We start from the raw sequence: 57,671 nt of genomic DNA, 5'->3' as shown, positions 1-57,671 counted from the left end.
TCCGGGCTACGAGAAATGGATCGATAACATATTCCAATAGTACATAAATCCTGTATAGCCGATGCAGGCAATCGCAACGAAGCAGCGTGTCAGGGAAACGACTTTTCCTTTAACAGCCTGACCGGCATTCCGCCAGAGCAAATGAAGAGCAAACAGGACAGCCACCAGAGGCAGTGATGAGACACCCCACGCATACCACGCCGGGTAGCCGAAGGTAATGGCCCCATTGCTGTAAGTCAGCTGAAGCAGCAGAAAGACGGACATGAGCAGCGAGATTGCAGTAATATGCAGCGATACAGTTCTGCGCGGCTTACTAAATAATCGCACGACATAACGGATCAACGTGACTGCCAGCAGCGCAAGGAACAGTAATCCAGGGACAATGTACACGATAAGCAAGGTGGAAGGACGCTTCCAGAAGCCCGGCTCCGGTGAGAAGGTCGTCTCCTGGATGATGGTCATTTTCCAATTATGCTGCTTGTCGATCAACAGCTGCATCCCACCCCCCTGTTCCTGAAACAATCCATCGGCAATCGGCACGAAGCTCTTCTCCGCCGTTTCTCCGCTCCCATCCGGGAATACTCCGCTCACAACCAGTTCTCCTTCGGCTGCTGTAACCTTGTAATTTCTGCCGCCCAGGAAAAACAGCCATTTGCCCCAGCCATGCTGCGGAACCTTGGCAAAGGTATAAGTCCGCTCGTATTGCTGCAAATCCTCCAAGGAATACGGCAATGGCGTCACAGCTTCCGTCTTTTTGGTTAACAGCCCGGCAACCGCATCCGTGACCTTATCGTAAGTTATCCCACCCTCTTCACCATTGCTGACAATTAGAATGCCAAGCTTCTGCGAAGGGATAAGCTCCATTTTCGCGGCGAATCCTTCGATCTCTCCGGTATGCGTCAGCACAGTGCTACCATCTGCAAGATGTCCCCGATACAGGCCATATCCTACACCGTCAACCTTCGGGTGCTCAGCAAATTGAGACTGCTGCATCATTTCAACACTGTCAGGCTTCAACAATGCCGTCCCTTGATAAACCCCTTGGTTAAGTAAAGCGATCATAAAATGGGCAAATTCATCGGGAATCACACTCAGGGCCCCGGCCCCAGGGATGTGGGGGTAAGTCGACGACACAGCAGTGTACTTTTTATTGGAATACACATAGGATTTTGCCATATCCGGGCTGCTTTCGGGAACCGTCAGGCTTGCGCTGGGCATCTTCAGGGGAGTAAACACATTCTGGAACATGTAGGCCCCTAGATCAGTACCCGCAGTCTGCTCTATCAAGTTGCCAACCAATCCCAGTCCCGCGTTGCTGTATTCGTATTCCTGTCCCGGCTCCCGCACGGGAGGCTGCTGGCGGAAATATTGCCGCAGATATTGCTCTGCCGAAAGAGACTTCTCCCGGGAGTGGGCCTGAATCTTGTAGATGGACTCGTCCAGCCCGGCAGTATGGGTAAGCAGGTGATGCAGCGTAATGGGCTGCTTTCCGAAGGATGGCAATTGATACGCGTGCAAAAAAGAATTAAGGTCATCATGCAGCGTCAGCTTCCCTTGCTCTACCAATTGCATAGCAGAGACGGCTGTGACCGTTTTGGTAATCGAACCTAACCGCATAATCGTTTTTGCAGGGTCTACAGGGATGTTCTGTTCAACATCGGCATAACCATAACCCTTGCTGAAAATAATCCGGTCTCCCTGAGTCACGACTACGGCAGATCCGGGAATATGCCGCTTCTCAAGCTCCTCTTGCATAATAGGGTCTATACTCTGTTCAAGCTGACTCGCCGATAAAGCGGCAGACACGGCAGGTGTGGCAGCCGCTTCTGCTTCATGGCCCATGAAGACGTTCATCCCCAAGAAGACAAGCGGCACTGCGAGCAATCGCTGTAATTTGTTTTTCATTTTTGCAACCTCCAGCACTATAATGGTTCGTTCTGCTTTTAGCATACCGTCCGTTTCTGTCCTGAATCTTCCCTCAATCTTAAATTCATCTTAAGATCATAAAATACGCATCAAAAAATGATAGACTGATGAAAATAGGACAACTTGAGAGGAGCGGAGCAGCAGATGAGCAGAACTGTTTTGCTGGCGGATGATGACCCGGATATTCTGGAATTACTGAGGCTGTTTCTGGAGCGGGAGAACCTGAAGGTGCTGGAGGCACTGAATGGCATCGAGGCATGGAGTTTTATACGGGAGCAGCGGGTTGATCTGGCTGTAATTGATATTATGATGCCTGAGCTTGACGGTATACAGCTGCTGAAGCTGCTCCGGACGGATTACAAGATTCCCGTTATTATTATTTCCGCCAAAAATGAGGACAGTGATAAAATTCTGGGACTGCAGCTGGGTGCGGATGATTTCATTGCGAAGCCCTTCAATCCGCTGGAGGTTATGGCCCGCATTCAGGCGATGCTGAGACGGACCTATGAATTTAACGAACCTACCGGCCAGGAGAACCCTGAGCCACCGGCTCCGCAGGAACGCACAGTCATCGGACAGCTAGAGCTGGATCACCTGGATTGTGTCCTGTACAAAGAGGGCCAAGACATTCCGCTGACGGCGATCGAATACAAGCTGCTTACCACCTTCATGGACTCCCCGGGCCGGGTATGGACCAAAAAACAGCTATTCGAACAGGCCTGGTCTGACCCTTATTATGAAGATGCCAACACCATTATGGTACATATCTCCCGGCTGAGAGAGAAGATCGAGGACAACGCCAGACAGCCGGTGTATATCCGGACCATCCGGGGACTGGGCTACAAGTTCGCCAGGAAGGATGAATTCCGGTGAAGAAAAACACGCTTTTGTCCAGGCTGGTCAAATCCTATATCTTGTTCGCATGTACACTGGCTGTAGTCGGCATAACCTTTCTGATTATGGCCATTGATGTGGAGCAGGAAACCATTACGGTCTCCGTACAGTGGCTGCTGCTCCTGCTTGTATTATTTGGCCTAAACGTCTTAATCTACAGCGTTTGGACAGCCCGGCGGATCACCAGACCTCTGGAGCAGATTGCCGGAGCCATCCGGGAGATGCGGCTGCGTAAATTTCATAAGCGGCTGGATATTCAAACTGGCGATAGCGATGAATTCGCCCAGGTGCAGATGTACTTCAATGACCTGGCTGAGTCGCTGCAGCGGACAGAAGCCGAAAACCGCAGGCTGCAGCTGAGCAAGCAGCGGATGCTTGTCGATCTATCGCATGACCTCAAGACCCCGATTACTACTATTCAGGGCTACGCCAAAGCGCTGCAGCTCGGAATGGCGGACAATGAGGAGAAAAGAGAGCAGTATTTGCAGCTTATCTATAACAAATCCCAGCTTGTCACCTCGCTCATCGACGATATTTTCCATTTGTCGAAGCTGGACAGTCCCGACTTTCCTGTATCCGTCGAGCCCGGCGATATCGCCGAGCTGCTAAGGGAAGCCGCGGCGGATTATTATCAGCAGTTCGAGGACAAGCAGTTTATGCTGCATGTTGAAATCCCGTCCCGTGAAGTGCTGGTATCTTACGATACCAATCTGATGCGGCGGGCCATCGCCAATCTTTTATCGAATGCGCTGCGCTACAATCCCCCCGGCACAGAGGTTACGCTCCGGCTTGAGCAGTCGGAGGATGTCGTGCGGCTGGCTGTAATAGACAATGGCGTAGGCATTTCCGATGAATTGAAGGCTGTGATTTTCGACCCTTTTGTACGGGGCGACGCTTCGAGAAAACGGGACGGGGGCAGCGGACTGGGACTGTCGATTGCCAAGCAGATGATGGTGCGGCAGGGCGGCGAGTTGAACCTGGACAACCGCCCAGGCCGGACTGCGTTTGAGCTGGTGCTGTACCGGTAAACAAGGTCACGGATCAAGGACAGGGGATCGGTGAAAAGCCCCCGGCTTCATCCTCCTGCCAGCCTGCGGATAAGATTATCCTTGCGGCCTCCGCCGGTGTTCACTCTTTTGGAGGCTCCCCAGGCGCTGATAACAACTCTGATGTAGTTGCTGATGCCGACTCTAGAGCTGTTGCTGGCTCTGGTAGTGCTGCTGACTCTGGTAGTGTTGCTGGCTCTGGTAGTGCTGCTGACTCTGGAACTGTTGCTGGCTCTGGTAGTGCTGCCGACTCTGGAGCTGTTGCTGGCTCTGGTGCTGTTGCTGGCTCTGGTGCTGTTGCCGGCTCTGGTAGTGTTTCCGACTTTGGTGTTGTTGCTGGCTCTGGTGCTTCCAATGCTCTGACCAGTTTTTCCTTGACCTCACTTAAGGGTCTTCCGCTCAGAAAGTCCTCCTTCGGTTCGGACCAGGCAAATCCGTCTCCCTCATACCGGGGGATCACATGCATGTGATAATGCCCCAGGTCATTAAACACTCCGCCGTTCTGGCAGATTGTAATTCCATCCGGCCGGAAGGCGCGCTTAAGCAGCTGTGACATGGTGACTGAGACACGCATAATGTGCGTTGAGGTAGCTTCATCCATCTCTTCAACATCCAGATAATGCTCCTTAGGCATAATCAGCAAATGTCCGTCATTAAACGGGGCGATGTCCAGCACACAGGCCACATACTGATCTTCATAAACAATCTGCACCTCCGGCTCCAGCCGGTTAGCGATTCTGCATCCCAGGCATTCCATACCGATTCTCCATTCTATCCATTCTACTAGGTTACTGCATCCCCCATGTGACATCCCTGCGCACCGCCATGCATCATGCGATCATCAATAATCTACTGTATTATCTACAACAGAAATGCCTGCCATTACCTGAGATTCGTGTTCTGCTGCAGTTTGTGCAGTAGAAATCAGCGGAACCCCCTTATTATTGGAAAATTGAGAAATTCAACTGCAGGAAGTGCAGCAGATTGCCATTTCCAGCTCAAAAACCAGCCATCTGCTGCATCTTTTACAATAGAATCCCTTCAGCCCCAGCCTTTCGAACTTCTAGCTTTAGCCCATCCAGCGCTTTGCCCGCTGGAAGGCGTACTCACTCGCATACGGCCGGCATAATCCTCCGCCCCGTTCTCCTTCATCCAGCTTCACTCCAACCAAGCCTCACTCCACCTAGCCTCACTCCACCTAGCCTCACTCCACTAGCCTCATCCGTTTCATCCTTGCAGCGCCTTGCGCACGCTGAGGATATATTTGGCTTGGTCGAGCGGGTTCACGCCCCGGCGAATACGCTCGGCGGTGACGTCAGGCGGGCATTCCTCGTAGCCGGCAAAAAAAGACGTGAACGTGCTGCGCCCCTTCGTGTAGGAGCTCAGGGTCACCGGGTAATCGAGTGATGTCGCCAGCGGCAGCCGGCCCTCGATGATCATCCGCTCGCCCTGCAGCAGCGGCGGCTCGAAGGTGCCGCGCATCTGCACGAGGTCGTTCATTACACGGCCGCTGTTCTCCTCCGGCACGACAATGCGTACCTGGAGAATCGGCTCCAGCAGCGTGGTGCCGATTCGGTTCAGCCCGTCCATAATGCCCATCGGCGTAGCTACGGCAAAATCCAGCGGATGGGTATGCCACACATGATGGTTCCCCTCCACCAGCGTCACCTTCAGGTCGGTCACCTCCCAGCCGTAGAGGCCTTGCTGCAGCGCCTCCGGCACCCGGCGGGCTGTCTCGTTCTGGTACTGCGGCAGCAGATCCGAGCTGCGCACCAGCGATTCATACACCAGACCGCTGCCCGGTGGCCCCGGCTCAATGAGGAAGCGCAGAATCGCCCAGCACGGCTTCGGCATCGTATAGGCGATGAAGCCTTCACCCGCGCGGCTTGGCGTCTCTTTGTAAATCACCGACGGCTGGCCGAAGGTGACCTTCAGGCCATAACGGCTTTCCATTACGCTGTCCAGCACCTCCAGCTGGATCGGGCCCATGACCTTGATATGCAGCTCCCGCTCCTCCTGCAGCCACTGGGCATCCAGCAGCGGATCTTCATCCGCCAGCTCCTGGAGCGCGCCAATCACCTTGTGGTCATCGAATTCCGTTCCCCAGAAGACACGAACAGTCAGCAGCGGCACAGCCAGCTTCGCTTCCTGCGGAATGGCATCCGGCCGGCCCAGCACATCACCGATCTGCACGCCGGAGAGCCCGTATACTACAGCGATATCTCCGGCCTCGAGTGCCCCGACATCCTCCGTCCGTCCACCCTCCACCTTGCGGATCTGCGTCACTTTGGCCTCTACATTCTGTGAGTAGTTCTTTACCGTATCACGGTTGCGTATCGTTCCATCATACAGCCTGACAAAGGCCATCCGGCCCATGCTTTTATCGCGCTGAATGTTGTACACGATGCCGGACACCGGCTGCTCCGCATCCCCTCCAGCCCGGGGAAAATAATCGATCATCGCGTCCAGCAGCTCCGTAATACCGAGGCCTTTGGCCGCGACGCCGTAGACAAGCGGGAACATCTGCCCCGAAGCTGCTTCCGCCTGCAGATGTTTTTTCCATACCGCAAGATCGGGGGAACCACCTGACATGTAGAGCTCCAGCAGCCGCTCATCTCGTTCGGCCAGCGCCTCCAGCAGCTCCGTCCGTGCCGCCGCATCTGCACCTGCCTGCCATAAATCTGAGGCCCCCGTGTATTCCTGCTCTTTGCCGACTGGCTGCTGGACCGGAATAATATCGCCGGACAGGTAGGTGCGCGCCTGGGCCAGCACAGCCCCCGGATCAGCGCCGACGCGGTCCATTTTGTTCACAAAAATCAAGGTCGGAATCCCCAGCTTGCGCAGCGCATTCCAGATCATCTCGCTCTGAGCCTGCACACCTTCCACCGCCGAGAGGATCAGCACCGCGCAGTCCATCACGCGCAGACTCCGCTCCACCTCGGACAGAAAATCGACGTGGCCCGGAGTATCCACCAGATTAACCTGCACCCCTTTCCAGGCAAATGAAGCCAGCGCCGCCCGCACCGATATTCCCCGTTGCCGCTCGACCTCCATCGAATCTGTCATAGCCGTTCCGCTATCCACACTGCCCAGCGCACGAATCCGCCCGCTTTCATATAAAATATGCTCCGTCGTGGTTGTCTTTCCCGCATCGACATGGGCAAAGATCCCGACGTTAATCCGCTCCATTCCCTGCTGCTGAATCATCTATGTTCTCCTGTCATGGTCTGAAAGTAGTAAATATAGCGCTATCATCCTTAAGTGTACTGCGAAATGGCACTTTTGTTCAATTGCAAGAGACATAGCGGTATGAGTTGCTAATAGCGCTGGTGAAGGGACCAGAAGCCTCCCTGCACCTTCCCGCATCCCCGCTTCCGGACTGGTTCATCCCCAATGAGAGGGGTATGTAGTTACTGACAGAGCAACTTTTAGGAGGAATTTATTATGGCAGGCCAGGTCGCTTTTATGAAAATGGCTGCACTGCAGCTGGCGCAATACGCCATCCGCGTAAATGCCGTCTGCCCCGGATCAATTGATAACAATATTGGAGATAATACGTACAAAAGCGATGCAATTAAGGAAGTAAAATCCCCGTGGAGTTTCCGGACGGCAGTCATCCGCCGGAGCAAGCTCCCGGCAAGCCGGAGCAGGTAGCTAATCTGGTGCTGTTTCTTGCCTCGGACGAGTCCTTTCATGTCACGGGGACGGAAATATTTGTGGATGGTGCCGAGTCGCTGCTCCGCGGATAAATGCTTTAATTACATTTAATTTGAGCTACTCTGCAACATTTTGCGGCATTCTGCCATCTAAGAGAATAAGAGGTGAGGCACAATGAAGAAGAATCAATCATTCCAGATGAACGCTAAAAAACTAACCATAGCGTGCAGCATTCTGGCAGCAAGCTTGTCTTTGGGAACATCGGCATTTGCATTTTCCGATTTGAAAGGCCATTCCGCCGAAGCCAAAATCAACACTTTGCATAAGGACGGGATTATCAACGGAGTAACCAGCGACAAGTTCGCACCGAAATCAAAGGTAACCTTCGCCCAGGGCATTCAGTTTATCGTAAGCGGACTGCAGCTGTCCCCGCAAACCGCTGGTAAAGCTAGTGATTACTTTGACAAAGTAAAGGACAAAGCCTGGTATGCTTCCGCATTCGTAGCCGCCAAGCAGAACGGCCTGTCCTTGGACAAAACCGTTGATCCGAACAGCACGATGACACGCGCCCAGTTCGCTCATTTGCTGACCCAGGCTTTGCAGAGCAAGGGCAACTTCCCGGTAACGATGATGTTTGCCAATATTTCCGATGGCAGCAAGCTGTCCACGGCGGAAATGAACAGCCTGCAAATTCTGGTTAACACACATATCGTTACCCTGGAGAAGAACAACACGTTCCGCCCATCAGAAGCCGTTACCCGCGGGGAAGCAGCGGTATGGCTCTTCGATGCAGTCAAATTTGCCAAGGAAGTCATTGAGCCGGATGGCGGAACAACAGCTCCTTCTTATAATTATGAAACGGCAGTGAAGCTGGAAAAAGCCGCTGACGGAGTAAACAAAGTTACGGTGACCGTCAGCAACCTGCCGCATCCGGGCTATGGCCTAAGCATCGACCGGATCGAATTTGGCAAGAACAAGACAGCCGTCATCTATTACAGCGTAACCCAGCCGGATCCCGGCAAAAGTTACGCGCAGGTGATCTCGGCAGCTTCCGTAGTCACCTACTTGCCGGAAGGCTATACGGCGACAGCCCAGCCTGTAACCGGCACTGCCGGTTCCTCAGTATCCTCCAGCAGCGTTCAATAATTTGCCGCTGCTGAACAAGTGGAAACGGCTTCGCTGTCCTCAACAGGACGGTATCCGTTTCAGCGAGAAATAGAAGGATAATTTATAGCGTACAGCATATAAATTCTTATATTTGAACAAAATCACCCTAACGGGTGAATAGCTTTCTAGCCAGCGGTTATTTATCCGCTGGCTTTTCTTTTCTCACCTACTGAATCTACCATCCCACATCATACGCAGTCATCGTCAATCCATATCTCAGACTCATTGATAAACCCCCTTGATCGATCCCCGGCAACTAATCTATGAAAAAGCTTCCGCTTTTGAATAAAATACTATATTATATTAAATTAAATGTATATTAAAAATATATTATGTATATTAATTCATCACACGCGATGTGATTATGACATAATCATGGTAGCATTGCCGTGCGAATCTATTGGAGGGATGCATAAACCTGCAGACGCTGGAGTAGTCCGTTTTACTAGAAAGCCTACAAATAGAGAGAACTACTGGGAGGTAAATGATGTCTAAGAAATTATTATCCTTATTAATCGCGTTAACCCTGACGTTGTCCGGAATCCTTCCGGCAGCCTATGCCGGTGAAGTTGCCGCCGAGGCACAGCCTCAGGTTCTAACTGCACCGGCATCCACGGATTCCGGCTTATCATCTACGGTTTCCTCGGAAGTCTATCAAACTTCTGTTCCTTCAGTATCGACAGCAGTCTACCAAGCCTCAATGACCGAGGCCAGAACACTGCCGGTAACATTGACCCTTCCCGATGGTCTGACAGCAGACCAAATCACCTGGAATTTTGGCAGAACGGCGGAAGAGATGAAGCCGCTAACACAGTGGAAAAAATGGAACAACGCTGCTAACGTTAGAGCATATACGGGTGACCCGTTCGTAAAAGTAAGCTATGAGACTGTCTCACCTTCTACAGTAACTGCTCTGGTATACTTCGATATGCCATTCGGGTCCAACCTGTCACTTAGCGGCATCCGGGCCGAGTATGTGAAGCTTGCAGGTGTATACAACCTGACGGCGACCGCTCCTGACGGAGATGCGCTGGTACAGCAGCAAGTGAAGCTGAACCCGTATGATACCTATCATACATATGATGAGATCAAACCGGCGATTGATACAATCACTGCCGACAGCAACAATAAATACGGCCGTTATGTGGAGTATCAGCAGATCGGAACGTCCACACAAGGACGGGCGATCCACTTCTCCATCGTAGCCAAGGACAAAGCGTCCGTAGACCAATATTTGAATGAAACACTGCCGCTGATGAACAATGATCCTGCTGCATTGCAGGAGATGATCAAAAACGGCCAGTTGCAGGACTATAAAGTACCCATCTGGCTGAATAACATCCATGCGGATGAAGCCAATGGCGTAGACGTTATTATTAAGTTTTTGGATACGCTGATGACCGAGAAAATCGTAAACTATGATACGACCAATGCTGACGGCAATGTCGTTCCGGTTACACTGGACATTGACAAGGCGCTGGACAATGTGATTTTCCTGCTCGACTATGTGGAGAACCCGGATGGCCGTGCTTTGAACACACGTGCGACTTCAACGCTGCTTGACCCGAACCGCGACAATTCCTACCAGACCCAACCGGAGACTCAGGCTGTTACAGCACAAATCGCCAAGTGGACCCCGCTGAGCTTCCTGGATATGCACGGGTTCGTGAGCGGCTTCCTGATCGAGCCATGCACACCACCGCATGATCCAAACGTCGAATACGATCTGGTCATGGACAATTTGATTGAGCAGGCCACAGCAATGGGGAATGCCGGGATCGCCAACACCAAATATGAGGAGTACCACATTCCTTATCTGGAAGCTGAGAAATTAAAGAATGACCCGGATTATGCCGATCCTTATGGCAATGCTACCGGATGGGATGATGCTTCACCGGCTTACACTGCTGTCTATGCGATGCACCAAGGTGCCCTTGGACATACCATTGAGGTGCCGGAGCTGAATGAGGATTCCCTGAATGCCTTCTATTATGCAACTCTGGCTGCCACTAACTATGTGCAGGACAACAAAGAGAAGCTGTTCCTGAACCAACTCGAAATCTTCAAACGCGGCTTGAACAATGAAGACAACAAAGCAGTTGACCCGTATTTGGTAAATGCTAAATATGAATCGGTCGGCCGTGAGCGTGAAACGGAAGAAAGTAACTTTTTCCCTGAATATTATGTGCTTCCAGTAGCCAAAGATCTGCAAAAGAACGAGCTGGAAACATACAAAATGGTGAAATACCTGCTTCGTAACGGAGTGAAGGTAGAGCAGACAATTACTCCGGTAAACGCGGATGGCGTCACTTATCCGGCAGGAACCTATGTGGTGAACATGCATCAGGCCAAACGAGGCTATGCCAACCTGGTTCTGTATGACGGACTGGATGTATCCGACTTCGATGCGATGTATTCCGACACCGTACAGAATTTTGCGGACATGCGGGGATTCAACCGGTACATCAGCCGCAGCGCTGGTGCATTCTCCGGCAAGACACAGCAAGTTAGCAGCATCGTCATTCCAACGACAGATCTGAATCAATACCGTTTTGAGCAAAATTACGTCATCCGCAACAGCAACAACGATGCGATCAAAGCGGTTAACGATTTGCTTGCGAACCAAAAAGCAGTAACCCTGCTCTCGAACGATGGACCCGGCTATGAAAAAGGCAGCTTCCTGGTCTCCAGATCAAACCTGAGAACAGTAGCATCCAAATACTTGCTCGACCTAGTGCCATTCAGCGCATCAGGTGACAAGACAGGCAAACTGCTCAAGCCAGTGAATGTTGGCATTGCCGCAGCACCTTCCTTTATCGTGGCCGATCTTGGATTTAAGGTAACTTCCGATGCTGCTGCGGCAGACGTCCTCGTTAATACAGGTACAAACCTGATTGCCAGCGGCAAGCCGTTCATCGGATATGGACGTACAATGCTCAACAGCCTTAAATCTCTGAATATCTTACCGGGCCTGGATTACTCCAATCCGGTGAACCAATCGAACAGATCCGCAGCACATGAAGGCTTGTTCAAAGCAACCGTCTCGCAAGACAGCGTAATTACTGCTCCTTATGCAGACAATGAATACCTGTATACCGTATCTGCCGCTTATATCACGGCTGTTCCGGAAGGCGCTGAAGTGCTGGCGGAATACGGAACGGGCGATGATTTCTTCAAAGCCGGCTGGTGGCCGAAAAGCGATGCTGCCAAGGGTCAGGTGCTGGCACTGGATTATCAAACGGACAGCATCCATGTGACCTTGTTCGCGAACGATCTGCTGAACAAATATCATCCGCAGAACCAGTTCAGATTACTGGCGAACGCGATCTATGCCTCCGCTCCGGCAGCTACGGAAGCAGACGGTATGGATAATGGTGCGCTTGAGCCCGCTCCGGCTACACCGACTTACCCGGATACTAGTGTGCCAGCTCCAACCCCAACGCCAACCGTAACACCGGCTCCAACTGTAGTTCCGGCTACACCACAGCCGACAGCTGCACCAGCTCCAGCGGTCAATTTCACGGATCTTGGCACAGTAGCCTGGGCAGAAGCTGCTATCAAAGAATTGACGGCTAAAGGCATCATTAACGGTGTAGGCAGCAACTCATTCGCACCGCTCAAAGAAGTGACCCGTGCTGAATTCATCACCATGATCGTCCGCGCCTTTAACCTGCCGCTGGAGAACGTTTCGGCTGACTTCAGTGATGTAGCAACTTCGAATTGGTCTTACAGCTATGTTGCTGCCGGTGTCAACAGTGGGCTGATCAACGGTGTTGGCGGAGGCAAGTTCGAGCCTAACCGCTCCATCACGCGTGAAGAGATGGCGATCATCGCCGCGAACGCACTGACGAAGTTCAAAGGCAAATCGGTTACCGATGCTGATGCGCTGCTTGCGAACTTCAAAGACAAATCGAGTATTGCTTCCTATGGTAAAGACGCAGTTGCTCTGCTTACCCAGGAAGGCATTGTGAAAGGCATGACAGCCGACACATTTGCGCCAAAAGGTATTGCCAACCGCGCGCAAGCCGCTGTCATTATCAGCAACATCATCAACCTGCAATAGTCCGAAGGGATGATTGCCGTGAATGTGAACAGGGATGCCCCCAGCCGCAATGGCTGAGGGGCATCCCTGTTTGTCGTAGAGTAGTTACGTATCACCCGGGTAAATGAGATTACTGTAAGCGAAAGTTCCGCCTTCTCCACTTGACTGCCTTTATCCATCTCCCAAAATCCACATTGCAATAAGATTGCATCTGGAACTAATTGAAACTTGCTCCGGGTTGAATCGTAAGTTTTAAGATAGGTCTTGAAGTCTACTGGTTAGATGAACTAATAAATCATACTTGCGTAAACACGTAGTTATGTGCTCTAGTGCAGTAAATCGAAACTGATGAGACCTGAAACGAAGACACCCCACAGCAGAGAGGAGCTATCATTAGTGGAGTATTACCGCAAAAGTGTAGCAGACAGTTTACAGGATGTGCAGAGTTCAGCTAACGGGCTTACGTCGGCAGAAGTCGACAAACGCCTGCAAAATGATGGTTACAATGAATTAAAAGGAAAGAAAAAAGATCCCATCTGGAAGCTTTTTCTTGAAAACTTCAAGGACCCTATGGTGGTCGTACTGCTTATAGCGGCCATCGTCCAGATTGTTATGGGACAAGTTATGGAGTCGCTTATCATTTTCCTCGTGTTGATTCTCAATGCAGTTATAAGTGTTATCCAAACCCGTAAAGCGGAGAGTTCACTCGACGCCCTGCAGCAGATGTCAGCACCCGAGGCCAAAGTGCTGCGGGATGGAGCTTTACAAACCGTCCCTGCAAGGGAGCTTGTTCGCGGTGATATCGTATTGCTGGAAGCCGGCGATTTTGTACCTGCCGACGGCCGGATTATAGAATCGGGAAGCTTGAAGATAAATGAAGGCATGCTGACCGGGGAATCCGAGGCTGTTGAGAAACATACGGATACCATCCCTAAGGAATCTCCGCTCGGAGACCGCCGCAATATGGCGTTCAGTGGTTCCTTGGTTGTATATGGCCGTGGAACCCTTATGGTAACGGACACCGCACTGACTACCGAAATCGGAAAAATTGCTGAACTCATTGAAAGCGCCGAAGCCAAGCAGACGCCGCTGCAACGCAAGCTCGAAACATTCAGCAAGCAGCTGGGCGTAGCCATTATACTGCTGTCCATTTTGATCTTTGCCATCCAGGCCGGACGTGTTTGGCTGTCGAATGACACAGTGGATACAACGGAAGCCATCCTGAATGCGCTAATGTTTGCAGTTGCTGTAGCAGTCGCTGCAATTCCCGAAGCTCTTTCCTCAATCGTAACCATTGTCCTCTCCGTAGGTACGAACAAGATGGCTAAGCAACATGCAATTATCCGTAAGCTTCCGGCCGTCGAGGCCCTTGGATCAACCAGTGTCATCTGTACGGACAAAACCGGCACCCTAACCCAGAATAAAATGACGGTTGTAGATTACTTTTTACCGGAAGGTGACCGTGATCAATTCAACAAGCAGCCCGATGAATGGTCTGAGGAAGCCCGGCGTCTGCTACATATTGCTGTGCTCTGTAACGACTCTAACATTAATGAGGATGGTAAAGAGCTGGGGGACCCGACAGAAGTGGCACTTATTGCCTTCAGCAACAGTAAGAATAGAGATTACAGGGAAATACGCGACAATTTCCCCCGCGAAGCCGAACTTCCTTTTGACTCAGACCGCAAGCTCATGACTACCCTGCATACGTTTAACGGGCAAAAAGCAATGATTACCAAAGGCGGGCCGGATGTGCTCTTTGGTCTATGCACGCATGTACTGTTAAGCGGAAAAGAAGTGCCGGTGACCCCGGAAGTTCTCGAACGTTTCATCGGAGCCAATGAGGAGTTCTCTAGCAGAGCACTGCGTGTACTTGCCTATGCTTACAAAACTGTGCCAAATACGGTCACTGAAGTCGGACTGGAGGATGAACAAAATCTGGTGCTGGTAGGTCTGACAGCTATGATTGATCCCCCTCGGGAAGCCGTCTACGGCGCGATCGCAGAATCCAAGAAGGCTGGAATCCGGACCATCATGATTACTGGTGATCATAAGACAACCGCACAAGCGATCGGTCGCGATATCGGCCTGATGACAGAACATGAAATTGCCGTAACCGGCCAAGAGCTTGATGTCATGTCCGACGAAGAACTCGATCATAAGCTTGAGCAGATTGGTGTGTACGCCCGAGTCTCCCCGGAGAACAAGATCAGAATTGTCCGGGCGTGGCAGCGGAAAGGCAAAATAACAGCCATGACCGGTGATGGCGTAAATGATGCTCCTGCCTTGAAGCAAGCGGATATCGGAGTTGCCATGGGCAGTGGAACCGATGTTGCTAAAGATGCGGCTGCCATGATTTTGACCGATGATAATTTTGTATCTATTGTCAATGCTGTATCTGTGGGCAGAACGGTATTCGACAATATCAAAAAAGCGATCGCCTATTTGTTTTCCGGCAATCTGGGTGCGATTATCGCCATCCTCTTTGCCCTTATCTTCGACTGGATTAATCCCTTCACGGCGATACAGCTTCTATTCATCAATCTGGCGAATGATTCTCTGCCCGCCATTGCTCTCGGTATGGAAAAACCTGAACCTAATGTGATGAGCAGAAAACCAAGAGAACTCAAGGAAGGAATTTTCGCCGGAGGAATGATGCAGGCAATTATTACCCGTGGTCTGCTTATAGGGATAGCCGTAATCATATCCCTGTATATCGGACTTCAGAATTCACCTGATATGGGCGTAGCCATGGCGTTCACAACCCTGATCTTGTCTCGTACACTTCAGACCTTTGCCGCCCGCTCAAACAGTCAAACTTCTATTGAAGCTGGCTTTTTCAGCAACAAATACGTCATTGGAGCCGTGTTGGTCTGCTTTGCCTTTTACGGCATCGCGGTTTTGCCTGGAGTCAGAGCAATCTTCTCTATTCCGGCTTCGTTCGGGATGTCAGAATGGCTGATTGCAGGCGGCCTGGCACTCGGTGCCGTCATCCTAATGGAATTGACGAAGCTGGTTCGCAGAGCGTTCACATAGGGATATCTCAAAAACTATGTAATTCCCACTAAAGCAAGCTGAAATGGATCACAATACAGAACAGAGATTCTCCAATGATGGGGAATCTCTGTTCTTCTCTTCTGATTGTGGTTTGAGTTCATCTAAGGCTTTTATGGCGTCCACTGATCGTGAACGATGCCTACAAGCGCGCGATCTTCGCCCATCTTCTCGAAGACCAGCCGCAGGCTGCGCCAGTCCATCCCTTCAACAGAAGGATCGATACCGTCGATATGGTACTCCACGAAGTCGTGAGTTTCCTTCGGATAAACTTCGTTGATATTGTTAACTGTCGTTCCTTGCCCCAGTCCTTTATTCAGGGCGATTTCGGCATCACCGGCAAAGTCTGCATCATATACAAACTGCTTAAAGTATTCTGCAAAGGTCAGCTTAATCAGTTCACCTGAACCGGCGAACTCCCGCCACTCATATTTCGTGTTGTCTTTCATTACCCCCTCTAGCTTTTCACGGGTAAAGACCAGATCCTTCTTGGGATCGACATATGCATAGGGTGAGAAGCGGACGCCTTTATCCGGGTGAACCCAGGCCGCGAGCGACTCCATATCACTGTTCTTCAGCGCCTTCATCACCGTTGCGGCAGCTTCCAGTGCCGTTGGAGGCATCCCTTCCTCAGGTTCTGCCGGTGCTGTCGGATCAGCCGATTCTTCCGGTGCAGCGCTTGCCTCCGGGCTTGATGTTGGACTGGTTTGAGCTTGTTCCTGTGACTGCTGCGGTGCCAATGTGGCCTCCGGTTCTGCTGCTGGTGTCGTGCTGCAGGCTGCAAGGAGCAGCATTGCAGCCACCAGTGCGAACCTTCCAAAAGTTCTTGCCGTGTACATGAATTCCCTCCTTATTCTGCTGTCGTTCTTAATTAGACGCTTCACAACTTGTTAAAGTTGCAAATTAAAGAACCGGCTGCACACCCCTTAAGAGGCATGCAGCCGGTTCATTTGATATAGAATTATGGTCTATTCTTCATCATATGCCGCAAGTGCCGCAGGAAGCGATTGAACCACAGTATTCCCTACTGCCGGAAGCCCCAGCAGAACAGCACTGATGATTTCTTCTCTGCTGACACCCAGAGCCTTGGCCTGCTTCACGTGAAAAGGAAGTCCGCTCTCAAGTCTGGCCACTGCAAGTACCGCAATGTAAGCCAGCGCTTCCGTTCTGGAATCCAGCTTGCTTGCAGTCCCCAGTCCCTTTACGGCCTGCATCCACGCCTCCTGATGTGCCGGAGCTTCCTTGCTGAACATTTGAAAAGCGTTGCTGATTGAAGATTTGTCATTCATCTCTTTCACCCCATCCTAGTATTTAATGTTAAATTACTCCATCACCTGATCTAAGAGCTATCAGAAATGTCACCAGCGAAACCGCCAGTCTCTTTCCTTCAGGCCTTATCCTGTCAGAACAGCACTTCCTGCTTTTATAAATACAGAAGATCATCTATAATTTTGTTCAAATGCACAAGCTATAATCCAAAGACCACAACTAAGCATAAACGGCTTGGCAAAGGAGGAACCCGATTGTTTGAGCTTTCCGAGAAACAGGCACAGGAAATTGTAGATAAAATGATGATGGACATCCCCTATAACATCAACATTATGAACGGGAAAGGGGTCATTATCGGCAGCGGAAAAAAGGAACGTGTCGGCACCATTCACCAGGGGGCAGTCAAAGCACTGTCCACCGGAAAAATGGTCGAGGTCTGGGAGGATGGACATTATGAAAAAAAGGGCACCAATGAGCCGATTGTTATAGGCGATGCGCCTGTGGGTGTGATTGGTATTTCGGGCAACCCGGATGAAGTCCGTCCCTTTTGCAATATCGTAAGAACGACAGTCTCTCTTCTGATTGAACAAAGAAATACGCTGGAGGATCTCGCCAATGAGGCGAGCCGCAAGAAGGCATTTCTGGAACTGCTGCTGGCCCATGAGGGAGCGTATTCGCAGAAATTACGAAAAGAAGCAGCCGCTTATCACATTGATCTGCTGCTCAAAACAACGGTCCTGTATATCAAGAATTTTACACCGGCAGAGCAGAATGCCAAGATTCTGCTGCTGCAGCCTTCGTTTCGGATCCAAGAGGACATCTGGCTTATGCTGGTCCAGAACCAGCAGGACTGCAATCTGCTGATCCGGCAAATTCTTCATAACCAGCCGCAGGTGCTGCTGGCTTCCGGCAAGCAGGAGGCCAGCATCGCGGAGAGCTACCGGCAGGCGAAGTCGGCCATGGGAATTCTGCTGGCGCTGAAGCCCTCTGCGCAGACCATCCATTTCGGGGAGGCCGAATTTCTGGTGAAGCTGAGCCATGCGGAGCTGACGGACACTCTGAATACCACCATCAAGCTGGAGGATACCGCCGATTTACTGGAGACACTAAGGAGCTTCATCAACCACAACTGCAGTGTCTCGCATACGTCGGAGGCGCTGAACATTCACCGGAATACACTGCAGTACCGGCTGAAACGGATTGAGAGCCTCACCGGCAAAGATCCGCGGAATCTGCTGCAGCTGTTCGAGCTCACCTACGGATTGCTGGCCTTGTACAAGTAACCTAAACTTCAGAGCTGCTGCCGCTCATCTTCCGGTACCTAACTGCAGAAGGCCCCGAAGAATTTCTTCTTCGGGGCCTTCTGATTTCGTTATTCGCTTAACTTCAGCACTCTCGCAATATTCTCACAGGTCCGTTCGACATTGGCCGGACCGTCGTTTAGCAGCTTTTCCAGTTCAGCCGCTCCCGGAACAATTCCGAAGATGGCATCTATGCCTTCCGCATAGAGCGTCTCAATCCCTTCACCGATGTAGCCGGCTAAGGCAATGACCTTCTTGCCGCCTGCTTTGGCGGTGCGGGCCACCCCGTACGGTGTTTTACCGAATTTGGTCTGGAAGTCAATGCCGCCCTCGCCGGTGAACACCATATCGGCAGCGGCCAGCTTGTGCTTGAGGCCAGTATATTCAATTACGATTTCAACCCCTTTTTGCAGAACAGCCTGTGTAAAAATCAGCAGTCCCGCGCCGAGCCCTCCGGCAGCTCCGGCACCCGGCAAATCGCGGATATCCTTGTCCAGCTGTTTGTTTACGATTTCTGCGTAATGGGCAAGATTGTCATCGAGCTGGAGGACCATCTCGGGTGTAGCCCCCTTTTGCGGGCCGAACACCCGGGATGCGCCTTGCTCCCCGCACAGCGGGTTGGTGACGTCACAGGCCACGATCAGCTGAACATGCTGCAGCCGCTCGTCAAGAGAAGCAACATCAATGCTTGCCAGCCGGTCCAGGCCGCCGCCGCCCCGCGGAAGCTCATTCCCCGTTTCATCGAGGAATCTGGCCCCGAGCGCCTCGGCCATCCCAGTGCCGCCGTCATTGGTCGCGCTGCCCCCGATACCGATAATGATGCTGCGGATGCCCCGGTCAAGACATTCCTTAATCAGTTCTCCGGTGCCATAAGTGGTGGTGATAAGCGGGTTTCTGTCCGCCTTGTCCACCAGATGAATACCGCTTGCCGAAGCCATCTCAATGGCCGCCGTAAGGCCGTCGCCGAGTATGCCGTACTTCGCTGTAACAGGCTGCCCCAGCGGTCCCATAACCTCTTTGATATAAATTTGCCCTCCGGAGGCATCGACAAGCGATTGGACGGTTCCTTCCCCTCCATCCGCCATAGGAACATGTATATATTCAGCCTTGGGATAAACCTTCCGCAGCCCTTTTTCCATCGCAATACAGACTTCCTTGGCGCTCATACTCTCTTTAAAGGAGTCCGGTGCCAGTACAAAGGTTTTCTCTCTCATTTCCTCACCCCATGTTTGATATTAGAATAAAAATCCGTAAACCATCGTCGCCACAAGCGTCATCGTTCCGCCGACAATCGCCTCGTAAGGGACCAGCCCTAACCGCTGCTTGATCGTCATTTTCATACTATCCGCCGTTACATGGAAGTAGTTCCCCTGCGGAAGAGAGTCAATGACAGTGGCTCCGGTATGGACCATTACTGCCGCTGCCAGCGGAGCGGTGCCCATATCGAGAATGGCTTGTCCGAAGGAGCCTGTAGCCAGAATAACACCCGTTGAGGTTGAGGCGGTAGCCGCCGCCATCAGGATACCAGAAATCGGTGCCAGGAAGGTGCCGGATATACCCGAAGCCTGAATCAACTGGACCACCTGGGTCGACAGATCAGAAGCTGCAATCAAACCGGCTATGCCTCCTGCACCAATCAGGATCAGAACGGTTGCTGTCATTTTGTTCAAGCCGGACGAGCTGTACTGCAGGATCTTCTTGCCTTGGCCCATAGCCAGCATGCCGATAATCCCTGCAATCGGCAGGATATATAATGCATCCACCTTGAAGTTGGACAATGCCTCAATTCCGGATAACGAGCCAATCGGATTGATCATCAGCAGAATGACCGCAACAAGCGGTGCAACAATCGCCTGATGAAGCGGCGGATATTTGGAGGTATCAGCGGTGTTGTTCACCGCCTCCTGGTCTGTGACCATAATCCCTTTTTTCTTCAGAAGTGAAGCGACAATAACGGTTACGATCAGACCGCACACTGCCGGAATCAAGCCGGCCAGCATCACGTGGCTCAGATCCAGAACGAACCCGCGGGCTGCAGCTATCGTATTCGGATTGGGGGAGATAATGTTCCCCGCTTTACCTCCGCCCGACAGGGCAAGCAGCAGCGCCACCTTGGAAATCCCCATCTTATTGCCTACCGACAAAGCAATAGGAGCCACAATCAGCACCGCTACGGGAATGAAGACACCCACTGCGGTAATAATCATCGTTGCCAGGGCCAAGGCCAGAATGGCTTTGCGGCCGCCGAATTTTTTGACAATCGCCTGGGCGATGGTCTCGGCCGCTCCCGATTCCATCATTACCCCTGCCAGGACACCGGCGGCGAGCACACGCAGCACCGTGCCCATTACACTTTGCGTACCGCTTACAAGAATAGTTACCGTCTGCTCCAGATTGGCGCCGCCGATCAGTGAGCCTGCAATGGCCCCCAGAAACAGCGCATATACGGGATTCAGTTTTCTTAATATCAGAATAATAGCAATTGCCAGCCCCGCCAAGGCGCCATACCAGCCAATCATTAATCCTTCCATTGTTATGCCTCCCATTGCTCTTGTTGAACACGCTTTCATTGTAACGCTTACCCTCGCCAAAAAAATATTGATGATCGGACGAAATGCATTGTGCAGTTGAACAACGAAATTCCCAATAACTAGCTGGAGTATTATCTGCTGGAATGCTTCAGCGAATAAGCAAAAGCGCGTACAGAACAATTCCGGCGGGTTGAGCACGCACGAATTATGCACTAAGTTTCGTTCGATATGTACACTATTTCCTTGAAATTTATAAGATTTATACCCTAGTCATAATAAAAAACCGCATATAACGCGGTTTTTCGTAAATCGGTATAGTTACAAACCATGTTAACAAAAGCTTCCCTGGTCCCAGGCTGAGCTCAGCGATTTTCGTCGTTTCGGATAGGCCAAGCAGGCCGGGTTGGCGACTTATTTCCTAAAATCACGCATTCCCGTCCGTTCGCCTCTATTTTACTGGGCCGTTAAAATCAGCGGTCCGTCCGGCATGACTGCGATCGTATGCTCATATTGCGCCGACAACTTGCCGTCGGCCGTTCTCGCCGTCCACTCATCGTCGTCGATCGTGATACGGAACGTACCTTCGTTGATCATCGGTTCAATCGTAAACACCATGCCTTCCTTTAACCGAATGCCTTTGCCGGCTACGCCGATATGCTCGTAGCTCGGCTCCTCGTGCAGGCTCCGCCCGATCCCATGCGCCAGCAGATCGCGTACGACCGAAAACCCGTTCGCTTCCGCATGCTGTTGAATCGCCGACGTTATGTCGCCGAGCCGGCCCCCGGGGAGTGCCCGGGCGATCCCCAGATCCAAGCATTCCTTTGCCACCTTCATTAATTTTTGCGCCTCCGGCCGGATATTGCCTACCGCATAACACCAGCACGAATCGCCGAACCATCCGCCGTATTCCACGACGATGTCGAGCTTCAGCAAGTCACCGTCCATAAGCACCTGGTTCGAAGGAATGCCGTGGGCCACTACATCGTTGACCGAAATGCAGGTTTCGGCGGGGAAACCGTTGTACCCTTTCGTAAACTGCTTGCCGCCCAGCTTAGTGATGTGTCTGGCAACAAAGTCATTGATTTCCCGGGTGGTGATCCCAGGCTCGATCAGTTTGGCCACCTCGCGGTAGCAGTCCGCAATGATTTGGCTCGCCGGCTTCATCTCTTCGATTTCCCTGGGTGATTTTATAATGATCATCTTTTGCTTATTCGCTCCTTATCCATTCTATAATTTTAAAAACAGGGCGATATCCCTGGCCTCCTCGTGCAGCTTTCCGCGGCGAAGCGAAAGCGAGGCGCAGCCGACCAAGGCGGCCAGCAGCATTTCAGCATGCTGTAGCCGATACGGCGGCTCCGCCACTTTTCCGCCGGAAGCGGCAGCCCCGTCCGCCGTACGCCCGGTTTCCAGCAGCGCGGCAAACGGCGCGAGCACCTCCCGGCGAAAGGCGGCCGAGAGCAGGGCCGAGCGCGCTTCAGGCAGCGAGGCAAAGTCCTCACTGGCCTGCTTATGCAGCAGGTACAGGGCGTGGTCCTCTGCCCAAAGCTGCAGCAGCCGGACGCCGGCGGCGGCGACGGGGCCAAGCTCTGCGGCAGCGGCCGTTTTGCGGCTTCCGCTTCGGGAATCCGCGGCAACCGTGTTCCCAGTGTCCGCCGCAGCAGCCAAGGCGAAATGCCCGCCCGCCGGGGCATCCATCCATCCCCCGGCCCGCTCCACCGCGTCCCATAACAGATCGTAGAGCAAATCGCCCTTATTGCTGTAATAATGGTATACCGTGCCATAGCCGAGTCCCGCCTGCGCGGCCACATCGCGGATTTCCAGTAATGGCCCTTTATTCAAAAACACATCGGCAGCGGCTTTACGAATTTGCGCCAGACGCCGCAGCCGGATCTCTTCGTTTTGTTCTTTCGTGCGTGGAGTCATCTCGTCCGTTCACCTCTTTTATTATTGACCTGCTATTATGTCAATATAAAACATCGGCTTGCGAATTACAAGAGATTAGCCGGAGGATTTCCGGCTCAACCTAGAAATCGGTGCTTGACCAATGCTAGACTGAAAAATAAAGTGCTGGACTCAGCAAATAAAGTTGTAGACTGAGAAAATAAAGTATTAGACTGACCACGCTTAGTGAGATGGATGCAAAAACGGCGGTTTTTGAGCTAATTGGATAGTCAAAGAAATCATTTTAGGATTCACATTTATGTAGACTTTTCGGCACTTTTCTTTCCTTCCTGTTTGTGCCGACTTAGATCGGAATGGAGATTATTATGAAAAGAGTTGGAATTATTACTCTTTACTACAAAAACTATAATTACGGTGGCCAACTTGGAGCTTATGCACTGCAAAAAGCTATAGCTAAGTTAGGATTTCATTGTGAGCAAATTACATTCAAGTGGCAAAACGAATACACCTTACAAGCATATGAAAGTGCTAAAGGTGCTGAACATTTTAGGACTTTTTCCGAAAGCATTCCCCACAGCGAACGCTTATATAAAGTATCTGATATTGCAGAATGTGTTGATGATTACGATATTTTTGTTTGCGGTAGCGACCAAATATGGGGTTTACCATGGGTTATTTCCGATGACATTTTACCCTGTATGGCACTTTCTTTTGTTCCAGCATCAAAAACGAAAATTGCATACGCAGCAAGTATGGGAGGAGCAGAAATAGAGCCCGATCGAAAAAATATCCTTGCTCCACACGTTAATTCCTTAGACTTTGTTTCTGTTCGTGAAAAAAGTGCAATCCCTTTTGTGAAAACGATGAAAAATGGAGATATTACTCATGTATTGGATCCAGTAATGCTTCTAGATAAATCCGCATGGGATGATATATCTGATACTCCGCCAGAAAAAGCCTATATACTCACTTATGATTTACGAGATATTACAGGGGTTCAGGAATACGCTGATGCACTTTCAAAAAAGTACGGATACGAGATTATATCTCTTGCAACTGCTGGAGCAGCTACGGTTGGTCCGAAGGAATTTGTAGGGTACATAAAACACGCTAAGTATTTTATTACTAGTGCTTTTCATGGGGCTGCTTTTGCCATTTTATATAAGGTTCCATTTTTGGTTTTCCCGGTATCTGATAATCCACAAGACCCCAAATCAATGGATTCAAGACTGATAGCTCTGCTGGATACGTTTGGCTTATCTTCTTGCTATGTTTATGATACATCAAATATTCCAAATATTGATGATGTTACTTTTCATCATATAGACGAATCAAAAACAAGTGCATTTCGTCATAATTCACTTCAATTTCTTAAAGATGCAGGACGGGGTAAGTTGTGAATGGAATATTTGACGAATTTTTACTTTTATATTCAAAAAACAATTATTTACAGAATGCAAACCCTTAAGAGTAGGTTAGGTCATCTTTATGGAGTATATTGTGTAAACAAGCTTATGCGCGCTTTGTTATACAACATATGGATTTGGTTTGAATGACAGACTCATTCTTTAAAATAGGGCGTAATCCCTCTTGAATATAGGTTCTCCACTATCTTGAAAAATTCTTCTGACGATAAATCCTTTTGACGCTGGAGCCAAAGACGAAATAAAGAAAGGGAAGTTGTCAGGTAAAACTCAATGAAGTATGGCGTTAAGGAATGGTTTTGCGGAACGTTTAATTCTAATTGATCTAAAGTGATTTCTTTTTTTAAGCGTTTTAAAAAACGGGCACTTCCATAATCGCCCAAAAGGGCATTAAGAACCAGGAGATGTTCTCTTTTGTCCAGACAATAGAGCGTATCTTGAACCGTATGCATCGATAGCTCTTTATTCGCCATTTCTTTTTTAATGTCATTCAATAAGTCATTTTCAACAGAGTCTAACAATTCGTAAATGTCAGTAAAGTATTGATAAAAGGTGCTGCGGTTATATCCTGACTTATTCGCAATTTCCTGAACCGAAATTTTCTCAATCGGCTTTTGGCTATATAACTCACAAAAAACTTCTACAAACTTTTGTCTTGTTTTCTCCGTTATTTGGGGTTGCTTTTTCATGTTTCCCTCCTACTAGCGAATAAGAATATCATCCGACAAATAATAAAAAACTGACGGTTGATCAAGGAATAATGAAGATTTATAATCACATCATACAACATGTTGTCTGATAATTAATAGGAAATGTTAATAAGTAGGGGTGGTATTCATGTCAGCAAAACAAGATAGAATTCTAATTTTTGGTGCAGGTGTTATCGGGAGCATGTACGCAATTAAGCTTATTGAAGCAGGGTTTGACGTTAGCCTGTTTGCACATTCTAATAGATTTAAATCGTTAAGAGAAAATGGCCTGCAATATAAAGAAAAAGGTACAGTTAGATCGATACAAGTAAATGTCATTGATACGCTCGAAAATGACGATGTATACGATTTTATTTTCGTTACCGTTCGTTATGATCGGTCCGAATCAGCGTTGTTAGCGCTAAAAGATAATCAAAGCAAAAATATAGTCACGATGACGAGTAATTCAATTGGATTTTCTTCGTGGCTGGATATCGTAGGGGATAGACTTTTACCAGCTTTTCCCGGCTTCGGCGGACAGATTAAAGATGGAGTATTGCATGCTCGATTTCTACCAAAGATTATAGTGGCAACTGCATTTGGAGAAATTAATGGTGTAGTGACAGAACGCATAGAAAACCTCGCAAAATTATTTAAAACAGCAAAGCTTCCCTACGTTATTAAAAAGGATATGCAAGCGTATCTAATCACACATTCCGTATCAGACATTGCCATGTTGAGCGTTTTGCATTCTGAGAATAAGATAATTGACAAAAAAACAGCCAGAACCAGAAAGGCGGCACGCAAAATAACAGTCACTTTAAAAGCGTATCTAAGGGCAATACAAAAAGCTGGCGTTTCAATTGATCCTCCAATGCTTAAAATGGTGCTTAAATTTCCAAACTTATTTTTAGATCTTTTCTTTATGACATGGCTACGAACTAAAATGGTTAGGGATATGATGTTGCCGGATTATGCGAATAATGCTAACAATGAGATGATGCAGCTGAGTAATGATTTAATGAAATTTTTAAGTCAAAATGATATCAAATCGGAAATACATGTTCAGTAACGTTGTTAACGCCCAGATTCATTGAATATAAAAGCAAAAGCGGCTGCCGCGTCCAGTAAATATGGGCGCACACAGCCGCTTTCATGGTTATGAGAACAGTTAGTTGAGAGCGGGAGTAAACCGGACCTCTCCTGTTATTGATTAAACTTACTTGACGCTGCCCGCTTCGCGGATTAATCAAGCTCAATGTTCTGCAAATATTCCAGTGCCGCATTAAAACTGGAGTCTATTTGGGAAAGCTCCGAGGATAGCGTCTTATTAAAAGCTACATCGCTTTGTTGGTCTTTGCCTTCCAAATGAGTCTTGATCATCTTGACCAGAGATGCTTTATGATTTGCGATCTCTTTAAGGGATGCATCGCTTTCCTTTTTGGCGCTCTTTACGGTTTTTGACAACTTGGCTTTTGCTGCCGCGAGCGTTTTTTTATCCTGTGTCATTTCATTTCTAGCCTTGGCGACAGCCTCCTTGCTCAGCTTGTTTTTGACCGCATTGCTATAGTTAGCTGCAGATACCTTGGATTTCTGCGCTAAGGCTGTAATCTCGGTGCCCAAGACTTTACTTAAGTTCTTCTGCGCATCCTTAACCTCTTTCACCCTGTCTTTGTAGGATTCAAAATAATACTTGTCTACGTACGCATTAGAATATGTAGCGGCAAACGCCTGTGATGGTAATACAACCACCAATAGCAACAACAATATCATCGCCTTTTTCATTCTCCCACTATTCCCCCTTAGTAATATATCCTTACTATAAATAATGTTATACGGCAGCACAATACTTACTTTGCAAGCAGCTAGTTCGGGGTGCAAGCCAACAGTCAGCCATTGGTGATGAAAAAAAAGCCCCCTGCCGGCGTTACGGGGTCAGTCCCGCAATCTGCAGAGGGCTTGCTGTTAGATTTACTTGGCGCTGCCTGCTTCGCTGCGCGGCGGACGCATGGTCAGGCTGACCCGGCCTTTCTTGAGGTCAACGCCCATGACCCACACGGTGACATTGTCTCCTACAGAGACGACGTCCATCGGATGCTTCACGAAGCTGCCGCTAAGCTGGGAGATATGCACCAGCCCGTCGTTCTTAATTCCGATATCGACGAAGGCGCCGAAATCGATTACGTTGCGGACGGTTCCCTGCATCTCCATGCCGGGAACCAGATCCTCGATCTTCAGCACATCGGTGCGGAAGATCGGCAGCGGCAGCTCCTCGCGCGGATCGCGGCCCGGGCGCTGCAGACTTTCGAGGATGTCGCGCAGTGTAGGCACGCCGACATCCAGCTTCGCAGCCAGCTCTTCGGCATTCTGCGCCTGCAGCTCCTCAGCGACCTCCTTGCTGCCGAGCCGGGCTACCTCCAGCCCCAGCTCACGGAACAGGCGGTCCACCACAGGATAGGACTCCGGATGGATCGGCGTGCGGTCCAGCGTATTGTCCCCGCCGGGAATCCGCAGGAAGCCGATGCACTGCTCGTAGGATTTGGCACCAAGGCGCGGCACCTTCTGCAGCGCCTTGCGGGTCACGAACTTGCCGTTCTCCTCGCGGAACTTCACAATATTCTTGGCGATTGTGGCATTCACGCCCGCAACATAGGACAGCAGGGATGCGGATGCTGTATTCACATCGACACCGACGTGGTTAACCGCGGATTCCACAACGCCCTTCAGGCTCTCCTCCAGATGCTTCTGGGAGACGTCATGCTGGTACTGCCCGACTCCGATCGCCTTCGGATCGATCTTCACCAGCTCCGCCAGCGGGTCCTGCACGCGGCGGGCAATGGATGCGGCGCTGCGCTCGGCCACATCCAGATCCGGGAACTCCTCCTGCGCAAGCTTGGAGGCGGAATAGACACTGGCTCCCGCTTCATTAACGATCAGGTACGCCAGCTCAGGATTGCCGATCTCTGCGATGACCTCGGCGGTGAACTGCTCCGTCTCCCGCGAGCCGGTGCCGTTGCCGATTACGATCAGCTGAATGCCGTATTTGGCAATCAGCTCCTTGAACTTCGCCGCCGCCTCCTTCTTTTTGTTGTTCGGCGGCGTCGGATAAGTGACCGCTACCTCAAGCAGCTTGCCGGTATCGTCCACAACGGCCAGCTTGCACCCGGTACGGTAGGCCGGGTCAACGCCAAGCACGTTCCGGCCTTTGACCGGCGGCTGCAACAGCAGGCTGCGCAGATTCCCGGAGAAGATCGAAATCGCCTGATTCTCTCCTTTCTCCGTCATCTCTCCGCGCACCTCACGCTCAACAGACGGAGCGATCAGCCGCTTGTAGGAATCCTCCGTCACGGTCTCCAGCAATTCCTTGACCGGAGACGGCCCCTTGATCAGCTTCCGCGAGATAAAGGCATGAATCTTGTCAGTAGTCACCTCAATGCCTACCTTTAGCACGTTCTCCCGTTCTCCGCGGTTGATGGCGAGAATCCGGTGTGGCGGCATTTTATGTACCGGTTCACGGTAACTGTAATAGTTCTCGTATACGCTCTCCTGCTCAGCATCCTTGGCTTCGGAGACCAGCACCCCTTGACTTGCGGTGTACTGGCGTATCCAGGAACGGATGACCGGATCATCGGCAATGTTCTCAGCGATAATATCCATCGCGCCCTGCAGCGCCAGCTCAGCACTCTCCACGCCTTTGTCCGCATCAATATATTTAGCGGCCTCTTCCAGCGGAAGCCCCTGCCGGCGCTGTTCCATAACCCAGTTCGCCAGCGGCTCCAGCCCCTTCTCCTTGGCCACACTTGCCCGCGTCTTGCGCTTCTGCCGGAAGGGACGATACAGATCCTCCACTTCCTGCAGCTTGACTGCCTTCAGGATCTGCTCATGCAGCTCCTTTGTCAGCTTGCCCTGCTCCTCGATGCTGCGGATGACATCTTTCTTGCGGTCACCCAGATTGCGCAGATAGGCCAGCCTTTCCTCAATATCACGCAGAGCGTTCTCGTCCAGCTCACCGGTCATTTCCTTACGGTATCTCGCAATAAACGGAATCGTATTCCCCTCATCCAGAAGGCCTACCGTCGTACGCACCTGTTTCAGGCTAATGCCCAGCTCCTTGGCAATCGCCGCGGTAATCAGTTCCTGCTCCTGCCGCGCAGCAGCTTCATCCGGCACAGTACCGGCATTCGTATTTTCTGCAGCCAATTGAATCCCTCTTTCCGCACACGTTCTGCGTTCTTATAATCCCTACCTGAAATAGTATCACAAATTGGCTATCTACCAAAGTTTAGGGATTCATTGACCCGGAAAAAGCTGGCTTGCTGCGAAGTATATTGTCATGCCTGTAGGAACCACAGATCATTTCATTTGCAGGCCCCGCCGGTTCATCCGCTTAGCGGATGCTAGCGATAGCCCAAAGCACAGTACAAGCACTAGTGCAGCCACGGCATACGGGAAGTTGATATCCAGGTCAAACAGGACTCCGGCCACAATCGGACCGGCAATATTGCCAAGACTGGTATAGGCAGAATTCATGCCCATCACGAAGCCCTGCTGTGATTCCACCGCCAATTTGGAGAGCTGTGTTCCGACAGCGGGGCGCAGGATATCCATTGAAAGAAACACAATAAACGTCACTGCAACGATGGCCCAGTAGCCGTGTACAAACAATGTGAGGAAGATGAACAGGCCCGCGATAAGCAAAGAGAACGAAATGACCTTATTTTCACCAAAACGATTCAATATCCAGCTGAACGCCGTAACTTGAATCACAGCCCCCGAAATGGAGCCAAAGGTTAAAACAAAGGCAATGTCCTTAGGGGTGAATCCAAATTTATGATCCACAAACAACCCGAATACCGTTTCATAATTCGCCAATCCGAAGGAGAGTACAAATACAATAACCAACCCGAAGAAATAGGGTTCACGGTAGGAACGCACCAGTTGAGATACAAGGCTCTCTTTATCGTTCTGTGCTGTCTTCAACGCTTCACGCTGGGCTGCGGTGCGCGATTCCGGCAATACAAATGTACTTATCACAGCCACCAAAGCCGCCGCCGCCGCCGCCGCGAAGAACGGCACACGGATACCAAACTCCGCCAGATACCCGCCAATTCCCGGTCCGATAATAAAACCGGTGGTGATGGCCGCATTGATCAGCCCCATTCCTTTGGCCCGTTCCTCTGTAGAGGTCGTATCCGCCACGTAAGCCATAACTGCAGGCATAATCAGCGCTGCTCCGACACCTCCTAGCATTCGGGATACAAACAGCAGCCAAGGCGCATTTGCCAACCCAAACAGCAGCTCCGAGAGTGAAAAAACAATCAGTCCGGCGACGATAATTTTTTTCCGGCCCATCCGGTCCGATAGTCTGCCCGCAAACGGTGACACAATCAACTGGGTTACAGAGAAGGCTGCCACCAGCAGCCCGACAACACTGCCTCCGATATGCAGCTCATTCATATAAGTAGGCATTATCGGAACAACCAGTCCGATGCCTGTAAACGCCAGAAAAATATTCAGCATAAGGAGCAGCATAGCGCCCCGGTTTCTTAGCAGTAATGACATTGCAATAACCTCCGTATTCCCGCAACCAAATCTTCAAGTAGGGGTAATTCATCTTTCTGTTTATCTTATAGTTAAATATCCGCTTATCCGTCAGTTGCCATACCTTTTATTCCAGAAATGAAAAATCTTAAATAAGACACATAAGACCGACCATCCGGTCTAATTAAGGGTAAATAAAAAACGCCTTCCTCAGCACGCTTATTCTCAATGCCTATCCGGTACGTATCCCCTGCAGCAGCAGCCGTATGGCATCCCGGTAATACTCCATGATATCCTCCGGCGCGTTGGCCAGAACTGTAATCTCGCTGACTCTGCTGATTCCCTCCAGCAAGCCGCTTACAATAATCACGTAATTATCCAGGTTGCCCTTGACCAGGTACCCCGTGTCCATACCCTCCTGCAGCAGATTGCGGCAGGCTTGTGACGCCGATTCGTAGAGCCGTGAGAGACGCTGTTGAACCTCTTCTGAATGAGGCCGGGATCTGGCGTATTCCTCAAGCGCGCGGATCAGCGGATTCTGAAAATCATTCGCATAATGCTCGCCTAATGCATAGAAACGTTCCTCGATGCCGCTGATGCTGCTCTGTTTCTGCTCCCAATCGCTGAGCCACTGCTCGGTATCGTCTTCTACTACATATAGAAACAGTTCATCTTTACTCGGAAAATGGTGATATAAACTCCCTTTGCTCACCTTGGCCGCCGTACAGACTTCGTTCATGGTCACCGCTGCAAAACCTTTCTGAACAAATAACTGTGTTGCCTTTAGCACTATCCGCTTTTTCGTTTCTTCTCCGTCAGAACGTCCTTTAATTCCGACCACCTCCTTAACCAGACCGTCCGGTCCAATTGTAGCATAGCTATTGCTTAAAGTGAAGACATTTAAGCCACAGGTTCGTATACAGTTTCCATACAATTAAAAAGGCACGCCGGATTATACACCGGACGTGCCTCCATTACACATTCTATACTATGTAGCCCTGCCTGATTTAGAAATCGATCAGGCCCAGACTGATTTGCAGCGAATCATCCACTTTCTTCATTGTATCATCGTCAAGGTGGGTGATCTTATCGGTCAAGCGTTGTTTGTCAATTGTCCGAACCTGCTCGAGGAGAATAACGGAATCCCGGTCAAAGCCGTGGGCTGCCGCATCAATTTCCACGTGCGTCGGCAGTTTGGCCTTCTGGATCTGGGCAGTGATGGCTGCCACAATCACCGTCGGGCTGAAACGGTTGCCAATATCGTTCTGAATAATCAGTACCGGCCGTACTCCGCCTTGTTCTGAACCTACAACCGGCGAAAGGTCGGCAAAAAAAACGTCGCCGCGTTTAACGATCAATATCTACACCCCGCTTACTAAGCGGCCAAGAGTACTGTCTGCATCTTCCTCAGCGAGAAAGGCCTCGCATGCCATCGTCAAATTGATCTTGGCCATTTCCATATAGCCCCGCTGCATGGACTCACGAATGGTGCGTTTCCTCCGTTCGCTTAAATACAGCTTCATGGCCTGCCTAATCAATTCACTCCGGTTAGAGTTCTCCAATTGAGCGATCCCATCCACTTCCTGTAAGAGATGATCGGGCAAGCTGATCATAATTCTTTTGGTGTTCTGCAAATTGGCCACCTTCTCTTCCACCCCCACAAACCTTCTGCCCTTGTGTTTCAGTGTTACAATATACAAGGAATTTTATACAAGGAATATATGCAACCAGTATATCAAGTATGCTGCATCCCATTATAAACTAGAAATGGCGGTTCGTATAGACCATAAGTCACATAGGTCTTTACGGTTCAGCTCCCTTTATCGATTCCTGTAAAAGTTACACAGTAAGAACATCAAGCCTGCAGCAAGGGATTCACCAGGTTCGGAGTAGCACCTTCACGCACATATACGCGGGGCACCCGGTGGGCCAGCATACAGATTACCTCGTAGTGAATCGTTCCCAGATGGAGTGCCAGTTCGTCTGCCGTGATGGACACGCCAGCCTGGCTTCCGATGAGTACAACCTCTTCGCCAGCTTTGATTTGTTCCGCTTCTTCAGCGAAAGATTTGAGCGATACCATACACTGGTCCATGCAGATCGTTCCGACGACAGGAACGCGACGTCCACGTATTAGCACCTCCGCTTTGCCTGTCAGCATGCGGGAATATCCATCTGCGTACCCCACAGGCAGCGTAGCAATGATCTCTTCGCTGTCTGTGAAGTAACGGGTGCCGTAGCTGATGCCCCAATCGGGCGGCAGGGTTTTGACATAAACCGCCTGCGTCTTCAGCGTCATTACCGGGTGTAAAGCCACCTTTGTATGGCTTACCTCTGCCGATGGATAAAAACCGTACAAGCTTATGCCTACACGCACCATGTTACTGGATAGAAGAGGTGTATCAATGGCCGTAGCGCTATTGCCCGTATGTATGATCGGGATTTCAATCTCTCTGTCCCGAAGCGTTTCCGCCACGCTCATGAACCGCCGGTACTGCATCAGTGTATAGCTTTTGTTTTCTTCGTCTGCCTTGGCAAAATGGGTAAACATACCCTCCAGCTCCGCCTGCGCTACAGAATGCACTTCAGCGATGAAACCGGGCGCGTCAGCCGGCAGCAATCCCAGCCTTCCCATCCCGCTGTCGATCTTGATATGCACCTTCAGCCGGTGCTCCGGATCTATAGGAAGCCTTCTTATTGCCTCCAGTACATCCGGTGTGAACAGTGTTACGGTTATATTGTACTCCCAGGCAACGGCTATTCCTTCCGGCGAGGTGTAGCCGAGCACCAGAATAGGAATTAGTATTCCCGCCTGACGCAGCTCCAATGCCTCATCCAAAAAGGCTACACTAACATAATCCGCTCCGAGTCGTTCAAGCTCCCGCGTCACTTCCACTGCTCCATGGCCGTACGCATTTCCTTTGACGCATCCCATAAACTTAGTCTCCGGCAGCAAGGCCGCACGAAAGGCTTCGTAATTGGCACGCAGATCATCCAGATTAATCTCGGCTACTGTAGGTCGATAGCTTACTTGCACTTCAGGGTCACCTTCTTACATTGTAGTAAAACATCTCTGTGATTGTCGTATGGAACCACAAGTCTTACTGCCAATGGTAATGCTAATGGAAGGCGGCTGTCAATGTAAGTACAGCTATCTTGCTGATTGGTCCTCCAAAGGGGCGGTTAACGGCAAAAATAAGTAAAAAGCGGATACAGCTTGTAGAGGAATGGGCTCCCACAATGCGCAGTATCCGCCTACTGAATATTACTTACCCGATTGTTCCGCCATAGAAGCGGCAATTTGCATCATTTCGGACTTTGGAAGGTTCGCGCTGGTAATGCGGAATTCCACGCCGTCGTTCATCCAGGTCAGAGTCAGTTGTTCATCGCCGCTCAGAAGCCCTGCGGTAAAGCCAAGATCGATTACCTTTCCCGGAACCAGCGATACCGTGTGGTCCAGCGGACGGGCTTCCATAATCGTATACTGGTAAATCCCGTCATAACGGAGGATCGCTGAATGATCCTTGCTGTCCTCGATTTTGTGGCTGTCCTTAAATTCTACACCGGCAGGAATATACTCCGGTTCAATGATGCCGAAATCGCCAAGCTCCGCAGCAACCGGCTGATCTGCCTGTTCCTTGTCCTCCGGTGCAGCCACCGGATTGCCGTTCTCATCAACCTCGGCTACTGTGCTTTCGGAAGGAGTACCGTTCGCCATATTTTTTTGCATATCAAAAGATTCCTTATTGAGCTCCGGATCAAACTTGAAGCTGTCGAACTTCACATCGACCACAACCTTGGCCTCGGAGTCGGAGACCTGCACCTGTTTCGGTTCATAGGTCTTTTTGGTCAGCCATATTTTTTGGCGCACCAGTGCGCTGCTCTGGTAATTTGCCGCCACTTCAAACACGTAGTTGTCCCCATCCTCCGTAAACTGGCGGTTGTTGTCAGAGACGATGCTGTTGACCAGTGTCTGGTACAAATACACCTGGCCTTGGCTATCCGGCCAATCGCTCTGGAAGCGGAAGCTCTTGCCGAGACTCGGTGTCAGCACGAACACCCCTTCATCATTGCGCAGAACAATCTGCGTTACATCCTTCTGGACATTGGAGAGGCTAATCCGGTAGTAGGAAGGATTTTTGTACCACACCTCCACCTTGTACTCCTGCGGCTGTTCGCCGGTGTACAGGGTCATCGTGCCGGCACCTTGGTAGGCCCCCTGCTTGCTCTCCAGCTTGTCAGACACATTGTTCAAATCCTTGACTACGGAAGCGGCATCCTTCTTCCCGCACCCCGCGAGCACCAGGGCCACGCTCATTATGATCGCGAGTACCCATGTTATCCGGCGCATGACATCATCCCCTTAACCTGTTTTGAATGCATTGATTAGTACATGTCTATGAGGGACAACACCGCAATATGCAGACGGGCATGACAAGCATGACAAGAGGTTCAAATTAGCCGTATGGACGATTCAACAAAGGAACTGGCTGCGGACGTGCAGAATTGTTTTAGGCAACGCTTATTGCAAGGGGTACAAGTTATGCAGGGATTTATTTTCAAGAAAGATTATAGAGAAAATGAGGTGCTCCGAAAGAGCCTGTCCGGGCTTGCCGCCAGCAGCTTTGGAATAAGCTTCGAACAGTGGTATCAGGAAGACAGTGCTCGATTTCTATCCGAGGTTTGGCTTTATCCCGGCACAGGAGCAGCTCTTCTCTATCGACTATACTTCAGGCAGCACCAACTCCGCGGGGATCCGGAAATTAGACGGGACTCAACCGGATGATCTAAACTTTATCCGCACATTTGCAGCCCAGCGATTGCCGGGTCTCCCGGCGTTTTGGTACAGAAGGCACGCTCGGGCTGCTGATGTTCTACTGCCTGAACGTCTTCAGTGACGACCTCTATTACCTGGAGAACGAGGACGTAATAGCTATTTGCAAGCAGGAAGGCAAGGAGCTGAATATTTTCGACATTGTGTTTATGAAAGCCATTGATATTCAAGCTGTTTTGGCTAAGCTGGCCAGCAGTGAAACTGAAAAAATAGTTTTTCATTTTACTCCGGATTACATAGGAATTGAAGCAGAAAGCACTCCTTACCCGGGCGGCTTATTTGTGAGAACCTGCGGCAACTCTTCATTTCCGACCCACATGAAGCATCCAGCTACGTCTATCCCCTAGAACCGGAAGTTAGGGCAAGTCAGCCGCAACCCCGGGATCTGCTATGTTTAGAGAGTCATGAATTGCCCAAACCGGGCCAGAAACTCTTCCTTCTCTTTGTAATCCGGCATGACACTCCCGAGGCGGCGCCAAAAAGACCGGTCATGATTCATATGCAGCAGATGGCATAGCTCATGGATAATCACATAATCAATAACCTCGACGGGGGCCATCGCCAGGCGGTAATTAAACGTCAGTTTCTTGTCCGCGCTGCAGCTCCCCCACTTGGTTCTGGATTCAACGATTTCGATCGTCTTCGGTTTTACGCGGAGCTGATTCTGATAAACGGTGATCCGTTCCGCGACAATCTTCTTCAGACGGGCAAAATAGAACTTCTTGAGTTCCAGCTTCAGCTTCTCCGCATCCCATTCACCGACGTTAATCAATTCATGCAGCGGGTATTCCTTCCCAAGGAAAAGAAACTTCCCTTCCTCCTGATATTCCTTCGCTTTGGGTGCCTGCCGCGCCTCCCGGCCCTTGCGCAGCTTGTCCAGAATCCATTCTCCGTGCCGCTCCACCGCACCCAAAATCATTTCGTCGCTTGTCCCCTTGGGGGCTTTTACCGTAATCAACCCAATTGCATCTATATGAAGGGAGATCTTCTTCCGCTTCGCGTACTGTACATGGATTTGAATCATTTCATCCTGTAACTGAATCTGCATAGCCACCATCGCTTCTATAAATATTCTTTCCTCCACTGTAACATGTTTGCCAGCATAGCATACAGAGTTTCATAGTGCGCATCTCTTCACACATCACAATTAAAAAAGAGTCCACGGTGGACTCTTCACACATATATATTATTCAATTCTTCTCAGCTCACTGGTATGAAATGCCAATGGCCGGGTTAGATCAGGCGGGCGATCTTTTCGATCTCCACTGCAGAAGCGGCTAACTGCTGCATGGACGCGGTGATTTGCTCCGTTGCCGCAGCCTGGCGCTCGCTCTGTGCCAGACAATCCAGCAGGGTTGCATCCATCAGGGTAATGTTCTTCTTGATCGCCTGCAGGATGCTGGCGATTTCTTTGGCAGAGGAGGCGCTGGAGACCGACATCTTTCGAATCTCCTGCGCTACTATCCCAAATCCCCGGCCATGCTCGGCGGCATGTGCAGCTTCGATTGCGGCGTTCAGGCCCAGCAGATTGGAGTTGTCCGCCACCTTTTTGATGAAATCCAAAATCTCATCCGTACTATGCAGCTCTTCGACAACCTTCTGGCCGAGCAGCTTAAGATCGCTTACGGTATTCGCCAAATCAGAAGCGGTTCCGGCTATCTCCCCGGAGGTGGAGCTTATCTCTTCAGAGGTTGTTGCCAGAGTATTGGCCGCATCGCTTAACGTTTCTTGATTGTGCAGGCTGATCCCAATGGTAAAAACACCGATAACCTTCCCGTCTTGCCCCTGAATCGGCATAGACGAAGATTTGAAGGGCAATCCGTAGATTTCCTTCGGAATATTTGCACTAACCGTCTCGCCGGTGTCCAGGGATCTTCGAATCCCGCCATTCTGCGGAACCGGCATTCCCTCTTGAATGCGGATATCCAGCTCATTCCCCGGCAGATAATAGATGAACTTGTCCGAATCGGCTAATGCGAACATGACATCCAGCGGAAACAAGCGCTGCACAAGCGGCAACGATATTCTCAAAGCATCCAGTAATTGTTCAATCTCCGTTTCATTTTGACCCTTCACGACACAACAGCTCCTAATAAAGGATTTTAGATCATTATAGCACGGAGGAAAACGCACCCGACAAGGCATTTAGTCCTTGCTTTTTGGTTGGTCTATTGCGTATTTATCCTGCCATAATTTGATAAAACTATGAAACCAGGAAGAAACGTTACCCTCTTAACAATAGATTGATTAGACTGAAAACTTCGAAATACTTTCCTGAAGCTCTTGAGCGAGCTCGGACAGCATTCTTGAAGCCGTTGCAATTTCCTCCACACTGGCCAACTGCTCTTGCGCCGAGGCGGATACGTCATAGGTCCCCTCGGAGGAGGCCAACGTGATCCTGTTGATCTGCTCAAAGGCAACTACCAGTTCATGAGTTTCATGCGACATTCCTTGGGAAGCATCCGAGACGCCTCCAATCTGTTCATTGATTTCTTGTATGGAGGCTTCGATTTCGGCAAAGGATTGCCCGGCGGTCTGGACGGCATGAATGCCGGCCTCCACTTCCTTCTCCCCTTGACTGACTATTACGAGGGTCCGGCTTGTCTCCGATTGAATCGAATGAATCACCTCAGAGACGCGTTTCCCGGATTCTGCAGTCTTCTCCGCAAGCTTGCGCACCTCACTGGCTACTACAGCAAAACCCCGTCCATGCTCTCCTGCTCTTGCTGCTTCGATCGCCGCATTTAGCGACAGCAGGTTCGTCTGGTTCGCTATATCCGTAATAATCGCGATAATTTCGCCGATTTCTCTGGAGCTTTCGGCCAAAGTGCTGACCACTCCTGAAACCTCACTTACATTTTTTGATACAGCCGATATTTGGTGAATTGCTGATTCAACCGCCTGAATCCCTTTGGTGGCCAGGTCGGATGCTACATCCACCGATTCCTTGACATGAATGGAACGCTCCGCAATTTGCGCGGCCTCTCCGTCCATCTTCTGAACAAGCGCAACGCTGGCTTCGATGCTGTTCACCTGCGTCTGCGCTCCTTCCGCTAATTTCTCCGTAATGGACGCAACATGCTCCGTAGCTTGTCCCGTTTGTTCCGCGCTGGCTGTCAGCTCTTCCGATGAGGCGGCAACATGCTCCGCATTCGTGCCCACTTCCCGGATCAGATCACGCAAGTGGTTGCCCATATTATTGAAGGCCTCAGCCAATTGCCCAATCTCGTCCTTATTCTTGATCTCCACCAGAGTATTCCGCAGATCCCCTCCGGCAATTTGAACCGCCATCTTCTGGAGCTTCTGGATCGGGTTCGAGATCGCCCTGCTGATCAGAGCCGCGGCCAGAGCTCCCAGAAGCAAGGCTGCGCCTGTCAATGCAATGACCAGCTTCTTAGTAGCCGATACATCACTGAAGGTTGTATTAGCTTCCAGCTCCAGTTCCTCCTCCTGAAGCTTAACAAACCGTTCTGCCGTACTGCTGAATTTACTTAGAACAGGTCCCTGCGTTTGTAGAATCTCCAGATAATCGCTGTTATTCCGCTTTTTACTGTCGATAACTTGCATAGCAGTACCGCTGTAATGCTCCTGCAGGAGATCGAGTCCGGCGAGGATTTGTTTGTCATCACGATCGGTAGTGAGCAATTTCAGCTGACCAAGAGCAGTGCGGAACTGATTCTTCGCTCCCTCAAAGTCAGCTACTTTGGACTCATCTCCATCAATCAGGAAACTGCTGATGCTTGCCCTTTCCTGCTCCACTGCAATTCGCAAATCCTTGATCAGTTGAACCGATTGGGATTTGTTCGTCAGAAGTTGTGTGTAGGTATCATTGACCTTGGAAAGGTAAAAGTAGCTGGTGAAGGCTACAACCAGCAGGAGGATCAGAATCAGACCGAACCCGCCGTATAATTTATTTTTAATCGTCATGTTTCTGAGTCTGCTCATTTCGCTGCCCCCTTATCTGTTGTGTCCAGAATTGAGGTGGCTTCTGCCCGATAACTCTTAGCTGCTTGTTCCGGGGTTATGCTGCCGTCCAGCACACGTTCCAGGATGATTTTATAGGCATTGTCAGCAATCAAGGCGCTGCTTGGAGCAGGAGGATCGATTGGGGATGAATGAGTCTTGAGATAGTCAAGCAGCTCGTACTGTTGTTTTCCCCCTTCATCCAGCTTGCCGCTGAGCTGTGCAGCAATCACAGTGGAAACAGGAACTCCCCGTTCTCCCTTCAGAATGTCATTGGCTGCCGCATTATTAATGAAGAAATCAATGAACTTGGCTGCTTCTTCCGGATATTTAGAATAGGATGACACCGCGAGGAACATGGAGGGTTTGATAAAGCGCCCTTCTTTGTCCCCGGCCTTCGGCAGCGGCAGCAGCTTGATGGTTCTTCCTGCCTTGCTGCTCAAGATTGTCGATGCATTGCTGGAAACGGAGAAGAAGGCCGTCTTCCCGGTTATTACCGGATGATTCTCATCATTGCTGACTCCCTTAAATGAGCCTATCAACCCTTCCTCTGTCCATTTTTTATAGAGGGTGAAATAATCCGCCAGATCTTTGTCATCATCATATCCAAGAGCCGTTCCCTCCGCATTGTACATGGATACGCCTCGGGTTCTCAGAAAATAACTCACAGCAAACATATTCCCCATCGGATAGAAATCGGGATCATCTATAGTTTCTTTTAGTTCTACAAGTGTCTTGTACAGCTCATCTATTGTATAGTCCTGGGAAGGTGCCTTAATGCCTGCCTCCTGAAGGAATGCCGGATCATAGATCAGAGCTTCTGAATTAATGCCGATATTGACCGCATATAATTCATCATTTTTCATGCCTGGAGCCAGGTACTCCGGGGGAACATCCGATATGGAAAGACTCTTATTCTTAATATAAGGGCCAAGCGGTTCAATGAGATCCCGATTAATATAATTGAATATAAATCCATAATCCCCCTGAATAATATCAGCAGCCTTCTGATCCGCCGTATCCATAGCCAGACGAGAAGACAGCGCATCTGTACCGGAGAAATCCTCCGTTACAATCTTGACGCCCGGATGCTCCTTCATATACAAATCAACTACCTTCTGCGTGTCCTCTTTGCGTTGCTCTTTCCCCCACCACACAAACTTTAGTGTAACCTCCTGAGCTGCCGCCTCTTCCTTGTTTCCGTCACCGGAGTTGCTGCAACCTACAATTCCTGTTAGGACCAGGAGGGCCCCCCACACCTTCAATAACCCCCATACTTTGTTTCCCCTCATAAAAGCCACCGCCCTATCTATCTACTGATGTCGAATAAACAAAAAAAATGTAGTATTTTGTACATTCAACAACTGTTTTCTTTATCGGAAAGTGATTCTGCTTTATGAACAGATAAGTGGAAACGGCTTCGCCGTCCTCAAAAGGACGGTATCCGTTTCAGCGAGAAATAGAAGGATAATTTATAGCGTGAAGCATATCAATTCTTATCTTTCAACAAAAAAAGCCCGCACTCTGCACGGACTCCTCATCTTAATATGTTTCCAGTTTTAGAGGACAGCTTCATGAATCCTTTAACATTCCTATGATGATAAACGTAGAAATATAGAGCACAAACATAATGGCCAGCACGAGGCGCATCCGGCTTTTGTTCTTCACATATTTATTCATCAAAAACATAATGACAGCTATTGCAGCAACGCTCAGAATTGTGATGATATTGTTCATCGCAAAGTCTCCTTTACAGTAGATTCTGCTAAGTATATAGGGAAAATCAATTCATTTATATAAAAAAGAGCATAAATAATGTATTTTATTTCATTTATTTGGATTGAGATTTATAAGAGGTGCGACATTTTATGTCGTACCTTTTGTTTTATACTACGAAGGTACCATTCAAACTGTGAAATGAGGTTCAAGATTATGCCGAAAACAAAACGGGGCCGCGTACTTTGGAACTTGCCGTCACGGGGCCGGGGGACATGCCCGATCTGTGAAACTACGCGCATTAAACTACTCTATCCAAAAGTGAAGAGCGATGGAACCGGAATTAAGGTATGCAAGCGGTGCAGTAAAGCGCCGCAAGTCAAAGTTGATGCTATAACAGGCTAAGCGTATCCTTAGTCGGGGGTGCCTCTCTCTTTTATGCGTATATGCATAAGACAGGTGCAGGCATCCTTGTTTCATTCCGCCGGGTTCCTTATACTCGAAATAAACAAACACAGGGCCAAGCTCTGATTCCCATAATCATGAAAGGGAGCGTCTTACTTGAGCCATATCCACCGTATTCAATGGTTCGACCAGCAGATTAAGGCGGGGCGTTATCCCAACAGCAATCATCTGGCCGGGCAGTTCGAAATCTCCAAGCGCCAGGCTCAGCGGGATATCGAATACATGGCCTCTTCTCTCCGGGCTCCGCTGCAATATGTGGCGAAGCAGCGCGGGTATTGCTATGAGGATGACAGCTTCATGCTTCCTTATCTCTATATGACCGATCAGGAAAAGCAGATTCTGAAATATTTGGCTTACCGGTACAGCCGCTATAATTACGAGAATGGAGCGGCAGTACGGCGGATTGGCAGCCTGCTGGAGCGGCTTACCGATGACCAGGAGCCGGGTGCAGAGGCACAGCTGCCGATTTTTACGGTAAATGTACATGTACTGCAGTATATTGAGCTGCTGGAGCATGCCATCAAAGAATGTATAGTTGTAAGAATTGTTCATGATGGGCAGGAGGGTGAACAGGAAATCTGCCCGTTGAAGCTTGTTAACCACTACGATGATGACCATGTCATTGCCAAGACGGCAGAACATAGTCCGCCCCAGCACTTCCGGCTATCCTCCATCCGTTCTTTGAAGCTGACTGAGCGGCGGTTCAATGGAGAAGCCGACGGCGGACTGCGGCAGGAACAGGTCCGAAAGCTCAAGCCTTTTACGGCACAGATCCGCCTGGCTGCTCCACCCAAAGGAGAATCATGGCTCGGATTTCAGGTACATCTTATAGATAAAGACATTTACGAAGTGGATTTTTTCGATCCGGAGATATTCGTGCAGCATCTGCTCACTACAGAATGGCTGCAAATACTGGCCCCCCAATGGCTGCAAGTCAAAATAAGCAGCAGATGCCAAGCGATGCTTGATTTGCTGAATCCACAGGAGAATCCAAGTGAACCTTAATAATATTCAGATGAAACGTGAATCGAAGTCTTTTACAGACGCCTTATATGCCATCCTGACAGCCGCGCAGCGGTTTGAAGGACCAAAGTATATGCTCTCCGGGCTTAGCGGCTTGGCCTTCAAATTCTCAGTGCACCGCAGGCTTCTGCCTATGTCGGTTACGGCATACGGGCAGTGGGGAAATGAGCATGCACCTGCCATTGATAATCTGGGGATTCACACGGCCTATGACGGCGGACGCACAAGGCACAGCTCGTTCGAAGTGTATCAGCAGGATACCATCGCTTGGATCAAACAAAGCATAGATGCCGGTGTGGGAGCGTTGTACTGGATTCCGGAGTTCGGGGTAATTCACGGCTATGATGATGCGGATAAGGTATTTTATCTGCAGGACGGCTGGTCCGGGGAGAGCCAAGTGGTGTTGTATGACAATTTCGGCATCAACTTCACCTCCTTCTGGTACTGCCAGGTGTTCGGCAATCAGGTAGAGGTTCCCTTGAAGGATGCGGTGCTCGAATCTCTCCGTCTGGCACTCTATGACTGGGAGACACCTTACAAAACATGGCCGGATAAGGAAATCGCCTCAGGCCGGCTCGCCTATTCATACCTGATTCAAGCCTTGAAGCTGGGAGACTTTGATTCTTCGGGTGCCGCATATATTCTGGATTCCTACGTATACGCACGAAGGGAGATCAGGGATTATTTGCAGGAAGTACATCAGCTGATCCCGGGACTGGATGAAGTTCATCACATATACAGTGAATTGGCAGACCTAATGACGGAAGAACTTGCAGTATCTCTGCCTTCCTTTAATGGAACAGGTCAATTGGCTGAGCACCGTCAAGCCTCATTATGTGCAGCGCTGGCCAAAGCTGAGGCCCTCGAAGAACGCGCAATGGAACGGGTCCGGATTGTGTCCGAACGTTACCCTGACCGCAAACGTTCTATTGTGCCCAGATGGGGCGCACATTCGGCAAGGTAATATTTAAGCGCGTGCTATGAACAAGAACGGCGGAAAGAAGGAATTTATTCATGAGTAAAGTCATTCTCCATTCGCTTCAATACCGCCAGGAATCGCATTCGTTTACAGATGCCCTATACGGTATTTTGACAGAGAAAGGCTGGTTCACTTTGCCGAAATGTATGTTGTCCGGAATGACGGCGGCCTGTTTCCGCTTCTCCGTTCACAGGCAGCTCCATTCCGATTCGGCCACGGCCTACAATTGGATGGCGGAGCATCTTGTAGCTTGTGACCTGATTGGAATAACCGCCTCCCAAATGGGCGGATTTAATTTCACACCTACCTTTCCTCTCTACCAGCAGCAGGCCATCTCTGATATCAAAGCATGCATTGACCGCGGAACGGGCGCAGTGGTATGGAAAGACCGGTTTGTTATTGTGAACGGATACCATGAACAAGAGCAGCTATTTTATTATTTGGACGGGATAGCAGATTCCTGCCAGGAACTCCCCTTCTTAGCATTAGGGCGGAACCTCTCTCCTTATGCCTACTATCAGGTCTACGAGAAGCAGATCGAGATAGATGTGCTGCAGGCCATTAAAGAATCTTTCATACAAGCGGTCTTCAAAGCGGAAACCCATGACATCATGCTGCCGGAGTCCGGTTATGCATGCGGGCTTGCGGCTTATGATGCCATTGTAGAAGCACTTCGTTCCGGCGGCTATGACGCTGAAGGAGCCGCCGAAACATTTTTTGTCTACACTGCGGCCAAACAAGATGCGGCAAAGTATGCACAGGAAGTTCTGGCATACTGGCCAGCTGCAAAAGAGATCGCCGCACATTATACCCGGTTGTCGGAAATATTCGAGGCGATCACACAGGTTGAACTCCATACGCAACCTCTCCCGCCTTCCAGGTTAGAAGAACTACTAACCTTATTCGGCGATGCCAAGGCAGCCGAAACCGCCGCCATTCAGTCGATCCGCCACTTGCTGCGTGAACCCATTGCCAACCGTTTTCACGATATAGGACTGCGCTGAGCAGAAGCAGGTACGCTTGACAACAAAGTTATAGCTTCTATATATTTTAAGAACTATAACAAATTGGAGCGTGCCTATGAGCGCAGAAGAAGAGAAAACAATGGCTATCCATCAGGTGATGGATAGAATGGCAGCCGTCCAGCATAAATCCCAGGCCTTCGTTGACAGAATTAACAGGCAGGAATCCTTGACCCAGAACCAAATTATGCTGTTGTTCCAACTGCGGCTTACGGGAAAGCTGAATATCACAGATATCTCTGAACGATTCGTCATTACGCCGGGAGCTGCTTCCTCCATGTGCGATAGATTGGAAGAGGCGGCTCTAATTGAACGGGTACGTACCAAGGAAGACCGCAGAGTGGTCAATATCATACTTACGGAGCAAGGGGAACGGCGGATTCTTGATCTGTTTGACCGTTTCGCTACCGCAGAGCTGGATAAGATTGCAGATACACTCTCCAAAATTCAAATACTGATGGACGAAATTATTGAATAGCTCTCTTATCTGCGCAAGCACCGCCTCAGGCAACTGAAAGGCGGTGCTTTTTGAATGGATTATTATTTTATTGACTATATATTATTATATATATATATTTTAATTATTAAAATAATATCCGGCAAAAGGGGGCTCTACTCATGATACATCTGGACAAACACACTTCGGTGGCAGATGCGTTGAATCATCCTCCGCTTAAAGTAAGAGGCTCTCTCATCCGCCGGGAGGATATCACCTCTGCCTCCGTAGATGTATTCGGTCACTTGAAAGCGCTGGGCAAGGTTACGACGGGACGGCTGAAAGTGTCTGGAGAATGCTCTATAACAGGTGCCTGTCTTGCTGCAAAGGTAGAGAATTTCGGAAGCCTGCGTTTACACAGCCTGCAAGCCGAACATATCCGTTCCTCCGGATATGTTGCGGCATCGGAAGCAATCCATACGCTGACCTTTCAGGGGGAAGGCGCTGTGCGGGTGAACAGCCTTACCGCGAAGGAATCCATTACGATTCTGCTCGGTTCTTCCTGTACTGCGGATCAGATCAGAACGGACGGAACCCTGATAGTCAGGCGCTCCTCTCTGCTGCTTAAGCGCCTAATGGGACCGTTCCGCAAATTGACTGCCCGCTTGATTCAAGGGACAGCCATTGAGTTGGAGCACACGACAGCTGAGCTTGTGTGCGGGGAGCAGATCCGGGTTGGACCCGGTTGCGATATTCAGGAGATCCGCTACAGCGGAAGTCTGCATGTTGACCCGAAATCGAAAGTGGGCAGAGCTGTGCATACGAACGGATCTGGAGGGCCAGTATCATGAGCAGCCGCATGGATTCCCGACCCAATGCAGCCCTCCTTGATGCCTCCGAAGCTGCCTGCGGTATGTGAAATCCTGAATCCTGGAGGTCATCTTTCATACTCAATTATGGTTTCTCCGCTCGAGGCATCCTGAATCTCTCCGATCCGGATGAACCCCAGCTTCTGATAGAGATAATGATTTCTGACTGCCCAAGAGGGCGTGTCCAATGTCCATTTCTGTGCTGAGGGATAAGTGTCAAACAGGAAGCGGAAGGCCTCCTGGCCGTAGCCTTTATTCTGATAATGCGGGTCCATATAGATCCGTCCAAGATGACATTTCTCCCCGCCGGGAGCAGGAAAGACGATCATTCCGCCAATGATGGCATCATCGGCAAGCAGCTTGTAATAGTGGCCCTTCTGCATCATCTCTGCCTGCCAGGCGCTGGAATCATAGCCCGGTGGCCCGTCTTCTTCTTTATTTTGGAACTGCCGCGCGTCCTCGTTGAAGGTTTTCTTCTGTATTTCGGCTAAGGTCTTGGCGTCCTGTGGTTCGGCTAGTTGAATCGTAATCATATATGTTCTGGCTCCTTTGAATTATTCATCTTATTAGTTTAGTTATGAAAGGAGTAACTGCTGTACCGCTGCAAAAAAAAGGGGTGATGTTTTGTTCCTTCGGTTACTGTATTCGAGGTTCATAGTCAGAGATTCAGCTGACTGGACGACAGTCTTGGATTAAAGGGAAATATGCCCGGAATATTGCGAGAACAGTCTCTTAATTGCATTTTATAGGGAATTAATCCCTATAATTCCATCATAAACACCACATACGACTGGATCCACAGAAATAGCGGGCAACATTCCCGTTCATTGCGAAAAAGTGCTGATTCCCTAAAAATTAGCGGACGTTTTTCCCGGTACTTCTGTTGAACGCTTGCGACTCTAAGTATCCAAATTTTACGTTCAACGTTTCTGATTACTCAATGGGAAAATAGAGATCCATCACCACAGATTCCCCGGTCTCCTGTACTTCCTCCAGCCAGTAACGCTCTTTGTCACAGGCTGTTTGGTATCCCCTGCTGTTCACCCAAGCCGCGAGCTTCTTCCAGCCGAGGGGGATACGCTCAAAGGGATCGGCAAAGGGCTCCGTAATCCGCAATATTGCGTACCTGCAGCCCTCCACATGCTTACACGTTATACCTTCAGCCAGTGCCGGAATATCCTGACCCAGTACAACCCAATATTCATACCCCCGCAGACCTTCCTGCTGCTGCTCTTCAGACACAGGAACATCAAAACCAAACCTTCTTGTCCCGGCGCCGATCCCCGTTTTCGCTGACCACTCACTCATAAATGTGATGACCTCCGCCTCAGGATCCTTGCTGATTCTTACGCCGCTGGCGGTATTCATCGTGTGGAGACTGTCAATTCTGACCTCACTTAAATAATCCATTAGAATGCCTCCTGTACTGTGGTTTAAGCTTTCCTCTAACAACGGTTTGGGAGGGATGGAGTAGTTAGCACTCCGGCATCTGCTTGGAATTTGGCCGAACTCCTGCAGAAATGCCCTGCTGAACGCACGCTCAGAGCTATATCCGTAATCCATGGCAATATCTAAAATCCTTCTTCCACAAATCAGCTCATTCATCGCATGACAAAGCCGTCTCCTGCGGATATACTCCATTAAGGTGACATCCAGATGAATACTAAATAACCTGTGGAAATGAAATTTCGAGAATCCGGATACGCGCGCACAATCCTCAATCGTAATCGGTCCTTGCAGATTCTCTTCAATGTAATCAATTGCTTTCTGCATATACTCCGTATATCCCAAGCCGTTCACATCCTCGTTGCAACGATTACCTTCATTATAATCACCCGGCAAACAGACTACCGGACATTTATTGCTAAGTCCATTTATAGCGAGAAGCATATACATTCTATATTTAAACAAAAAGATCCCCCGTTAAGGAGATCCCCTGTTCCGCTGCTCAGCGGATTGATTCAGCAATCTGCATGATTTCTTCGCGGTCTAAACCTTGGGTGCTCAAGCTGTATAATACGCCGTCTGCTTCCCAATCCAAGCTTTTGTTATTCATTAACACTGCGTCGATCCCGTTCACCTTCACCTGCTCGATCTTGCCGTCGGTCGACATCTCATAGGCCGTTTCATGATCAGCATAAGACTGCTGCATCCAGAACTTTATGCCTTTCTTCTCACTGGTGAAGATCAAGTCGACATATTTGCTGCTGATCCCGTCCTTTCCCGTGTAAAGCTCTCCGTGGTCAAAGGCAATCCCTTCAGGTAAATATTCCGGCAGCTTCACTTCAAAAGCAGCGTATTTATTCAGCTCTGCAAGTGTCTTGACGCTGAAAATACCTGCGGCTTTTTCCTTATCCAGCACATCCTGCTCCTGTTGTGTGACAGGTTTGCCGTCTACAAAATCCACAATCAGCTCGCCGTCCGCCGTAAAGATCTGCCCCCTCTCTATCTCCTGGGCAAAGGATACTACCGGATGGCCGTCCTTATCATAAATCTTGCCTTTCATCTCTTCCGGAATTTCTGGGATCTGGTCCGGATCCATCTCATTCGCTATGATATGTCCCAAATTAATGGTCTGAAGCACCCGGCTCAGAACCTCCTGGGCAAAGGATGGCTTGACCACGGCTCCGCTTACCGCAAATGCTACAAGCAGCGAAGCCGCAATCATTACCGGCCGCTTGAAGCTGCGGGAAGAGTTCCTTCTGGAACCGGCCTGCACTTTGCCTGCCCGGCTTCTAACCTTGGACCAAACTGCCTGCTGATACGTATTGCGGCTGAAATCATGTTCGGCCAACACTTGTCCAAGCTCAAGCAGCTCACGGTATTCCTCGGATCCCTTCCATTCACCAGAGCCTGCTTTGTGAACACCGTTATCCATATCCCTCGCAAAACGTTGCGCGGTATCCTTGTTTTTCACAGTTCATCGACACTCCCTATTTCAGATTTGAGTTTTCTCATACTCCGGTAGAGAATTACGCCTACATTACTCTCGGAAATCCCTGTGAGCAGAGCGATCTCTTTATTTTTCAAACCGGCACCGAATTTAAGCGCTACGACATTCCGCTCCTTGACAGCCAGCTTGTTCAGCGCATGATTCAGCCTCGTATTTCGTTCTTCCTCCAGCAGCAAATCCTCGGGGGCTTTTTTGCCGGACACCAGCTCCATAACTGTATCCAGTGAGAACAGACGGGTTCTCTTCCGGCTTCTGTAATAATCGTTCACAACATTTCTGGCGATGGCAAACAGCCACACTTCAAAGGGCGCTTTCTCACCGGAAAAGCTGTCCAGCTTAGACAACGTTTTCTCAAATACCAGGCTCGTCAGATCCTCAGCCGTATAACGGCAGCTGACCCTGTAAGCTATATAGTTATATATCCGCTTATAGTAGGTTTCAAAAATCGTTGTAAACTGCTGGTCTGTCTCCGTATTTTCCTGCATTCTCTCTAGAATAAAAGGCTGTAACAATGCGCGCTCTTGCATCCCTTAAGCTCTCCCTTCCTGCAAAATTTCACTTGGCCAAGTAATTTACTCCAGCTAATACGTGTGTACGCGCAGTTTCATTACAGGATTGGGAAATTTTTACGAATGAATTTTCCGTGGTACAATTAACCAAATCTATGATGAATTTTCTAAAATGGAGGATTTGAAATTATGGTAATTGTATTTGCAGCGTTACTGTTAATAGCTGCTCTAGTTGCAGCGTATCGTGTAAGCAGCGGGAAAACCAGAAAGAGAAAATTAATCATTTGGGGGATCACCCTCATGGTGCCTGTCTCTCCCTTGGCATCATGGATGATTTCTTTGCTCTATGCGGACTTTGTTGCACATGATGGATTTGCAGGGATTGCGCTGCTGCTGCTGCTGATTCCGCTTTTTTGCCTGGCCGGATTGATCGTTCTGCTTACAGGGATTTTCCACAAAAAAGAAACGGGCACTGTGTAGTTCCCAGCGGACCGTTTCTTTTCCAACAACTATTAATTATACATTATTATCTAATTTAGTATATTTATTGATCAACTCATCCAGTAACATAGATTGTTTAATTACACTCGGGTGCAGCAGGCCAAACTGCTGTTCCATCTGATTTAGTCTGGCCCGCTCCACTTCAATCTGTTTCTGGATGACTTCTATCTCGTTCATTAGCACTACCCCCCGTAAACATTCTAGAGGTTTATGTCAAAATATAGGTGAAGTTATACAATGCATCAACATATAAAAAGACGCCGCTTGCGGTTTAGTTCCCGTTAGGCGGCGGTAAAAGACGACAAATATAAATTTCAGAGGTGGAAACAGAATTACCGTAAACAGACCGAGGCGGTACAAGAAATACTCTTGTACCGCCTCGGCCCGTCTCCTGCCGTTCTTCATAGTTTAATCTTTTCTAATAAGCCTAGCAGCTGCTGCTTCTCTTCCGGTGCGAAGTCCTCATAGACCGCTGCCAGCAGCGACTCCGATACGGATTCAAATATCGGCTGAAGCTCCCGGCCTTTCGCCGTAAGAGACAAGCGAAAGATCCTCCCATCTCTTTGATCCTGCTCCCGCTGGACGTATTCCATGCGCACCAGTTTATCCACCAAAGCTGTAATTGTAGATTTGTCCTTATCAATGTAGCAAGACAACTGATGCATCGTTATGTATTCCTGGACAAACAGCTGGTATAGGATATCTCCGTGCGAGGGGGCGATACCTTGAAGATTGTGTTTTTTCAATTCCCGTTCGATGAACTTATTGCCACGCCGGTGAATGCGGCCAATGACCGCGAGTACATTATTTTCATTCATAATCCCATGTTAATTTTAAGCAAAATATGTGTCAAGCCTTTCCCCGTAAAGCCGCACTTCCCGGCGTAGATTTCTTCAATATTCCGCTTCCAGCCGGTGAATCCCTGTCGATCAGGGTGTGATTCCGGGTACCTTCACTACGTTGGCCGCTGGCACCTGACCCATTCGTAACAGCCTTGTTGTTGCTTTGTTAACAGATCGTGATCTGAAAGCAGGTGTTTTAATATATAATAAAATAGACTGGAACGTTTATACTTTGGAGGTTAACCTATGAAAAAATTATTCGGCGCTGCCGCGATCGCCCTGTTTATTGCAGGATGTACGGCTGCGTCTCCTATAGATACTGCTCACGCCGCTTCCCCCTTACTCCTTTCTGTGGATGGACAACCTGCTCTCACACCTCTTCATCCCTTCTATTCCGGAGGAATCTTGTATGTACCCGCAAGAGTCTTGCTCGAATATTATCCCTGCCAATTGATCTGGGACAATGTCCGTAAACAACTGACCCTCAGCGATATCAGCTCCAATACAGTCCTTATACCCGGCAGCTCAGCCATGCAAATCACCTATACACAAACAGACGGCAGCAATGAAGAAATGCAGGAAGGACCCGTCATCGTGAAGGATGGACATAACTATATCCCGGCTGATACATTGTATGATCTTACCGGAGCTGAAAGTAGGCTTGAGACCACAGGGAATACAGTATCCATTGTGCCCGGAAGTGTCAGCACGACGGTTCGGGTTCCCAAGGAGCCGCTTGCCGTTGCAGCGGACAACTCCAAGGTCAAGCTATACACCGCGCTAAAGAACGGCGACACTTATAAAGGATTCATACTTGAAGTGAATGGCCGGAAACATAACTTCAATTGGTCGGCTCCAAGAATCCACAACTCTCCGCCCGAGCTTCACTATGCCGATGTCGATAACGACGGGAAGCCGGAAGCAATCGTCATTCTGACGCGGGGTACCGGAACCGGAATTGTTGCGCAGGAGGTCCATGTCGTAAAGCCTGAACTGTGGAAAGAGCTAACCCTCCCTGCAGCAGATAAGGCAGCTGCAGCAGCTATCACCTCCAGTTTAACCATTGATCAGAAGGATGTGCTGATCCGCCTTGAGGTCAAAGGAACGGCACCGTCCAAGCTAACACTGCGGCTTACCGGCCGTGCAACGGATAACGGTTTGGATTATTTCGGCAAGGAGGCAGGAATCGGCGCTGTTACCTATTACCAAGTGGAGGGCGGCAAACTGAAGGCAGAGACCAGTGTAATGGTCGGAATGCAAGAGAGTATAGGAACACTCATGCTGGAGTACAAGGCAGGCGGGAAGGGAATGGAACTGGGTTCAATCAAATTTGAGCCGGATGCTGCCATTAAGCCGAACATGGAGCCTAAGCAGGGGTAATTGAACAAAATCAAGAGTCTGCCGGAGACAACAGAAGGAGGTTCAAGAAACCAATGATAGATGCCCATATCCATCTAGAGCAATATACTGACATGGAGCTGGAGTCCATGTTGCTTGAGCTGCCAGGACTCGACATCGAGTCGCTGATCGCAGTCTCGATGAACCTGGATTCCTGCATCCGCACGCAGAAAATCGCCGCATTATATCCAGCCCAGGTAAAACCGGCCTATGGCTTCCATCCCGAGCAGCCGCTGCCTCAGGAAACCGAGCTTTACGCACTGCTGGACTGGATTGAACGCCATGCGGGAGAAATGGCTGCCGTAGGTGAAATCGGATTGCCCTACTATACACGGGCAGAAGCACTGGAGCGGGGCGAAGCCTTTGAGATGGAGCCGTATATCAGGCTGCTGGATACCCTGCTTGGCCTTGCAGCCCGCCTGAACAAGCCCGTTGTACTGCATGCCGTATACGAGGATGCTCTGACCGCTTGCGATCTTCTGGAGAAGCACGGCATTACCCGTGCGCACTTTCATTGGTTCAAAGGCCCGGAAGAAGCTATTGTCCGCATGATCGAACGCGGATATCATATTTCCTTCACCCCGGATATTCTCTACGAACCGGAGATCCGCGACCTCGCCCTCCGTTATCCGCCGAAGCTGGTAATGGCGGAGACAGATGGACCTTGGCCGTTCGAAGGTCCTTTTGCCGGGAAGCCCACCCATCCGGCCATGATCCGTGAAGTTGCAGCCGCCTGGGGGGCGCTGCATGGTTATTCCACCTCCCAGGCGGCGGCCATGCTGACTGCGAATACGGCGAGGTTCTATGATTTCTAGATAGAGACACGCTGCCGCCGGAGAAAACGGCTGTGTAATTGCCAACAAGTAAGAGCTAGCCCTACAGCGGGATTCTTTCTACACCTGACAATTTCTCACCGGTGAATTCCATCCGGTAAATATCCGGCTTCTTGGTCTGCATCAGAAACTCCAGTCCATAGTCAGCGGAGAAATAACCCATCATTAAGGCCATCACCAGACCATGGGTGCCGATGACTATGTTTTCTCCCGGGTGCTTCCGCAGGATATCCTTAAGGACTTGGACCGCCCGTGCTTGGCATTCGTTATTGGATTCTCCGCCCGGTAAGGCAAAATCCGCGTCTGCATACATCTTCCTTAGCGCTGGATATAATTCATCTTCTGGCAACGGGCGGTTGCCTTCCATCCAGATTTTTTCTTTCAGAGCTTCATCAGGAACAATTTCCTGGCCCAGTTCTTCTGCTAAATCTGCTATCGTCTGTACCGCACGGACATAAGGACTGCTGTAAAATGCATGGATCCCTTCACTCCGCAATCTTGCCGTCACCTGACGGGCATCTGCTTCACCTTTTGGAGATAACCCGCGTTCCCTCTCATCTCCTCCGGTTTTGGGAGACTCTCCGTGCCGTACCATGTAAATGAAAGTACTCATTTCAAATAATCCTCCTGAAATTGTATTGCCGGCATTGAATTCTTACAATAACTGTAACTGCCTACAAGCCTGCGGCTGAAGCATACGCTTCTCCTTACACTTTCGCCGGGAGAATTCCATGTCCTCCTTCAACAAGAAAAATAGACCAACCAAAGGTTTCTGGATGACCTAATACTACGAAAGAGCACGCGGGCTTGTTGGATATTTAAGTTGATTATGGGAAGCTCTACAGGGGAAGCCCACACGGGAAGCCGTAAGTGCACTTTGTACAGTTATATCAGGGATATTTGCACATATGGGAGAGTTAGTTGTATTCTGTACAGCTAGAAATCGGCTATCCACCGAATTTCGGGAAATCAGCTAATTTTAGCTGTACGAAATACAATTAAAAGTAAAATCAGGCCCTGGGGAGTCACTTTAGCTGTACGAAATACAACTATAAATCTGCCACCCGGCAAATGAGGCAAAGTGTGAGGTCCAGCTTACCAAAACACAACTAAAATAACTCCAGGCACTGCTGCCCTACTACCCAATTCGTCCGCAGAACCAGCTTAACTACGCTGTCACGCCATTTAGAGCCACTTCCACTTCTATTGAGCACACTTCTATCCAGCACACTTCTATCCAGCACACAAATATCGACCACACTAGCTGACCTGTTCTACGGAACTTACTCTCTCCTGCTTTGCAACTGGCCAAAGCACACGTCCGAACACTATACCGGTCAGACCCAGAACAGCTTGGATGATGCCGAAGTTGACGAAGATTTGACCAGGACCGGCAAGTTCGACCAGCAGACCTCCCAGCAGCGGGGCAACAATCATCACGGCACCGAGGATCGTGCTCTGAATACCGAATACCCGGCCTGTCATATGTGGAGGCGTTTCTTTCTGCAGGCAATAATTAAAGGCCACAATAAACATTCCGTTCCCGATGCCCAGTACGAATCCCAGCAGCAGCACCCAGATTACAGAAGCTCCAGGCTGGAGCAATCCCAGGCCAAGAACTGAACCGCCGATCAGCACATAACCGGTGCCAAGTCTCCAGCCATATCCCGTTCCCAGCTTCAGCTTGTTCATGACGAGGATGATGAGCACAGCCCCCGCACCGGAAGCGGCAACCATCCAGCCCAGCAAGGATTCATTGGTCGGCGAAACCATCCGGAACAAGCTGGTAAATTGAAAATCAACCATCTGGATCGCCAATGCCCCGGTAAGTCCGAACAGCATCGTATTCAGCAGCACTCGGCTGTGCAGCATAAAGCTCCAGCCTTCCTTCCACATGGTGCGAAGCGGAACACGTTCTTCCGGTGACTCGGGAACAGGATTTGTCTCTCCCGCAGGAATGTTTCTTACCGAAAGCAGCAGCAGATAGGAGCAGACACGAAAAATGGCATTCAGTAAAATGCACCACTGCGGCGTGAGCACTGACAAGGCTAATCCGCCCAGCAGCGGGCCGGCAATTTTGGAGCCTTGATTCACAATGCCGTTAAGCGAGGTTGCCTGAAGCAGCTGGTCCTCCCTGACAATACTCCGGGTCATGGACTGCTGTGCAGGCACATTTAACGTAGAAACTGCTGCGCGCAGCGACAGCAAAGGCAGCAGCCAGACCATGCTGGGAGCGAATAATACCAGCACGGTCAGAACCGCGGTGAGCAGATCGCATAACCGCATCAGCTTCAGCTTGTTCATCCGGTCGGCGGCCACCCCTGCCACGGAGCCGAGCAATACGCTCGGCAGTGCTATGGCTACCGGAATCAGCGCCAGCATCAGCGGGCTGGCCTGCCAGCGGTAGCCGACAAGCACTTGAATGGCCAGTGTATCGAACCAATCGCCAAAGGTTGCTGTGGCGAAGGCGCTGTATACACGCATGTATACTTTGTTATGCAGCAGGCTGGTTCCCTGCTTAGTTGAAGCCTCCATCTGTCATTCCTCCAGGTCACATTTAGAATCTAAGAATTGTGTAATTCATGATCCTACTGTAACGGAGAATTGTCAGAGAATTATCAGAGAGCTTTCAATATTGCTGCAACACATCCTCCAAAGACTGGGCGAGCCGGTCGAACCCCAATTCCTCAAGCTTGGCTGCAAATTGATTATCATATTTGTGCTGCAACGCTTGAGGAGGAGGGAACATCCGGCAGAAGTGATATATCCGGTACAACGCATGAAGAGGCAGAGGAACGAATCCGGTCATTTCCAGCACCTGCAGCCCTTCATCCAGCAGTTTCTCTGCTTCACGCCACTGCTTGTTGCGCAAACGCCATAGTCCTTTGACTATTTTATAGCTGCCAATCTCCCGCAAAAAAGGCTTGTCCAACAATACTCCCTCTATAGCCTCGTCCAGCCGTTCCAGCTCAGCATCTCCGGTTCCCGCCACCAGATGCACAAACAGCTCCACAATCATCGTAACCGGAATGAAATTTTCATAACCGGGTTCAGCAATGACTTGATAGGACCTTTCCAGACGTTCCAGCGCCCTCTCCGGCTGCCCCGCCAAGGTGAACAAATCCAGAATTGTGAGGATCTCCAATTCCACCTGATCAGGCGGAGGCAACAGTTTTTTCCGGATCACCTGCTCACAGTACGCCAGCTTCGCCTTGGGTTCGCCGGAGAAAAAGTAGAACAGCAGCAGGTAAAAAAGCCGGTCCTTCAAAGGCACCTCTTTCGTATACAGCAGCCACTCCAAATCCCCTTGCACAAAGTGAATAACCATGGAATAATGCGGGTCCAGCTCATAGCCGAGTATGTCCTGCTGACGCGCGAGGGTGAGCATCGATTTGCCCTGGCCGTATACATGAAACTTGCCGAACACGTCACGCATCGTATCGCGCAGCTCCGGATCATGCGTGGTTGGCGTAATCATCACACTGCCCAATCCCGGCACTGCCAGACTATAACCAAAGCCCCGTACCGTCTTGATATCAAGTCCTTTAAGTCCGCGGAGCTTTTTGCGCAGCCGGTAGATATGATCATCCACTGTCCGTTCCACCGGATACTCCAGCGGCCATACTTTATCCAGAAGCTGCTCCCGGCTGAAGGTACGCCCCCTGTTATGGTATAAAAACTGCAGGAGCGCAAATTCCTTAGGCAGCAGCTCGATCATCATTCCTTCGGCCGACACTTTGTATTCGCTCCCGTTTAATTCCAGATGCATAGCTGAACCTCTTTTCCACGGATGAATCTATCACTTTATTATAACAGCCAGCCTTCACACAGCTCCAGCGGGAAAAAGGCAAAAAGAGCAAACCCGCAACTTCCTGCAGGTTTGCTCTTCTTTCTACTCTACCTATCGCGCTTTGCAGCAGCAGTATCTCTTATCCGCAGATTATCCCGCCATATTGTTAACTGCATCCTGTTCGGAAAATACAGAGATATGATCCACGGTGCCGGAGGACTCCGGAATAATAAATTTGAGCTGGTATTCCTTGCCGGCTTGGTAAATGTAGATCTTATCGCTGCCGTTCACCGCAGTGCTGTCCGGCTTGCCAAGTACTTCTTCAATCTGCTTCAGAGTCAACTTCTGCAACTCAGCAGCGCTTGAGCGGACATCGAAGATCCGGCTGCCTTTATTGAAACCAAATACGGCATGTTTGTCGCTGTAGACTGAATACATCCCTTTACCCGCCGAATCCTTCGTGTCCGGCTCTCCCCATGCTGCTTCGACCTCATCTATTAATCCGCTGTGCGCAGCATATTCTACACCCGGCACTTTGCCCTGCTTGGCAAGCTGGAGCAGTTCTTCCAGCTGCTTGCTGCTATCCTGCGGAGCTGCGGCAGAAGACCCTCCAGCTCCAGAGCTTGGTGAAGCTGCCGCTGCCGGCTCCTCGGTTGGAGCAGATGAAGCGCTCGCTTCCGGCTGTGAGGTTGCCGGTACATCCGTACCAGCCGCCGTTGCCGGCGATGCAGAGGCCGCCGCCTGTTGATCAGAGGAATCACAAGCCGTGAGCCCGATCACCCCTGCCAATATAAAGATGCCGGCTATTGCTCTAAATGTTGTTGTCATCTTGTCATCTCCTTGACTGAACTGCTAGTACTGACGGAGGGAAATAGGGAAAGGTTGCAGAAGACACCCTAAGTACTAAGACGACTTTAGGCACAAGAAAAAACGCCACTTAGCTGCCTTAGCAGCCAAGTGGCGCAATTCGGAATGTTTTATCCGCTTGCCTAGATTAAATCCGACTGTTGCAGCAACCGCTGAATCATTGCGGCAACTTCGGCTCTTGTGATAGATGCCTGAGGATCTAATCGTGTGGAAGTTCTACCGGAAACA

The 57,671-nt window shown here is 49.9% G+C and carries 53 protein-coding genes and 1 pseudogene (1 of these 54 running past the window's edge); 19 read left to right on the top strand and 35 right to left on the bottom strand.

The genetic code is table 11. The features are described 5' to 3' along the window. Window positions 1–6: 6 nt before the first annotated feature. Entirely contained in the window at window positions 7–1,905 is a 1,899-nt protein-coding gene (locus MHI45_RS25240) for a serine hydrolase domain-containing protein (protein WP_341119589.1), read from the bottom strand. 165 nt (window positions 1,906–2,070) lie between these two features. On the opposite strand from MHI45_RS25240, the gene MHI45_RS25235 reads away from it, so the two are divergent. Then, on the top strand, window positions 2,071–2,799 hold the full coding sequence (locus MHI45_RS25235; protein WP_341119588.1) for a response regulator transcription factor: 729 nt from the start codon (window positions 2,071–2,073) through the stop codon (window positions 2,797–2,799). Then, the gene (locus MHI45_RS25230) at window positions 2,796–3,848 is read left to right on the top strand and encodes a sensor histidine kinase (RefSeq protein WP_341119587.1); all 1,053 of its coding nucleotides are present in this window, start codon (window positions 2,796–2,798) and stop codon (window positions 3,846–3,848) included. Before MHI45_RS25235 ends, MHI45_RS25230 begins: the two co-directional genes overlap by 4 nt. Window positions 3,849–3,948: 100 nt before the next feature. On the opposite strand, the gene MHI45_RS25225 is transcribed toward MHI45_RS25230, so the two are convergent. Both MHI45_RS25225 and MHI45_RS25220 read right to left on the bottom strand, forming a co-directional pair. Continuing rightward, window positions 3,949–4,623 (bottom strand): HIT family protein, encoded by a 675-nt coding sequence (locus tag MHI45_RS25225; protein WP_341119586.1) that lies wholly within the window; start codon window positions 4,621–4,623, stop codon window positions 3,949–3,951. A gap of 470 nt (window positions 4,624–5,093) precedes the next feature. Further along, on the bottom strand, window positions 5,094–7,073 hold the full coding sequence (locus tag MHI45_RS25220) for a GTP-binding protein (protein ID WP_076111228.1): 1,980 nt from the start codon (window positions 7,071–7,073) through the stop codon (window positions 5,094–5,096). Window positions 7,074–7,313: 240 nt separating this feature from the next. Here MHI45_RS25220 and MHI45_RS25215 point away from each other — a divergent pair. From MHI45_RS25215 to MHI45_RS25200, 4 genes and pseudogenes are all read left to right on the top strand, one after another. Beyond that, window positions 7,314–7,615 (top strand): annotated as a pseudogene (locus MHI45_RS25215) (SDR family oxidoreductase); the annotation flags it as partial. 82 nt (window positions 7,616–7,697) lie between these two features. Then, the gene (locus tag MHI45_RS25210) at window positions 7,698–8,669 is read left to right on the top strand and encodes an S-layer homology domain-containing protein (RefSeq protein WP_076111229.1); all 972 of its coding nucleotides are present in this window, start codon (window positions 7,698–7,700) and stop codon (window positions 8,667–8,669) included. 508 nt (window positions 8,670–9,177) lie between these two features. Next, complete coding sequence (locus MHI45_RS25205) at window positions 9,178–12,753, top strand: M14 family metallopeptidase (RefSeq protein ID WP_341119585.1); 3,576 nt, start codon at window positions 9,178–9,180, stop codon at window positions 12,751–12,753. Between the two features lie 375 nt (window positions 12,754–13,128). Then, window positions 13,129–15,768 (top strand): cation-translocating P-type ATPase, encoded by a 2,640-nt coding sequence (locus tag MHI45_RS25200; protein WP_341119584.1) that lies wholly within the window; start codon window positions 13,129–13,131, stop codon window positions 15,766–15,768. Between the two features lie 131 nt (window positions 15,769–15,899). Here the strand turns inward: MHI45_RS25200 and MHI45_RS25195 are convergent, their stop codons facing one another. Both MHI45_RS25195 and MHI45_RS25190 read right to left on the bottom strand, forming a co-directional pair. Then, a complete protein-coding gene (locus tag MHI45_RS25195; RefSeq protein WP_076111232.1) occupies window positions 15,900–16,625 on the bottom strand; it encodes a hypothetical protein in 726 nt (241 codons plus the stop codon). Between the two features lie 129 nt (window positions 16,626–16,754). Next, window positions 16,755–17,075, bottom strand: coding sequence for a carboxymuconolactone decarboxylase family protein (locus MHI45_RS25190; RefSeq protein WP_076111233.1), 321 nt, complete (start codon window positions 17,073–17,075; stop codon window positions 16,755–16,757). A 234-nt stretch (window positions 17,076–17,309) separates the two neighbouring features. On the opposite strand from MHI45_RS25190, the gene MHI45_RS25185 reads away from it, so the two are divergent. Beyond that, window positions 17,310–18,338 carry a CdaR family transcriptional regulator gene (locus MHI45_RS25185; protein WP_076111234.1) on the top strand — a complete coding sequence of 343 codons (1,029 nt, stop codon included), beginning with the start codon at window positions 17,310–17,312 and terminating at the stop codon, window positions 18,336–18,338. Between the two features lie 89 nt (window positions 18,339–18,427). Here the strand turns inward: MHI45_RS25185 and MHI45_RS25180 are convergent, their stop codons facing one another. The 4 genes from MHI45_RS25180 to MHI45_RS25165 form a co-directional block, all read right to left on the bottom strand. Beyond that, on the bottom strand, window positions 18,428–19,570 hold the full coding sequence (locus tag MHI45_RS25180; protein WP_076111235.1) for a glycerate kinase family protein: 1,143 nt from the start codon (window positions 19,568–19,570) through the stop codon (window positions 18,428–18,430). Window positions 19,571–19,591: 21 nt separating this feature from the next. Then, window positions 19,592–20,887, bottom strand: a complete 1,296-nt coding sequence (locus MHI45_RS25175; RefSeq protein WP_076111236.1) for a GntP family permease — start codon at window positions 20,885–20,887, stop codon at window positions 19,592–19,594. A gap of 453 nt (window positions 20,888–21,340) precedes the next feature. Continuing rightward, window positions 21,341–22,087, bottom strand: coding sequence for a type I methionyl aminopeptidase (map, locus tag MHI45_RS25170; RefSeq protein WP_076111237.1), 747 nt, complete (start codon window positions 22,085–22,087; stop codon window positions 21,341–21,343). A gap of 27 nt (window positions 22,088–22,114) precedes the next feature. Beyond that, a complete protein-coding gene (locus tag MHI45_RS25165) occupies window positions 22,115–22,810 on the bottom strand; it encodes a TetR/AcrR family transcriptional regulator (RefSeq protein ID WP_076111238.1) in 696 nt (231 codons plus the stop codon). 344 nt (window positions 22,811–23,154) lie between these two features. Between MHI45_RS25165 and MHI45_RS25160 the strand changes: the two genes are divergently transcribed. After that, window positions 23,155–24,189, top strand: coding sequence for a polysaccharide pyruvyl transferase family protein (locus MHI45_RS25160; RefSeq protein ID WP_076111239.1), 1,035 nt, complete (start codon window positions 23,155–23,157; stop codon window positions 24,187–24,189). Window positions 24,190–24,350: 161 nt separating this feature from the next. Here MHI45_RS25160 and MHI45_RS25155 read toward each other — a convergent pair whose 3' ends face one another. Beyond that, the gene (locus MHI45_RS25155) at window positions 24,351–24,902 is read right to left on the bottom strand and encodes a TetR/AcrR family transcriptional regulator (protein WP_076111240.1); all 552 of its coding nucleotides are present in this window, start codon (window positions 24,900–24,902) and stop codon (window positions 24,351–24,353) included. 148 nt (window positions 24,903–25,050) lie between these two features. Here MHI45_RS25155 and MHI45_RS25150 point away from each other — a divergent pair, with 148 nt between their 5' ends. After that, window positions 25,051–25,974: a ketopantoate reductase family protein gene (locus MHI45_RS25150; protein WP_076111241.1), complete on the top strand. Its 924-nt coding sequence runs from the start codon at window positions 25,051–25,053 to the stop codon at window positions 25,972–25,974. Window positions 25,975–26,147: 173 nt separating this feature from the next. Here the strand turns inward: MHI45_RS25150 and MHI45_RS25145 are convergent, their stop codons facing one another. From MHI45_RS25145 to MHI45_RS25110, 8 genes are all read right to left on the bottom strand, one after another. Next, window positions 26,148–26,687: a hypothetical protein gene (locus tag MHI45_RS25145; protein WP_076111242.1), complete on the bottom strand. Its 540-nt coding sequence runs from the start codon at window positions 26,685–26,687 to the stop codon at window positions 26,148–26,150. Window positions 26,688–26,873: 186 nt separating this feature from the next. Then, on the bottom strand, window positions 26,874–29,072 hold the full coding sequence (locus MHI45_RS25140; protein WP_179091766.1) for a Tex family protein: 2,199 nt from the start codon (window positions 29,070–29,072) through the stop codon (window positions 26,874–26,876). 183 nt (window positions 29,073–29,255) lie between these two features. Beyond that, the gene (locus MHI45_RS25135; protein WP_076111243.1) at window positions 29,256–30,464 is read right to left on the bottom strand and encodes an MFS transporter; all 1,209 of its coding nucleotides are present in this window, start codon (window positions 30,462–30,464) and stop codon (window positions 29,256–29,258) included. A gap of 211 nt (window positions 30,465–30,675) precedes the next feature. Beyond that, a complete protein-coding gene (locus MHI45_RS25130) occupies window positions 30,676–31,284 on the bottom strand; it encodes a TetR/AcrR family transcriptional regulator (RefSeq protein WP_179091763.1) in 609 nt (202 codons plus the stop codon). A 166-nt stretch (window positions 31,285–31,450) separates the two neighbouring features. Then, window positions 31,451–31,801, bottom strand: coding sequence for a type II toxin-antitoxin system PemK/MazF family toxin (locus MHI45_RS25125; protein ID WP_038586937.1), 351 nt, complete (start codon window positions 31,799–31,801; stop codon window positions 31,451–31,453). 3 nt (window positions 31,802–31,804) lie between these two features. Then, on the bottom strand, window positions 31,805–32,086 hold the full coding sequence (locus tag MHI45_RS25120) for a CopG family ribbon-helix-helix protein (RefSeq protein ID WP_076111276.1): 282 nt from the start codon (window positions 32,084–32,086) through the stop codon (window positions 31,805–31,807). Window positions 32,087–32,298: 212 nt separating this feature from the next. After that, window positions 32,299–33,480, bottom strand: a complete 1,182-nt coding sequence (alr, locus tag MHI45_RS25115; RefSeq protein WP_076111245.1) for an alanine racemase — start codon at window positions 33,478–33,480, stop codon at window positions 32,299–32,301. Window positions 33,481–33,708: 228 nt separating this feature from the next. Further along, window positions 33,709–34,794, bottom strand: coding sequence for an outer membrane lipoprotein-sorting protein (locus MHI45_RS25110; protein WP_076111246.1), 1,086 nt, complete (start codon window positions 34,792–34,794; stop codon window positions 33,709–33,711). Window positions 34,795–34,908: 114 nt separating this feature from the next. Between MHI45_RS25110 and MHI45_RS25105 the strand changes: the two genes are divergently transcribed. After that, window positions 34,909–35,229, top strand: a complete 321-nt coding sequence (locus MHI45_RS25105; RefSeq protein ID WP_076111247.1) for a hypothetical protein — start codon at window positions 34,909–34,911, stop codon at window positions 35,227–35,229. An 8-nt stretch (window positions 35,230–35,237) separates the two neighbouring features. On the opposite strand, the gene MHI45_RS25100 is transcribed toward MHI45_RS25105, so the two are convergent. The 6 genes from MHI45_RS25100 to MHI45_RS25075 form a co-directional block, all read right to left on the bottom strand. Further along, complete coding sequence (locus MHI45_RS25100; protein WP_256718127.1) at window positions 35,238–35,498, bottom strand: hypothetical protein; 261 nt, start codon at window positions 35,496–35,498, stop codon at window positions 35,238–35,240. Window positions 35,499–35,671: 173 nt separating this feature from the next. Further along, entirely contained in the window at window positions 35,672–36,325 is a 654-nt protein-coding gene (locus MHI45_RS25095) for a M48 family metallopeptidase (protein ID WP_076111277.1), read from the bottom strand. Window positions 36,326–36,510: 185 nt separating this feature from the next. Next, entirely contained in the window at window positions 36,511–37,353 is an 843-nt protein-coding gene (locus tag MHI45_RS25090) for a methyl-accepting chemotaxis protein (RefSeq protein ID WP_076111249.1), read from the bottom strand. Window positions 37,354–37,524: 171 nt separating this feature from the next. Continuing rightward, window positions 37,525–39,222, bottom strand: a complete 1,698-nt coding sequence (locus MHI45_RS25085; RefSeq protein ID WP_076111250.1) for a methyl-accepting chemotaxis protein — start codon at window positions 39,220–39,222, stop codon at window positions 37,525–37,527. Beyond that, window positions 39,219–40,532: an ABC transporter substrate-binding protein gene (locus MHI45_RS25080; protein WP_076111251.1), complete on the bottom strand. Its 1,314-nt coding sequence runs from the start codon at window positions 40,530–40,532 to the stop codon at window positions 39,219–39,221. Before MHI45_RS25080 ends, MHI45_RS25085 begins: the two co-directional genes overlap by 4 nt. 280 nt (window positions 40,533–40,812) lie before the next feature. After that, on the bottom strand, window positions 40,813–40,977 hold the full coding sequence (locus tag MHI45_RS25075; protein ID WP_179091764.1) for a hypothetical protein: 165 nt from the start codon (window positions 40,975–40,977) through the stop codon (window positions 40,813–40,815). A gap of 195 nt (window positions 40,978–41,172) precedes the next feature. Between MHI45_RS25075 and MHI45_RS25070 the strand changes: the two genes are divergently transcribed. The 6 genes from MHI45_RS25070 (at window position 41,173) to MHI45_RS25045 (ending at window position 45,732) form a co-directional block, all read left to right on the top strand. Further along, a complete protein-coding gene (locus tag MHI45_RS25070) occupies window positions 41,173–41,361 on the top strand; it encodes a hypothetical protein (RefSeq protein WP_076111252.1) in 189 nt (62 codons plus the stop codon). 156 nt (window positions 41,362–41,517) lie between these two features. After that, window positions 41,518–42,426 (top strand): helix-turn-helix transcriptional regulator, encoded by a 909-nt coding sequence (locus MHI45_RS25065; RefSeq protein ID WP_076111253.1) that lies wholly within the window; start codon window positions 41,518–41,520, stop codon window positions 42,424–42,426. After that, a complete protein-coding gene (locus MHI45_RS25060) occupies window positions 42,416–43,408 on the top strand; it encodes a hypothetical protein (RefSeq protein ID WP_256718128.1) in 993 nt (330 codons plus the stop codon). Before MHI45_RS25065 ends, MHI45_RS25060 begins: the two co-directional genes overlap by 11 nt. 50 nt (window positions 43,409–43,458) lie before the next feature. Further along, the gene (locus MHI45_RS25055) at window positions 43,459–44,427 is read left to right on the top strand and encodes a hypothetical protein (protein ID WP_076111254.1); all 969 of its coding nucleotides are present in this window, start codon (window positions 43,459–43,461) and stop codon (window positions 44,425–44,427) included. A gap of 76 nt (window positions 44,428–44,503) precedes the next feature. Next, window positions 44,504–44,923 carry a MarR family winged helix-turn-helix transcriptional regulator gene (locus tag MHI45_RS25050; protein ID WP_076111255.1) on the top strand — a complete coding sequence of 140 codons (420 nt, stop codon included), beginning with the start codon at window positions 44,504–44,506 and terminating at the stop codon, window positions 44,921–44,923. 140 nt (window positions 44,924–45,063) lie between these two features. Continuing rightward, entirely contained in the window at window positions 45,064–45,732 is a 669-nt protein-coding gene (locus tag MHI45_RS25045) for a hypothetical protein (protein ID WP_076111256.1), read from the top strand. 86 nt (window positions 45,733–45,818) lie between these two features. Here MHI45_RS25045 and MHI45_RS25040 read toward each other — a convergent pair whose 3' ends face one another. The 4 genes from MHI45_RS25040 to MHI45_RS25025 all read right to left on the bottom strand — a co-directional run bounded on the left by MHI45_RS25040 (window position 45,819) and on the right by MHI45_RS25025 (window position 49,230). Continuing rightward, window positions 45,819–46,283 carry a GNAT family N-acetyltransferase gene (locus tag MHI45_RS25040; RefSeq protein ID WP_076111257.1) on the bottom strand — a complete coding sequence of 155 codons (465 nt, stop codon included), beginning with the start codon at window positions 46,281–46,283 and terminating at the stop codon, window positions 45,819–45,821. Window positions 46,284–46,683: 400 nt separating this feature from the next. Then, complete coding sequence (locus MHI45_RS25035; protein ID WP_076111258.1) at window positions 46,684–47,541, bottom strand: AraC family transcriptional regulator; 858 nt, start codon at window positions 47,539–47,541, stop codon at window positions 46,684–46,686. A gap of 157 nt (window positions 47,542–47,698) precedes the next feature. Further along, complete coding sequence (locus tag MHI45_RS25030) at window positions 47,699–48,667, bottom strand: DUF4367 domain-containing protein (RefSeq protein ID WP_083675686.1); 969 nt, start codon at window positions 48,665–48,667, stop codon at window positions 47,699–47,701. Beyond that, window positions 48,664–49,230, bottom strand: a complete 567-nt coding sequence (locus MHI45_RS25025) for a sigma-70 family RNA polymerase sigma factor (protein WP_076111259.1) — start codon at window positions 49,228–49,230, stop codon at window positions 48,664–48,666. The genes MHI45_RS25030 and MHI45_RS25025 overlap by 4 nt, the downstream gene beginning before the upstream one ends. Before the next feature lie 171 nt (window positions 49,231–49,401). On the opposite strand from MHI45_RS25025, the gene MHI45_RS25020 reads away from it, so the two are divergent. Next, complete coding sequence (locus MHI45_RS25020) at window positions 49,402–49,692, top strand: hypothetical protein (RefSeq protein WP_076111260.1); 291 nt, start codon at window positions 49,402–49,404, stop codon at window positions 49,690–49,692. A gap of 36 nt (window positions 49,693–49,728) precedes the next feature. Here MHI45_RS25020 and MHI45_RS25015 read toward each other — a convergent pair whose 3' ends face one another. Further along, window positions 49,729–49,890, bottom strand: coding sequence for an aspartyl-phosphate phosphatase Spo0E family protein (locus MHI45_RS25015; RefSeq protein ID WP_081965701.1), 162 nt, complete (start codon window positions 49,888–49,890; stop codon window positions 49,729–49,731). A 224-nt stretch (window positions 49,891–50,114) separates the two neighbouring features. After that, a complete protein-coding gene (locus MHI45_RS25010; RefSeq protein ID WP_076111261.1) occupies window positions 50,115–50,531 on the bottom strand; it encodes a MarR family winged helix-turn-helix transcriptional regulator in 417 nt (138 codons plus the stop codon). A 270-nt stretch (window positions 50,532–50,801) separates the two neighbouring features. Between MHI45_RS25010 and MHI45_RS25005 the strand changes: the two genes are divergently transcribed. Together MHI45_RS25005 and MHI45_RS25000 are read left to right on the top strand one after the other, a co-directional pair. Further along, on the top strand, window positions 50,802–51,935 hold the full coding sequence (locus MHI45_RS25005; protein ID WP_076111262.1) for a stalk domain-containing protein: 1,134 nt from the start codon (window positions 50,802–50,804) through the stop codon (window positions 51,933–51,935). Window positions 51,936–51,988: 53 nt separating this feature from the next. Further along, window positions 51,989–52,768, top strand: a complete 780-nt coding sequence (locus tag MHI45_RS25000) for a TatD family hydrolase (protein ID WP_076111263.1) — start codon at window positions 51,989–51,991, stop codon at window positions 52,766–52,768. A gap of 61 nt (window positions 52,769–52,829) precedes the next feature. On the opposite strand, the gene MHI45_RS24995 is transcribed toward MHI45_RS25000, so the two are convergent. From MHI45_RS24995 to MHI45_RS24975, 5 genes are all read right to left on the bottom strand, one after another. Then, window positions 52,830–53,399 carry a histidine phosphatase family protein gene (locus MHI45_RS24995; RefSeq protein ID WP_076111264.1) on the bottom strand — a complete coding sequence of 190 codons (570 nt, stop codon included), beginning with the start codon at window positions 53,397–53,399 and terminating at the stop codon, window positions 52,830–52,832. Window positions 53,400–54,046: 647 nt separating this feature from the next. After that, entirely contained in the window at window positions 54,047–55,321 is a 1,275-nt protein-coding gene (locus tag MHI45_RS24990) for an MFS transporter (protein ID WP_076111265.1), read from the bottom strand. Window positions 55,322–55,415: 94 nt separating this feature from the next. Then, the gene (locus MHI45_RS24985; protein ID WP_076111266.1) at window positions 55,416–56,555 is read right to left on the bottom strand and encodes a winged helix-turn-helix domain-containing protein; all 1,140 of its coding nucleotides are present in this window, start codon (window positions 56,553–56,555) and stop codon (window positions 55,416–55,418) included. A 171-nt stretch (window positions 56,556–56,726) separates the two neighbouring features. After that, entirely contained in the window at window positions 56,727–57,404 is a 678-nt protein-coding gene (locus tag MHI45_RS24980) for a YjgB family protein (RefSeq protein ID WP_076111267.1), read from the bottom strand. Between the two features lie 161 nt (window positions 57,405–57,565). Further along, window positions 57,566–57,671: the final stretch of a chitobiase/beta-hexosaminidase C-terminal domain-containing protein gene (locus MHI45_RS24975; protein ID WP_341119583.1), read on the bottom strand. The gene runs 6,995 nt beyond the window's last position; 106 of the gene's 7,101 nt are visible here — the last part of the coding sequence; the start codon falls outside the window, past its right edge; its stop codon occupies window positions 57,566–57,568.

The sequence above is a fragment of the Paenibacillus sp. FSL H3-0321 genome, assembly GCF_038002865.1.
Taxonomy (GTDB): Bacteria; Bacillota; Bacilli; order Paenibacillales; family Paenibacillaceae; genus Paenibacillus_AQ.
Note: the sequence above shows the minus strand (reverse complement) of the source record. Positions and strands in the feature narration are given on the sequence as shown.

Excerpts from the sequence above, each read along its gene's own strand:
- MHI45_RS25225 (WP_341119586.1), bottom strand. The coding sequence starts at position 4,623 with ATGGAATGCCTGGGATGCAGAATCGCTAACCGGCTGGAGCCGGAGGTG.
- MHI45_RS25010 (WP_076111261.1), bottom strand. The coding sequence starts at position 50,531 with ATGAATGAAAATAATGTACTCGCGGTCATTGGCCGCATTCACCGGCGT.
- MHI45_RS25100 (WP_256718127.1), bottom strand. The coding sequence starts at position 35,498 with ATGAAAAACTATTTTTTCAGTTTCACTGCTGGCCAGCTTAGCCAAAAC.
- MHI45_RS25220 (WP_076111228.1), bottom strand. The coding sequence starts at position 7,073 with ATGATTCAGCAGCAGGGAATGGAGCGGATTAACGTCGGGATCTTTGCC.
- MHI45_RS25205 (WP_341119585.1), top strand. The coding sequence starts at position 9,178 with ATGTCTAAGAAATTATTATCCTTATTAATCGCGTTAACCCTGACGTTG.
- MHI45_RS25055 (WP_076111254.1), top strand. The coding sequence starts at position 43,459 with ATGAGTAAAGTCATTCTCCATTCGCTTCAATACCGCCAGGAATCGCAT.
- MHI45_RS25025 (WP_076111259.1), bottom strand. The coding sequence starts at position 49,230 with ATGCAAGAGCGCGCATTGTTACAGCCTTTTATTCTAGAGAGAATGCAG.
- MHI45_RS25135 (WP_076111243.1), bottom strand. The coding sequence starts at position 30,464 with ATGTCATTACTGCTAAGAAACCGGGGCGCTATGCTGCTCCTTATGCTG.
- MHI45_RS25150 (WP_076111241.1), top strand. The coding sequence starts at position 25,051 with ATGTCAGCAAAACAAGATAGAATTCTAATTTTTGGTGCAGGTGTTATC.
- MHI45_RS25145 (WP_076111242.1), bottom strand. The coding sequence starts at position 26,687 with ATGAAAAAGGCGATGATATTGTTGTTGCTATTGGTGGTTGTATTACCA.
- MHI45_RS25190 (WP_076111233.1), bottom strand. The coding sequence starts at position 17,075 with ATGAATGACAAATCTTCAATCAGCAACGCTTTTCAAATGTTCAGCAAG.
- MHI45_RS24995 (WP_076111264.1), bottom strand. The coding sequence starts at position 53,399 with ATGAGTACTTTCATTTACATGGTACGGCACGGAGAGTCTCCCAAAACC.
- MHI45_RS25175 (WP_076111236.1), bottom strand. The coding sequence starts at position 20,887 with ATGGAAGGATTAATGATTGGCTGGTATGGCGCCTTGGCGGGGCTGGCA.
- MHI45_RS25020 (WP_076111260.1), top strand. The coding sequence starts at position 49,402 with ATGGTAATTGTATTTGCAGCGTTACTGTTAATAGCTGCTCTAGTTGCA.
- MHI45_RS25080 (WP_076111251.1), bottom strand. The coding sequence starts at position 40,532 with ATGAGGGGAAACAAAGTATGGGGGTTATTGAAGGTGTGGGGGGCCCTC.
- MHI45_RS25195 (WP_076111232.1), bottom strand. The coding sequence starts at position 16,625 with ATGTACACGGCAAGAACTTTTGGAAGGTTCGCACTGGTGGCTGCAATG.
- MHI45_RS25110 (WP_076111246.1), bottom strand. The coding sequence starts at position 34,794 with ATGCGCCGGATAACATGGGTACTCGCGATCATAATGAGCGTGGCCCTG.
- MHI45_RS25165 (WP_076111238.1), bottom strand. The coding sequence starts at position 22,810 with ATGACTCCACGCACGAAAGAACAAAACGAAGAGATCCGGCTGCGGCGT.
- MHI45_RS25005 (WP_076111262.1), top strand. The coding sequence starts at position 50,802 with ATGAAAAAATTATTCGGCGCTGCCGCGATCGCCCTGTTTATTGCAGGA.
- MHI45_RS24980 (WP_076111267.1), bottom strand. The coding sequence starts at position 57,404 with ATGACAACAACATTTAGAGCAATAGCCGGCATCTTTATATTGGCAGGG.
- MHI45_RS25180 (WP_076111235.1), bottom strand. The coding sequence starts at position 19,570 with ATGAGAGAGAAAACCTTTGTACTGGCACCGGACTCCTTTAAAGAGAGT.
- MHI45_RS25050 (WP_076111255.1), top strand. The coding sequence starts at position 44,504 with ATGAGCGCAGAAGAAGAGAAAACAATGGCTATCCATCAGGTGATGGAT.
- MHI45_RS25155 (WP_076111240.1), bottom strand. The coding sequence starts at position 24,902 with ATGAAAAAGCAACCCCAAATAACGGAGAAAACAAGACAAAAGTTTGTA.
- MHI45_RS25000 (WP_076111263.1), top strand. The coding sequence starts at position 51,989 with ATGATAGATGCCCATATCCATCTAGAGCAATATACTGACATGGAGCTG.
- MHI45_RS25075 (WP_179091764.1), bottom strand. The coding sequence starts at position 40,977 with ATGAACAATATCATCACAATTCTGAGCGTTGCTGCAATAGCTGTCATT.
- MHI45_RS25240 (WP_341119589.1), bottom strand. The coding sequence starts at position 1,905 with ATGAAAAACAAATTACAGCGATTGCTCGCAGTGCCGCTTGTCTTCTTG.
- map (WP_076111237.1), bottom strand. The coding sequence starts at position 22,087 with ATGATCATTATAAAATCACCCAGGGAAATCGAAGAGATGAAGCCGGCG.
- MHI45_RS25070 (WP_076111252.1), top strand. The coding sequence starts at position 41,173 with ATGCCGAAAACAAAACGGGGCCGCGTACTTTGGAACTTGCCGTCACGG.
- MHI45_RS25160 (WP_076111239.1), top strand. The coding sequence starts at position 23,155 with ATGAAAAGAGTTGGAATTATTACTCTTTACTACAAAAACTATAATTAC.
- MHI45_RS25210 (WP_076111229.1), top strand. The coding sequence starts at position 7,698 with ATGAAGAAGAATCAATCATTCCAGATGAACGCTAAAAAACTAACCATA.
- MHI45_RS25095 (WP_076111277.1), bottom strand. The coding sequence starts at position 36,325 with ATGCAGATTCAGTTACAGGATGAAATGATTCAAATCCATGTACAGTAC.
- MHI45_RS25040 (WP_076111257.1), bottom strand. The coding sequence starts at position 46,283 with ATGATTACGATTCAACTAGCCGAACCACAGGACGCCAAGACCTTAGCC.
- MHI45_RS25015 (WP_081965701.1), bottom strand. The coding sequence starts at position 49,890 with ATGAACGAGATAGAAGTCATCCAGAAACAGATTGAAGTGGAGCGGGCC.
- MHI45_RS25085 (WP_076111250.1), bottom strand. The coding sequence starts at position 39,222 with ATGAGCAGACTCAGAAACATGACGATTAAAAATAAATTATACGGCGGG.
- MHI45_RS25045 (WP_076111256.1), top strand. The coding sequence starts at position 45,064 with ATGATACATCTGGACAAACACACTTCGGTGGCAGATGCGTTGAATCAT.
- MHI45_RS25235 (WP_341119588.1), top strand. The coding sequence starts at position 2,071 with ATGAGCAGAACTGTTTTGCTGGCGGATGATGACCCGGATATTCTGGAA.
- MHI45_RS24985 (WP_076111266.1), bottom strand. The coding sequence starts at position 56,555 with ATGCATCTGGAATTAAACGGGAGCGAATACAAAGTGTCGGCCGAAGGA.
- MHI45_RS25105 (WP_076111247.1), top strand. The coding sequence starts at position 34,909 with ATGGACGATTCAACAAAGGAACTGGCTGCGGACGTGCAGAATTGTTTT.
- MHI45_RS24990 (WP_076111265.1), bottom strand. The coding sequence starts at position 55,321 with ATGGAGGCTTCAACTAAGCAGGGAACCAGCCTGCTGCATAACAAAGTA.